This window comes from Pseudorhodoplanes sp., assembly GCF_046289595.1.
Taxonomy (GTDB): domain Bacteria; phylum Pseudomonadota; class Alphaproteobacteria; order Rhizobiales; family Xanthobacteraceae; genus Pseudorhodoplanes.
Genome location: NZ_JBKBVB010000005.1, coordinates 1 through 53893 on the forward strand (window position 1 = coordinate 1; position 53893 = coordinate 53893).

The following is a 53893-nucleotide window of genomic DNA, read 5'->3' on the forward strand; positions in this document are numbered from 1 at the left end:
TCGGGCTTGAGCGCATAATAGGTCAGCTCGAAACGAACCTGGTCGTTGCCCTTGCCGGTCGCGCCATGGGCCACGGCATCGGCGCCGACTTTCTCGGCGATTTCGATCTGCTTCTTGGCGATGAGCGGACGCGCGATCGAGGTGCCGAGCAGATACTGTCCCTCATAGACCGTGTTGGCGCGAAACATCGGGAACACATAATCGCGGACGAATTCCTCGCGCAGATCCTCGATGAAGATGTTCTCCGGCTTGATGCCGAGCAGGACAGCCTTGGCACGGGCCGGCTCGAGCTCCTCGCCCTGACCCAGATCGGCGGTGAAGGTCACCACCTCGGCCCCGTAAGTCTGCTGCAGCCATTTCAGAATGATCGAGGTATCGAGCCCGCCCGAATAGGCGAGAACGACCTTCTTGACGTCTTTCTTGGGCTTGTCGGCCATGAATATTGTCCCATCCGCTCAAAGGCGGGGGGACTATAGGCAGAACCGGGACCGGTGCAACTGCGGTGCGGCCGATCCGACGCCTCGGCCCGCGTCCCGGGACCGCGGCCGGACACGTCCTAACGGGCCTTTCGCTTGCGCGGCGGCGGGGCCTTGTAGAACGGGTTTGGCTCGCAGCGGCCGCCAATCCCGGAAATCGTGGCGAGGCATTGCTGGAAGCTGACGAAGCCGCAATTGCGGGTGGTCCAGTCATAGCGGGCGCACCAGGGATATTCGCGGGCCTGCCCGGGCGCAGTGCCGGCCAGCAGCAGTGCGGCAACGATCGCGGAGATGGCGAGTTTTGGCATAAATCCTCCGGGCTGTTGGGAACTTGTGGCGTCCGCCATGATAATCATAAAACGCCAAACCGCGCGTCGCGTTCACGGCCCCGATCGGGCTCTGCGAGAGTAAGGCATGAGCAACCCCGTCGTCGATTTCTGGTTCGATTTCGCCTCAACCTATTCCTATCCGGCCTGCATGCGGATCGAGGCGCTGGCGACCGATGCCGGCATCGCAATCCGCTATCACGCTTTCATGCTCGGTCCGATCTTCAAGGCGCAGGGCTGGAATACCTCGCCCTTCAACATCTACGAAGCCAAGGGCCGCCATATGTGGCGCGACCTTGAACGGCTCTGCGCGGAGCTGGGCATACCGTTTCAGCAGCCGGACCCGTTTCCGCAAAATTCCCTTCTTCCAGCCCGCTGCGCGATCGCAGGCAGCGCCGAGGTCTGGCAGCCGGAATTCTGCCGCGGTGTGTTCCGGGCGCAATTCGGCGAGGGTCGCCGGATCGACGATCCGCAGGTCATCGCTGAGGTTCTTGAGCGAGCCGGCGCACCGGCGCAGACCGTGCTGGAGCAAGCGGCAACGGATCAGATCAAGCTGAAGCTCCGCACCGTAACCGAAGAGGCGGGCGGCCTCGGCATTTTCGGCGCGCCGAGCTTCTTCACCGAAGACGGCGAATTATTCTGGGGCAACGACCGGCTCGAAGCCGCGCTCGCCTGGGCGAAGCGCGCGCAGTAGCGCATGGCGACGCTTTTGGGAGCGACGAAAAAGCCTTACGCAGGCGCGAGCCGCTTGGTCGCCGATTCCGGCACCAGCGGCGCCGCATCATCGATCGCGCGCGGGGCTTCGATCTCGACGGTGACCGCAATATCGATATCGATCGAGACCTGCAGGTCGGCCCATTGCACTTTCTTGTAGTCGAAGCCGCTGACCAGCGTCGGCTTCACCACTTCGAAATAAGGAGAGATGTCGAAGTCGCGCGGCGCATAGAGCGACGAGTGCCGGATCTCCAGAATCTCCTGGCGCGCGGATTCGCTTTCGACGCGGCTGATCTTCGGCAGGATCGGATAGCGCACCTGCTCGAAAGCCTGCGCGATCAGCGCCGAGCAGATGATCCGGGTCGGATGTCCCGAACCCATCGCCATCATCTTGCGCCGCCATTTCTGCGGGATCGGCAGCGGCATCAGGAAGCGCATCAGGTCGATGATGTTCTTGACATCGTAATCGAAGCCGATGCGCTCCTTGGCATAGGCACAGACTCTCGCGCGGTCTTCGGCGGTGAGGCCGGTCGGCCGGCAGATGCGGGTGTGATAGCGCGCATATTTCGACAGCGGCGCACCGACCACGCCCTCGCCGAGATTGGCCTCGACCAGGGTCAGCGGCTCGCCGTCCGCGGTCTCGCGATCGCCGATCCGGCCGACATAGAGCGCGGCATGCGACCATGTGGATTGCGTCAGATACTTGATGATGCCGGAAACGTGATTGTTGCCCTCGACCAGGAGCACGTCGCCGGGCTGCAAGGTCGCCTGAAGCGCATCGAAATCGCTCGGTGTGAAGGGCTCGTAACCCTTCACCGGCTCTTCGAGATAGCGGGCGAGGAACCGCCCGATGCCGTCGAGCACGAAGCTCATGGCCGCTCCTCCCGTATGCAGCGGGGTTGCGCCGCAGATCCGGTTGTTTTTCCTCATTTTCGTCGAAAGCCGTTGCAAAGCGGTTCATGCCGTTCACGCGCGGTTGAGCGCGGCTGACATCAAACATTTGCAAAGACTTGCTTTTTGCGGGTAGTGAGGCGGGAGTGCAAAGCCTCCGGTAACCATGGACACAATCTCCCGCCGGTCCTTTCTCGCGATCGCAGCCGGGGCGGCCTCGCTCCCTGCATGGGGGCGTACGGCAATGGCTGCCGAGACCGATATTGTGATCGTCGGCGCCGGTGCTGCCGGCATCGCCGCTGCGCGCAAGATCGTCGCCGCCGGACGCCGCGTCGTGGTGCTCGAAGCGGCAGACCGCGTCGGCGGGCGCTGCATCACCGATTCCACCATGTTCGGCATGCCGGTGGATCTCGGCGCGCATTGGCTGCATGCGCCGGAGCAAAATCCTCTTGTCGGGCTGGCGCCGCGGGCCGGGCTCGACATCTATCCGGCGCCACCGGGCCAGAAAGTGCGGATCGGCCGGCGCAACGCACGCGAGGGCGAGCTCGAGCAATTCTTCGCGGCGATGGTGCGGGCGCGGCGCGCGATCGAGGATGCCGCGCGCGGCAAGGCCGATCTGTCGCTTGCGCAAGCCATGCCCAGGGATCTCGGCGACTGGGCACCTTCGGTCGAATTCTATCTGGGGCCGTTCAGCTGCGGAAAGGACTTCGCCGATCTGTCCGCGGCCGATTTCCAGCGCTCCACCGAGCGCGACGTCGACGCCTATTGCCGCCAGGGTTTCGGCACGTTGCTGGCGAAGCTTGCCGAGGGTCTGCCGGTGCGGCTTTCGACGCCCGCAACGCGCATCGCGACGCAGCCACGCGGCGGCGTTCTGGTCGAGACCGCCAAGGGAGCATTGCAGGCGCGCGCCGTCATCGTCACGGTATCGACCAATGTGCTCGCGGACGGCAAGCTGATCGCCGACCTGCCGAAGCGGCAGCTCGACGCGCTGAACCGGCTCCGGCTCGGTACCTATGAGCGGATTGTGCTCGATATTCCCGGCAATCCATTCGGACTCGCGCGGGACGATCTTGTGTTCGAGAAGGCCGAAAACAATCGGACGGCCGCCTTGCTCGGCAATGTCGGCGGCTCCTCGCTGGCCTATGTCGACGTGGCGGGGTCGTTCGGACGCGATCTCGTCGCGCAGGGCCCAGGCGAGATGACCGCCTTCGCGCTTGAATGGCTGGACAAGCTGTTCGGCGCCGACCTGAAACGCGCAGTGACGCGCACCCATGCGACCCAATGGGCGTTCGCGCCGCATGTGCAGGGCTCGTTTTCGGCGGCGTCGGTCGGCGGCCAGCCTTCGCGGCGCATCCTGATGACCGAGCCATTGCGCGATCGCGTTTATTATGCCGGCGAGGCTGCGCATGAGACGCTGTGGGGCACGGTCGGCGGTGCCTGGGAATCCGGCGAACGCGCCGCCGATCTGGCGCTCAAGGCCCTCGCCCCGGTCACCGGCACGGTCCCGGCGCAAAAAGGGCAGCCGGCGAAACAACGCCCGCGTCAGCCCCGCCAGCAAGCGCCTCAGCAGCAGCCGGCGCGGCGTCAGGAGTTTCCGGGCGGCGTGCCGCGGATCATGCGCGAGTGATGCTGCGGCATCTCGCGCGCTGGCAGCGTCGCTCACGCATCGCGCATTTTCCGCAGCCGCACATAAAGCGCGCCCTCGCCGCCGTGAGCCGGGCTTGCGGCATCGTAGCCGATCACGAGAGCCCGAAATTCCGGCAGCGCCAGCCAGAGCGGCACCGCCCGTTTCAGCACGCCGCCGCCATCGCCGCGTCCGCTCACATCGCTTTTGCCTTTGCCGGTAATCACCAGCACGAGGCGACCGCCGCGTCCTTGCGTCCGTCGCAAAAAGCGCAGCAGCGCATCATGCGCTTCGGCCTGGCTATGGCCGTGCAGATCGAGCCTCCCGTCGATGGTTTCGCGGCCCCGCGCGATCTTCTGCTTGGTCTTGCGGTCGAGCGGCGCAAGCGGCGGCGTCTTGCGCTGCGGCACCGTTGCGGCCGGCTGGACCGCCGGCGTCGGCGCCGCCTTTTTCGCTGCCTTCGCATCAATCTGCGGCGCGGCGACGGGCGCCGCCTCGGTCGCGCGCTTGCGCAACGGGCGTACCGAGCGGGTCACCCCGTCCCAGAGTGCACGATCTTCGGATGAAAGCCGCCGGCTCCTGCGGCGGCCTTCGTCGGCGGTCATGACGATGGCTTGTCCGCCGGTTTGGCCGCCGGTTGAGCCTTGGATCCCGCCGGCCTGGGATCAGGCTTGGCGGCTGGCGCGCCGGAAATCGGCTTTGGAAACGGATTGCCGCCCGCTGCCGGTGTGCGTGGCCTTGCAGCGGCAGCATCGGGCCTGGGTTGCGCCGCCGCCTGCGGTTTCGCCGGTGATGCAGGCGCAGGTTTGGGCGCAGGTTTGGCTACGGGCTTGGCCGCAGCCTTCGGACCGGATTCGGCTCGAGGCTTGGCTTGCGGTTGCGCTTGCGGTGGGGTTGGCGGCGTTGGATCGCTGCGCGCAGCCGTTTGCGGCTTCTGCCGCGGATCGGGCCGCGGGGTCGGCGCGGCCTCGGCTGGCGTCACCGGAGCCGATGCAGCAGCGCTCGCAGATTTCTGCTCCGTCGCGGATTGCGCGGGCGCAGCGCTCGCGACCAGACCGATGTCCTTGGGACGCGGCTGCGGCAGCGGCATGCCGAGCGCCTCGTTGTCGGGGTCGAGCTCGTTGGGGATCAGCATCACGAACTGCCCGTTATGCTTGAAGCGGCCGGCCGCGCGCGCCGCTTCCTCGCCCGCGCCGAGATAGATGTCGCCGCGCGCAGGCCCAATGATGGCGCCGCCGGTATCCTGCGCAATCAGCAGCCGTCGGAACCAGGTATCGGGCTTTTCGCTGGTGATCGGCAGCAGCGCGTTGACGAAAACCGGCATGCCGTAGGTGTGAATCCGGCGATCGACCGCAAGCGACCGCGCCGCCGAGAGCGAGATACCCTGCGCGCCGATCGCCTCGTCATGTTCGCCGAGATCGGTCTCGCGGAAGAACACGTAGGACCGGTTCATCCGCCGCAATTCTTTGCCCTCTTCCGGGTTCTTCTCCATAAATTCCCGGATCTTCTGCATCGACATTTCTTCGCGCGGAACGATGCCACGCTGCACCAGAACGGAGCCCACCGCGAAATAGGGATGGCCGTTCTTGTCGGCGTAGTTCAGGCGGATCACCTTGCCGTCTTCTAGGCGCACACGCACCGAGCCCTGAATTTCGGCGAAGAAACCGTCGATCGGATCCTTCAGCCAGACGATTTCGAGATCGCGGCCCGCCAGCGCGCCATCCTCGATCTGGGCGCGATCGTAATAGGGCGCGGTGGCGCGCTTCACGGTGCGCTTGCCGGCCTTGCCCTTGGCCCCGGATCGGCGCAGCCGCTGCGTGACGAGATTGGGCGGACGCTTGTAGAGCGGCGTGGTGTAAATATCGCTCGGCCAGCGCGAGCCTTCGACCACCGGCTCGTAATAGCCGGTAAAGAAGCCGTCGCTCTCGCCCGCGGCAGTCAGCCGCACCGGCCGGAAATTCTGTTCGAAGAAGGCGCGCGCCCCGGCTTCATCCAGCGGCACCGCGGCGACCGCCCGCCCGCAGACCTCAAACAGCGCACGATAGGCCTCGCCGCGTTCGGCGCGAGCCTTTGGCGAAGAGCGCAGGATCGGCCGGCAGCTTGCCAGAAAGGCCGAGAAGGCTTCGGCGTGGTCGTCTTCGATCCAGCCCTTGATCTCGTGCCAGGCCAGCGCCTCGAACTGGCTGTTCGGAATTTTGAGCGGATGCGCCTTGGTCGGACGCTTTTTTGCCCGGGGCTTTGCCGGCTGCTTCTTTGCGGCGGCGATCTGGGTCTCGGCCTGCGAGGCGAACGAATAATCCGCCACGGCTATCGGGGTTACGGCAATCGCAAGGGCCAAGCCGGCGCATCCAAGATGACGCGCGCCCCAGTCCCGCAACGCCAAGTCCCGCAATGCCCGCAACGATCCCCCAGGCAAATCGAGGTCACCCCGTCAATTCACTGGCCCGCTTCGGTCGCAACCAGTTTCCAGTTCGGATCGCGCGCCGTGACATCGCGCGCGAAGGTCCACACATCCGTGACTTCCGTGACCTTGTCGGGACTGCCGTCGATCACATTGCCGGCCTTGTCGCGCGTGGCGGAAATCAGCTGCGACACGAACCGCACGGTCACCTGGGCGATGCTGCCGCGCAATTCCGCCCCAATGATGTCGGCGGTATCGAGCGAGACGAATTTGTTCTCGACCGTCTCGCCCTTGGCCTCACGGTCGCGAATCGCCGCTTCGAAGCCGTCATAGACCTCGCGCGACAGGAGCCCCTTCAGGCTCTTGCGGTCGCCTGCGGCGAAGGCGCTCACGATCATTTCATAGGCCGCACGCGCCCCGGCAACGAAGTGCCTGGCATCGAACGAGCGGTCATGCGCTGCGATCGCATCGAGCCCGGTCGCGACCGCGCTGCCTTCGTCGGCAATCCCTTTCCAGCGGTCCGGCGCAGGCTCTGCCGGCCGCGCCATGGATTCGGCGTTACGGGTGGGCAGCGTCACAACCTTGTCGCCGGCAGGAGCCCGCGCATCGCGGGCTGAATAGGGATCGTAGGGCGGCCGCTCCCGCCCGGTTCGCTGCCCAAGCACACTGCGCAAGCGAATAAAAATGAAAATCGCCAGCGCCAGGAAAATGATGGTGTAGATGTCGAACACGTCGCGAATGCCTTTGCAACCCGGGACCGAAGGGCGCCGCCGCGTCAGCCCGAAAGCGGGTGCAGAAGCCGTCCCGTGCTATAATCTAGGCACGCGGCCGGTCTTAGCCATAGGGTGCTTCGAGCCAAAACTGAGCTTCGGATCGATTTTAGACGATCCCGGCCGCAAAGGCCAACACGAGAGCGCGATTGGAACACGCCGATGCCGGTCGGAAGGATGATCCTGCTCGGACTTTTGGGCCTGGTTGTGGCCGAGGCCGCGGTTTTTCTGATGGTCGCGTGGCTCGCTGGCATGGCGATCGCGACGCTTTTGCTGGTTGTACCTGCAGCGGTGGGGATTGCGATCCTGCTGCGGATGGGACGGCGTCTGGCCGGGCGAATCGCAGACATATTGTCTCAATCGGACTTCGCTGCCGCCGGGACGCGGCCGAGCGGCGTCCTGACCACCGTGGCGGCGCTGCTGCTGCTCCTGCCCGGATTCCTGACCGATCTGGTCGGACTCGCCCTCCTGATCCCGGCCGTGCAGATGCGGCTGATGGCGGCCGCGCCGCTCGGCCGCCCGCGGCCCTCCGGACGGGTTCTGGAGCTTGATCGCGGGCAGTGGCACGACCTGCCGGACCGGCAGATCGACCAGGAGCGCGGCGACATACCAAAAGTACCTCCCAAACGGGCGGCGGCGTGCTGAGCGGTTGCATCGCCTCACGGAACCGCCCGCGATCCTTGTTCCCTCCGAAGCCGTGTGTTAGCCACACCGCCGCACGCAGGCGATTGCGGCGCACAAACAGGATGGACGATGGCGAACGCGACGAATGGCGGCCCGCAACCCGACGCACAGGCGGCCCCGCCCCAACTCAACGTGCTGGCGCAATATGTGAAGGATTTCTCCTTCGAAAACCCCAACGCGCCGCGTTCGCTGCAGCCCACCAACCAACAGCCGCAGATCAACATCCAGATCAACGTCAACGCCACGCCGCTACAGTCCGATTTCGAGATCGAGCTGAAAATCGAGGGCAAGGCGGAGATCGGTACGTCGCTGCTCTTTGCGTTCGACCTGGTCTATGGCGGCGTATTCCGCATTCAGAACGTGCCGCAGGACAGCATTCATCCGGTGCTGATGATCGAATGCCCGCGGCTGTTGTTCCCGTTCGCGCGCGAGATCATCGCGACCGGCGTGCGCAATGGCGGGTTCCCGCCGCTTTATATCGATCCGGTCGATTTCGTCGGGCTGTACCGGCAGAAGCTCGCCGAACAGGCCCAGCAGCAGCCGGCCAGCTGATCGCGCAACCCGTCTATACCCCGTAGCTTCGCCATACCGGGCTGTCGCCAAGCGTCGCGACAAAGGCCGCATGGGCTGCCCGCTCTTCGTCCGTCAGTCGCGGCGGCAGCGGGACGGGGCGCCTGCGCGCGCCCTGACCCGCGCCCCGGCCGCCATTCAAAGCCGCTGCTGCACCGATCGCCACCAGGCTGAGGGAGGTCTGCCGCGCATCGGTCAGTTCGATATAGACTTCGGCCAGCAGCTCGGCGTCGAGCAGGGCGCCATGCTTGGTGCGCTTCGAATTGTCGATCTTGTAGCGCAGGCACAGGTCGTCGAGCCGGTTCGACACGCCGGGATGCTTGCGGCGCGCCAGCATCAGCGTGTCGATGATGCGGTCGCGGGCAAAGACCGGACGCTTGGCAAGATCGAGTTCGGAATTGATGAAGGCGAGATCGAAATAGCCGTTATGGGCAACCAGCGGCGCATCGCCGACAAAGTCGAGAAACTCGTCGGCGATGTCGTGAAACAACGGATGCTGCCGCAGAAATTCGAGCGAAAGGCCGTGGACGTTGAACGCCTCGACCGGCATGTCGCGGTCGGGATTGATGTATTTGTGGAAGGTGCGCCCGGTCGGAAACCGGTTCAGCAATTCCACGCAGCCGATCTCGACCAGCCGGTGGCCCTGTACCGGGTCGAGGCCGGTGGTTTCGGTATCAAAGACGATTTCCCGCAAGATGGGTCAGCCCGAATAAGCCATTCGAATCAGCGTTTCGCCGGCATTTTAGCAAGGCCTGCGAGAATTTCGCGGACCTGCCTGCGGGCGAATTCAATACCGTGCCCGCTATCCACGATGTAATCGGCGCGCCGGCGCTTCTCGGCATCGGGCATCTGTTTTGCGAGCAACGCCTCGAATTTCTCCGCCGTCATGCCGGGGCGTTCGAGGACGCGGTGGCGCTGAATCTCAGGCGCCGCCGACACCACCACCACCGCATCGACCAGCGTCTCGGCCCCGGTCTCGAACAGCAGCGGAATGTCCAGAACCGCAACCGCCGCGCCGCGGCGGCGGGCTTCGTCCAGAAACCGGTCGCGCGCTTTGGCGACCAGCGGATGCACGATCGCCTCCAGCCGCTTCATGGCATCGGGATTGCCGATCACCGCTTTTCCCAGCAACGCGCGGTCGACCCTGCCGTCGCGTGTCGTGCCCGGAAACGCGGCCTCGACCAGCGGCGCCGCCTCGCCCTCATAGAGCGCATGGACCGCGGCATCGGCATCGTGGACGGGGACACCCTCCTCCGCGAACAGCCGCGCGGTGGTGGACTTGCCCATGCCGATCGATCCGGTCAGGCCAAGAACGATCATGACGCCAGCGCCGGTCCTATTCCTTCAAATAGCCCTGCTTGCGCAGAAACGACAGCAACGGCAACAGCGGCATGCCGAGGATCGTGAAATAGTCGCCCTCGACCCGCTCGAACAAATGCACGCCGAGCTTTTCGAGCTGGTAGGCGCCCACGCTTTCGGTCACCGCGGGGCCCGCAGCTTCGAGATATTCCTCGAGAAACCGGTCCGAAAACGGGCGCATGCGCAACCGGGCGGTATCGACCACCTTGAACAGCACCGAGCCGTCCTGCACCACGGTGACCGCCGAATGCAGCGTGTGGCTCTGCCCGCGCAGCATGCACAATTGTTCGCGGGCGGCGTCGCGGTCGGCCGGCTTGTTGAAGCGCACCGATCCCATGGCAAGCGTCTGGTCGGCGCCCACCACAATCCGCGAGGGCATCGTGAACGAGATCGCGCTCGCCTTTTCCCAGGACAGGATCAGCGCCAGTTCGTCGGGATCGCGCTTTTCGCCCAGCGTGCGCTCGATGGCGCGCTCGTCGATCTTGGCATGCACGATCTCGATCGGAATGCCGGCCGCGCTCAGCATAGTGCGGCGGGCCAGGCTCTTCGAGGCCAGGATTAACGGAGCCGGAGCGGACCAGAATTGCATCTTAAAGGGACGGCGCGCGCCGCCGCTCGGAGAGAAGTTGCAGCACCGCGGCCGCAGTTTCCTCGATCGAGCGGCGCGAAACGTCGATCAGCGGCCAATTATGCCGGGCGCAGAGCTTGCGCGAGAAATTGATCTCCTCGGCGACCGACTGCCGGTCGACATAGGCAGCTTCGTTATGATGTGCCTTCAATCCGAGAAGCCTGTTCTGCCGGATCTGGACGATCCTTTCGGGACTGGCGAATAACCCCACAACGAGCGGTTTCGTCAAGGCTTCGATCTGCGGCGGCACCGGTACGCCGGGGACCAGCGGGTAATTTCCGGTCTTCACGCCGCGGTTGGCGAGATAGATCGAGGTCGGCGTTTTTGAGGTCCGCGATACCCCGACCAGAACCACATCGGCCTGTTCCAGGTCTTCGATATGCTGACCGTCGTCATGCAGCATGGTGTAATTGAGCGCATCGATGCGCTTGAAATATTCGGCATTCAGCGTGTGCTGGGCGCCCACCCGCGGCGTCGTACTGGCGCCGAGATAGGACTGGAACACCCGCAGCACCGGTCCGAGGATCGAACGGCAAGGCAGACTCAGCTCCTGGCATTTCTTCTCCAGCCGCTCGATCAGCTCCTCGTCGAGGAGCGTATAGAGCACGATGCCCGGCGCCTCCTCGATTTCCCCCAGCACGCGATCGAGCTGCCGCTGGGTCCGGATCAGCGGATAGACATGCTCGATCGGCGATATATTCGCATATTGGGCGGCGGCGGCATGCGCCACTGTGGTCAGCGTCTCGCCGGTGGAGTCGGAGACCAGATGCAGGTGGAAGTAGCTCGGATTTCGATGCGGCAAAGACGTCGTCCCACCCGGGGAAATACACAGGACAGCATGTGGCGTCGTGGGGAGAAGGCCATGCCGCAGGCCAAAGCGCAAGGCGGCGGATGGCCGGACCACCCGGACTGTCCCCACAGAGCCGCGATTGGACACATTCGGCGAAATTTCCGATGCTGACGGGGAGATCTCGAACGACCGTGATTTAACGGGGGATAGACTGAGACAAGCTTTCGACGATTCAACGACTTGGAGGTTGTTGACGGATGTGAACAAACTGCGGCGGACAGAGGGGATATGTGTGAAATCGATTGGTAATGCTGGCTGGACGAGTCGTGAGTCCAATCAACGGCGTAGAAAAAACTGAAAAGAAGATTCTAGGATTCTTTAGGGGAAGGACCGGTGCGGTGAGTGCCCTTGTGAACAAACCTCTTTTGAATGTGCTGAACGGTCATCGCGAACCCGTTCCCCCGGTCTGGATGATGCGGCAGGCGGGCCGTTACCTTCCCGAGTATCGCGCAACGCGCCAGCAGGCCGGATCGTTCCTCGACCTTTGCTTCAATCCCGAGCTTGCCGCCGAAGTGACTTTGCAGCCGATCCGGCGCTTTGGCTTTGACGGCGCGATCCTGTTTTCCGACATCCTGGTGATCCCCTATGCGCTTGGCCGCAAGGTGGAGTTTGTTGCCGGCGAGGGACCGAAGCTCGAACCGATCACGGCGCCGGAGCCGATCCAGACCATCAAACGTCAGGTGGATCACGGGCTGCTCGATCCGGTTTACGAAACGATCCGCCGGGTGAAGCCGCAACTGCCGGATCGCGTAACCTTTCTTGGCTTCTGCGGCGCGCCCTGGACGGTTGCAACCTACATGATCGCGGGTCATGGTACGCCCGATCAGGCGCCGGCGCGGCTCTTTGCCTACCGCCATCCGGATGCGTTCGAGGAACTGATCGATCTCCTGGTGAAGGCGTCTGCCGAATATCTGATCCGCCAGCTCAAGGCCGGGGTCGATGCGGTGCAGATTTTCGATACCTGGGCCGGGGTGTTGCCGCCGGAGGAATTCGCCCGATGGTCGATCGCGCCGACACGGCGGATCGTGCTTGCGGTGCGCGATGCGATTCCTGATGCGAAAATCATCGGTTTTCCACGCGGGGCCGGTTCAATGATGCCGCATTATGCGACGGAGGTGCCGGTCAATGCGGTCGGGCTGGACTGGATGATCGATAAGACGTTTGCGCGCGAGCAAGTGCAGAGCGTGAAGCCGGTGCAGGGCAATCTCGATCCGCTGGTGTTGATCGCAGGCGGCGATGCGCTGGACCGGTCTGTCGATGACGTAATGCGCGCGTTTTCGGATGGGCCGTTCATCTTCAATCTTGGCCACGGCATCACCCCCGATACGCCGATTGCTCACGTGGAACAGATGCTGCGACGGGTCAGAGGGATTTGATGGAAGCGGCTGTCCCGGTTCGGACCGTGGTGCTGCGCGCCACGGTAGCCGTCGCCCTGACCGCGGGGCTTGCGGCGCTGCTGGTCTGGTGGAATCCGGTCGGCCTTTATCCATGGATGAAGGCGCTGCACGTGATCGCCATCATCGCCTGGATGGCGGGTATGCTCTACCTGCCAAGGCTGTTCGTCTATCACTGCGAGGCAGAGCCGGGGTCCAAACAGTCCGAAACCTTCAAGGTGATGGAGCGCCGGCTGCTGCGGGCCATCATCAATCCTGCCATGATCGTAAGCTGGGTGGTTGGCCTGTGGCTGATATGGGCGGGCGGATTTCTCACCAGCGGCTGGATGCACGCCAAGCTCTTGCTGGTTCTGGGGATGTCGGCGATGCACGGCTTTCTATCGCGCTGGGTGCGCGCCTTTGCCGCTGACCGGAATACCCACAGTCAGAAATTCTATCGATTTATCAACGAGGTACCAACGATTCTGATGATTGCTATCGTGGTCTTGGTGATTGTGAAGCCATTTTGATGTGAGCATCGCGGCCGCTGTCACAGAACGGCCACTTGCGGAATCGTAAGCTCCTTCGTATCTTCTATACATCCCCCCGAACGCAGGCGGATGCCAGTCAGCGCCATCGGTGTATCCGTAAGGGCGCAAGCATCGGCCGGGGCGTTAATGCCCGTCAGCCAAAGACTTTCGGCACGACCTTCCGGCTAAGACCTGCGGATTCCTCTCTCAATCGCCGCCGCTGTTTCGATTTTTCGTCTGGCGCCGGCGACCGATACGCCAAGGACTGTTCCCGATGCGGGAAGTGAAGCTTCAAGACCTCAAAACAAAAACCCCCGTTGAACTCCTGTCTTTTGCCGAGGAGCAGGAGATCGAGAATGCCAGCACGCTGCGCAAGCAGGAGCTGATGTTCGCCATTCTCAAGCAGCTCGCCGCCAAGGAGATCGATATCGTCGGCGAAGGCGTTGTCGAGGTGCTGTCCGACGGATTCGGATTTCTCCGGTCCCCGGAGGCCAATTACCTGCCGGGCCCAGACGACATCTATGTCTCGCCCTCGCAGATCCGGCGTTTCGGCCTGCGCACCGGCGATACGGTCGAGGGCCACATCCGTTCGCCGAAGGAAGGCGAGCGCTATTTCGCGCTGCTCAAGGTCAACACCATCAATTTCGAAGAGCCCGAGAAAGCGCGCCACAAGATCAACTTCGACAATCTGACGCCGCTCTATCCGAACCAGCGGTTGAAGATGGAGCATGACGATCCGACCAAGAAGGATCTGTCAGCCCGGGTTATCGACATCGTGGCGCCGATCGGCAAGGGTCAGCGCGCGCTGGTGGTTGCACCGCCGCGCACCGGTAAAACCGTCCTGTTGCAGAACATCGCCCATGCGATCACGGCCAATCACCCCGAATGCTATCTGATCGTGCTTTTGATCGACGAGCGTCCGGAGGAAGTGACCGACATGCAGCGGTCGGTGAAGGGCGAGGTGGTGTCGTCCACCTTCGACGAGCCGGCCTCGCGTCACGTCCAGGTCGCCGAAATGGTGATCGAAAAGGCCAAGCGGCTGGTCGAACACGGCCGCGACGTGGTGATCCTGCTCGATTCGATCACCCGGCTCGGCCGCGCCTACAACACCGTGGTGCCATCATCCGGCAAGGTGCTGACCGGCGGTGTCGATGCCAATGCGCTGCAGCGGCCCAAGCGCTTCTTCGGCGCAGCGCGCAACATCGAGGAAGGCGGTTCGCTCACCATCATCGCCACCGCCCTGATCGATACCGGCTCGCGCATGGACGAAGTGATTTTTGAAGAGTTCAAGGGCACCGGCAACTCCGAACTCATCCTCGACCGCAAGGTCGCCGACAAGCGCACCTTCCCGGCGATGGACATCACGCGGTCCGGCACCCGCAAGGAGGAGCTGCTGGTCGATCCGCAGACCCTCAAGAAAATGTATGTGTTGCGCCGCATCCTCAACCCGATGGGCACCATGGATGCGATGGACTTCCTGCTCGACAAGCTGCGCAACACCAAGAACAACGCGGAATTCTTCGAGAGCATGAATACGTAGAACGCGACATTCGCCGCGCGGCGGATGCTCCTGAAGGCCGGGCTATACGCCCGGCCTTTTTGCTTGGCGATTTTGCTTGGCGGCGGGCCAAACGGTGCGGGCCCGGCCAATCAGCCAGTCGCCGGGCATTCCCGGCTATGGTAGCATTTTGTAGTGCCAGCTGCCGGATGACGCCGGCCATGGGCTCCAAGTTTGGAGGCTGCGATATGCTTCAGCGTTCGGGTCTGTTTTTTGATCGGCGCATTTTGCATGGTGCATCAACCGCGTCCCAGCCGGCCGGATGCCGGCTGAGCGGGCTCGCTTTGGCATTCCTGATCGCGCTCTTGCTGTGTGCAGCGCCGGCTGCCGCGCAGGACGCGCGCTGCGACAACGACAAGGGCACGGCTGAAGAACGGGTGCGCGATTGCACGCGCATCATTGCGCTTGGAAAGGTCAAGGGCGCGGAGCTTGCCGAGATCTATCACTTCCGGGGTCACGAATTTTTCTACAATCTGAAGGACCATGACCGGGCCCTCTCGGATTTCAGCGAAGCCATCCGGCTAAATCCGAAGGCCGACAATTCATTCATTCGCCGCGGCGAAATCTACCACGCGCGCCAGGACTACAAGCGCGCCATCGCCGATTTTGACCAAGCGCTCAAAATCAATCCCAAGAACGACGAGGCCTATGCGAGCCGCGCCGCCTCCTACAACGAACTGAAGGATTACAGGCGCGGCGAAGCCGACATCGCCCAGGCGTTGCGGCACAATCCGAAAAACGCTTTCGCCTACGCGCTGCGGGCCGACAATCATGCCGTTCGCAAGGACCATGCGAAGGCCATTGCCGACTACACCGAGGCCCTGCGCCATGACCCGAATTACGCGCATGTGCATGCGAACGTCGCCAATATTCATCAACAGCTGAAAAATTATGCGCAGGCCCTGTCGCATGTGAACCGTGCGCTGCAGCTCGATGAGGAGCTCGAATTTGCCTACGGCGTGCGCGGCGACGTCTATCTCGGGCTCAAGGACTATGCCAACGCCGCTGCGGATTATGCCAAAGCCCGCGAGCTGAAGCCCGACAATGCGCAGCATCTGATCGGTCTCGGCATCGTCGCCTACCGCAAGGCCAATTACGACGAGGCCTTCAACCTGTTCGATCAGGCGCTCGCGCTCGACCCGAAAAACACGTTTGCCGCCAATGGCCGGGGGGCTGTGTGGGATCGCAAGGGCAATCTCGACCGGGCGCTGATGGATTACGAGGAGGCGATCCGGCTCGATCCGACATACGCCTTGGCGATCTCCAACCGGGGCGAGATTTATTTGCGCCGCGACGACTACGTCAAGACGCTGTCGGACGCCAACCAGGCGATCAAGGCGGATCCCACGCTCGGCCGCGCCTATAGCCTGCGCGGACTGGCGCAGTTGCGCATGGACCAGGTGGCGAAGGCGCTGGACGACATCGAGAAGGGAATCCAGGTCGATTCCGACGATGAGTTCACCTTCTATGCGCGGGCCGAATATTTCATGGCGATCAAGGATTTCGCCCGCGCGCTGGCGGACTGTGATCAGGTGCTGCGGATCGATCCGAATCGGGGGGAATAGCAAAACGGTTGGGGTTTTTCTCTGAGGGCTGGCTCGGCCGCTCGCGCTGCTCGCGCCGCGCCTGCCGCGGCGCCGGATGTCGCCGCGGTGGTGTCGGCGTTCAAGCCGGTGACGCCACCGGGCAAACGCGTTGCGCTGGTGATGGGAAATGCGGCCTATGTCAACGCGCCGAAGCTCGATAACACCATCGCCGATGCCCGGATCATGCGCGATGTCCTCACGCGCCTTGGCTTCGAGGTGATCTATGGCGAAAATCTCGACCGCCGGGCCATGGGCCGGCATATCGGCGAGTTTGGCTCGATCGTGCGCGATGCAGAGGCGGCGATCGTCTATTTCGCCGGACACGGTTCGACCTTCTCGGATGTGCCCTATGTCGTGCCGGTGGACGCCCGCTACGACAAGCTCGCCGACATTCCGTCCGAGCTGGTCCAGGTCGAAAGCATGGTGAGCGAATTGCGCCGCGCCCGCGGCGTGCGTCTCGTCATTCTCGACGCCTGCCGCGACAACGAGGTCGAGGTTCAACTCAAACGGCGCGAAGCGGCGCTGCGCGGCGAGGCCACCCGTGGCGGCGGCGCCACGCGCGGTCTCGCGCGTTTGCAAAATCCGGACGGACTGATCGTCGTCTATTCCACCCAGCATCTGACCACGGCGGCCGACGGCATACCCGGCCAGAACAGCCCATTCACCGAGGCGCTGGCCCGCAATCTTTTGACGCCCGGCATGGATATCAAGGACGTGCTATTCCGCGCCGGACAGGAGGTCATCAGCAGGAGTGGCGGCATGCAGCGCCCGGAGATTTCCATCTCGCTGTACGAACCGTTTGTTTTGGCGCGCTGAGTTTCGCCGCCAATCGCTCGCATTTTCCGTGATGTGGCCGGTGTCCGGGCCGGACACATGCCATTTTTGGAGCGGGCGATGGGATTCGAACCCACGACCCCAACCTTGGCAAGGTTGTGCTCTACCCCTGAGCTACACCCGCATCCATGCGTCCGGCATCCAGCCAAAACATTGCTTGGGTCTGCCGGGGATCTTCCTATGCCAAATGGGCCCCGGCATTGCAACTGCAAGGGCACAAATAATAGGAAGACGGGCCGCTCGCCAGGCTTTTCCCGCCCTGTCACGTTTGCCGAAAATGCCCGCCAGTCCCGACGACCTGTTCGCTTTCCTCGACCGCCTCGGAATACCGCACCGGACGGTGACGCATCCGCCGCTGTTCACGGTGGAACAGTCGCGCGCCGTCGCGGACCGGGTGCCGGGCGGGCACAGCAAGAATTTGTTCCTGAAGGACACCCGCGGTACGCTCTACCTGATCGTGCTCCTGGAGGATGCGCGGGTGAACCTGAAGGCCGTCCCTGGCATCGTCGGTTGCGGCCGGCTGTCCTTCGGCTCGGCCGAGCTGTTGCGGGAGGCGCTTGGCGTCGAACCGGGCTCGGTCACGCCGTTTTCCCTGATCAACGACCGGGACCGCCGCGTCACCCCGATTTTCGATGCCGCGATGATGGAGCGGCCCCTCCTCAACTTCCATCCGCTGGTCAACACCATGACCACCTCGATCGCCCGCGATCACCTGCTGACCTTCGCCGCCGCCACCGGGCATTCTCCGCTGATCCGGCCGGTTTCGAGCCAAGTTCCGGGTTAACCGGATTGCAATCGGCGCTTTTCTCGCCATTTAATGGGGCGAGCTATCGAGACCGACAGGGAGCTCCGGCTCCGCAGGGATTGCTGACAATGCTGCAGAATTTTGGCGAGGCGCCGGCCGCCGCGCCCGCCGACCTGATCGCGGACACCACCACGCAAGGCTTTATGAAGGACGTCATCGAGGCGAGCAAGACCCGCCCGGTGCTGGTCGATTTCTGGGCGCCCTGGTGCGGGCCCTGCAAGCAGCTCACGCCGGTGCTTGAAAAGGTGGTCAAGGCCGCCAAGGGCAAGCTCAAACTCGTCAAGATGAATATCGACGAGCATCCGCCGATCTTCCAGCAGATCGCGCAGCAGATGGGCATCCAGTCAATCCCCGCCGTGCTGGCCTTCGTCAACGGCCAGCCGATCGACGGCTTTCTCGGCGCCCTGCCGGAAAAGCAGATCACCGAATTCGTCGAGCGGCTGATCAAGGATCGCGTCGGCGGTGAGGAAAAGGACATGCTCGCCGCCGCCGAGGCGGCGCTGGCTGAAAAGGATTATGCGGGCGCGGCCGAAATTTTCGCCCATGTGTTACAGCAGGATTCGTCCAGCATCCAGGCGATGGCCGGGCTCGCGCGCTGCTATGTCGGCACCGGCAATGTCGAGCAGGCCAAGAAAACGCTGCAGATGGTCCCGGAAGCCAAGCGAAACGACACTGCGGTCGCGGCCGCGCGAGCGGCAATCGAGCTTGCCGAGCAGACCAAGGATCTTGGTCCGGTTGCCGATCTCGAAGCCAAGGTCGCTGCCGATCCGAAAGATTATCAGGCGCGCTTCGATCTGGCGCTGGCGCTCAACGCCAAGGGTGACCGTGCGCGCGCGACCGAGCATCTGATCGAGATCGTCAGACGCGACCGAAAATGGAATGATGACGGCGCCCGCAAGCAGCTCGTGCAGCTTTTCGATGCCTGGGGGCCGACCGACGAGGCCACGATTGAGGGACGCAAGCGCCTGTCGTCGGTCTTGTTCGCATGAGGCGGCGCGTTTCGATGCAAAATGCTCGAACGGGCGGCGGTTGAGTCATCGCGAAGGGCGGAGTGCGGCAATGCCCATGAATGCGATCTATCACGGCCCGGTGGATTTGCCGGAGGTGATCCCCGTCTTCCCGTTGTCCGGCGCGTTATTGTTGCCGCGCGGGCAGATGCCGCTCAACATTTTCGAGCCGCGCTATCTCGACATGGTCGATGATGCGCTGGCCTCGCGGCACCGGCTCATCGGCATGATCCAGCCGGACTCCGCGCATCCGGGTCCGGAAGACAAGCCGAACCTGTTCAAGGTCGGCTGCGTCGGGCGCATCACCCAGATCGCGGAAAGCGGCGATGGCCGCTACCTGCTGCAGCTCACCGGCGTCTCGCGTTTCCGTATTGAAGAAGAGCTTCAGGTTGCGACCGCCTATCGCCAGTGCCGCGTGACCTATGCGCCCTTCGCCGACGATTTCATCGCCCGCAAGGGCGAGGACGAGGTCGACCGCAAGAACCTCTTGCGCACACTCGCGGATTTCCTGACCGCCAACAACCTCAAGGCCGATTGGGAAGGCATCGAGAACGCGCCGAACGAGGCGCTGGTCAATGCGCTCGCCATGATGTCGCCCTACGGCTCGGCGGAAAAGCAGGCGCTCCTTGAAGCGCCGGACCTGAAGACGCGCGCCGAAATTCTGATCGCGGTGACCGAGATCGAGCTCGCCAAGAATCGCACCGATGGCGAGACGCCGCTGCAGTGAGCTTTGTCATCGCATTGCGGGTCATGGCCGGGCTTGACCCGGCCATCCATCACGCGAAATAGAGGGATGCGCGGATCGGGTCCGCGTATCACTGGTAGAGAAGGCGGCGCTCCATGTCCGACGAAAAAGCCACCGACAAGGTCGATCCGAAGCTGCTCGAAATTCTCGTCTGCCCCTTGACCAAGGCGGCCCTGGAATACGATGCGGCCAGGCAGGAACTGATTTCGCGCAGCGCCAAGCTCGCCTATCCGATCCGCGACGGCATTCCGATCATGCTTGCCGAAGAGGCGCGCAAGCTGGATTGAACCGCCTTCGCGTTGCGAGACACGAGTGGACGCGGGTGCTCCTGACGGTGGGGGCGGAATTGACTCACAGGGACTTCATCTCATGCTGAAAATCTACGGACGCAACACATCGTCGAATGTGCAGAAGGCCATGTGGGCCATCGGCGAGCTCAATCTGAAATACGAGCGCTTCGACGTCGGCGGGGCTTTCGGCAAGAACAAGGAGCCGGACTACCTTGCGATGAATCCCAACGGCCTCGTGCCGACACTCGTCGAAGGCGATTTCATCCTTTGGGAATCCAATGCGATCGTACGCTATCTCGCGCGTGCGTATGGTTCAGGGACGCTGGAGCCCTCCGATCCGAAACAGATCGCGCTCGCCAACCAATGGATGGACTGGCAATTGTCGGTCGTGGGCCCTGCGATTTTCCATGCCTTCTGGGGTCTGATCCGCACACCTGCCGAAAAGCGCGACATGGCGGCGATCGCCGAATCGCAGCGCAAGACCACCGAGGCCATGCAGATCCTCGACGCGCAGCTGTCGCGAACCGCCTATGTCGCCGGCGACCGCTTTTCCATGGGCGACATTCCGGTCGGCGTGATGGCGTACCGCTTCCGCCAGCTTTGCCCGGAGCGGCCGAACATGCCGAACCTCGAACGCTGGTATTCGACGATCGAAAAGCGGCAGGCGTTCCAGGATCACGTCGGCTCGATCCCGCTGAGCTGAGCCGGACGCCTTTCGCGGCAAGTGCGGCACCGGCTAGCTAATGCGCCCTCTCCCCGTGCGGGAGAGGGCAAGTCGGTCTTGCAGCGGACGACGATGGGTGAGGGGTCATGGTCTCTCGATAGGTCTTCACCCCTTACCCATGACGAGTCGTTGGACTGGCGGAGCAGCGCTCTCCCGCACGGGGAGAGCGCGAAAAAAATGCAATCGCCTCGCACGCGGCAATGCTAAAGCGCCTCGCCCTTCAGAAGCTTCGGCACATCGCCGGTCAGACCCGCGGCCTCGCGGATGAAGAAGTCCTTCAAATTCGGCATGCGGTCGACAAGGCCGAGTCCCATGTCGCGAACGAGCCGCAGCACATCGGAATTGTTGGAGAACAGCCGATTCAGACCGTCGGTCGCAACACCCATCGCCATTGTGTCGAAGCGCCGCCAGCGCTGGTAGCGCTCCAGCACCGAATGCGCGCCGACATCGATGCCGAGCCGGGCTCCATCGACGATCGCTTCGGCCAGAGCCGCCACATCGCGCAGGCCCATATTGAGACCCTGCCCCGCGATCGGATGGATGATATGCGCAGCGTCGCCGACAAGCGCCAGGCGCTCGCCGATAAAGCTGCGCGCGACATAAAGCCCGAGTGGAAACGCCTTGCGCGGACCCGCCAGTGCAAGATCCCCGAGATGCAGCCCGAAGCGCATTTCGAGTTCGGCGAGGAAGTCCGGGTCCGGCAACGCAACGAGGCGTGCGGCCTGGGCCCTGCTTTCGGTCCATACGATCGAGCAGCGCCTGCCCGTCAGTGGCAGGATCGCGAATGGACCGGCGGGAAGGAAATGCTCCTCGGCGCGGCCATTGTGATCGCGCTCATGTGCAATCGTGGTGACGATACCGGCCTGGTCGTAGTCCCAGCCGTAGGTCGTGATGCCTGCCTGTTCGCGGATCGACGACCGCGCACCGTCCGCGGCGACCAGCAATCGAGCCGACCGCGACGTGCCATCGGAAAGCGTCGCGGTGACGCGCGCCGGCTGGTGATGGAATTGCGTGACCGCGACCGGACGCAGATCGACGCCTTCGGCGCGCGCCTTGTCGAGCAGCGCCGCGATCATCGGGCCGTTCTCGATCATGTGTGCGAATGGCTCGCCCGGCGCGATTTCGCCGTCGAAGGTGAGGTAGGACGGCCGCATGGCGTGATCGAGCTTGGAATCCGTCACCACCATATCGAGGATCGGCTGTGCGCCCTGCGCGATCTGTGGCCACACGCCGATGGTCTCGAACAGGCGGCGGGCGGCGGCGGCAATCGCGGAGGCGCGCGGATCGGAAGAGGCGCGATCCAGTGCCGGATCGGCGAGCGTTACTGAAAGCGCGCCCTCCGAGGCCTGCCGGAGTGCGATGGCGAGTGCCAGTCCGGCAAAGCCGCCGCCGGCGATCAGGATATCGGTTTTGCTGTCCACTTGCGTCACTCTTCAAACCATGATCCGTCAGCTGCACGCCGCCCTTCGGGCGGCCCCGAAATAACGGCACAGGGAGCGAGCTTTTTCATGTCCGACGCCATTTCGGCCCTTCTCAATGTCCTCGATCTTGAGCCGCTGGAAGTCAATCTGTTCCGCGGCCGCTCGCCGCAGACCGGCTGGCCGCGGGTGTTCGGCGGCCAGGTGATCGGCCAGGCCCTGGTCGCCGCCAGCCGCACCGTAGAGGGCATCGCGGCGCATTCCATGCACGCCTATTTCGTTCTGCCGGGCGATCCCAAAGTACCGATTGTCTATGAGGTCGAGCGCACCCGCGACGGACGCAGCTTCACCACCCGCAGCGTCAAGGCGATCCAGCACGGCCGGCCGATCTTCATCATGATCGTGTCGTTCCACAATGACGAGGACGGCCTCGACAACCAGATGCCGATGCCGGACGTGCCTGCGCCGGAAACGCTGCCGGGCGAAGATGCCGTGCTGCGCGACATCCTGCCGACGCTGCCCGAACAGGTGCAGCGCTATTACAAGCGCGAGCGCCCGATCGAGCTGCGTCCGGTCGATTACGGGCATTATCTCGGGCGCAAGCCCGCCGACGGACGCTTCAATGTCTGGATCAGAACCACCGCACCGCTGCCCGACGATATCGCCATCCATCAATGCGCGCTGGCCTATGCGTCCGACATGACGCTGCTCGACACCGCGCTGGTGCCGCTCGGCCGCACGCTATTTGAGAAGGATTTCATGGGCGCCAGCCTCGATCATGCGCTCTGGCTGCACCGGCCGTTCCGGGCCGACGAATGGCTGCTGTATTCGCAGGATTCGCCCAACCTGCACGGCTCGCGGGGATTGTCCCGCGGGCTCATCTTCCGGCGCGACGGCACACTGGTGGCGACCGTCGCCCAGGAAGGGCTGGTCCGTCTGCGGCGTTCGGAGCCCTGAGCCGGACCGCGCATTTGGAATGGCAGCGTCATTCTGCGCTTAACTTTTTACGGGCAGACGATAACCTGTTGCGTGGGAACGGCCGGCGGTGCCGGGCGGATCATATCGATGCGCCAATGAGGGCGCGGCAAATCAGGGGCTCGCGTCATGAAGCTGGTCGTCGCGATCATCAAGCCGTTCAAGCTCGAACAGGTCCGCGATGCGCTGACCAATGTCGGCGTGCACGGCATGACGGTGACCGAAGTGAAGGGCTATGGCCGCCAGAAGGGCCATACCGAAATCTACCGCGGCTCCGAATATGCCGTCCATTTCCTGCCCAAGGTGCGGCTGGACATTGCCGTCCCTTCGGAAAGCGTTGACAAGGTGATCGAGGCGGTGATGCAGGGCGCCAAAACCGGCCAGATCGGCGACGGCAAGATTTTCGTGATCCCGATCGAGCGCGCGATGCGGGTGCGCACCGGCGAGACCGACGCCGACGCGCTTTAGACCTGCCGCTCCACCATCATCTTCTTGATCTCGGCGATCTCTTTCGCCGGATTGAGGCCTTTCGGGCAGGCTTTCGAGCAGTTCAGGATGGTGTGGCAGCGATAGAGCCGGAACGGGTCTTCCAGGAAGTCGAGCCGTTCGCCGGTCGCCTCATCGCGCGAATCCTTCAGCCAGCGGCCGGCCTGCAACAGCGCGGCGGGGCCGAGATAGCGGTCGCCGTTCCACCAATAGCTCGGGCACGAGGTGGTGCAGCAGGCGCACAGGATGCACTCGTAAAGTCCGTCGAGCTTCTTGCGGTCGTCCTCGCTTTGCCGCCATTCCTTCTGCGGCTGCGGCGTCTCGGTCTTCAGCCAGGGCTGCACCGAGGCATATTGCGCATAAAACTGGGTGAGGTCGGGCACGAGATCCTTGATCACCGGCATATGCGGCAGCGGATAAATCTTCACGTCGCCTTTGATCTCATCCATGCCGCGGGTGCAGGCAAGCGTGTTGGTGCCGTCGATATTCATCGCACAGGAGCCGCACACGCCCTCGCGGCAGGACCGGCGGAAGGTCAGCGTGGCGTCGATATTGGATTTGATCCAGATGAGAGCGTCGAGAACCATCGGCCCGCAATCGTCGAGATCGACCTTGTAGACATCAACGCGCGGATTGTTGCCGTCGTCCGGATTCCAGCGATAGACGCGGAACTCGCGCTCGTTTTTGGCGCCGGGCTTTCCCGGCCAGGTCTTGCCTTCGGTGACCTTGGAATTCTTCGGCAGCGTGAATTCGACCATGACTTGTTTTGCTCTTTCTTCTCGTCATTGCCGGGCTTGACCCGGCAATCCATCATTCGAAAAGGATGGATGCGCGGATCAAGTCCGCGCATGACGCTGGTTAGTACACCCGAGCTTTGGGCTCGATATAGGCGATGTCGTTGGTCATCGTGTAGGTGTGGACGGGACGGTAGTCGATCGTGACCTTGCCGGTCTTCGGATCGAGCCAGGCCAGTGTGTGCTTCATCCAGTTCTTGTCGTCACGCTCGGGATAGTCCTCGCGCGCATGCGAGCCGCGGCTTTCGGTGCGGTTTCGCGCGGAGTCCATCGTGACCACGGCCTGCGCGATCAGGTTGTCGAGTTCCAGCGTCTCGACCAGATCGGAATTCCAGGTCAGCGAGCGGTCGGTGACATGGATGTCCGGCATGCCCTGATAGACTTCATGGATCAGCTTGTGGCCCTGCTCCAGCGTTTCGCCGGTGCGGAACACGGCGCAGTAATCCTGCATCACCTTCTGCATTTTCAGCCGCAGCGCCGCCGTCGGCGTGCCGCCGGATGCATGGCGGAACTTGTCGAGCCGCGACAGCGCGAGATCGGCCGAATCCTTCGGCAGTTCCGGCTGCTTGCCGTGTTTCTCGACGGTCTGGCTGCAGCGTTCTGCCGCGGCGCGGCCGAACACCACGAGATCGATCAGCGAGTTCGAGCCGAGCCGGTTGGCGCCATGCACCGACACGCAGGCCGCTTCGCCGATCGCCATCAGTCCGGGGACCACGGCGTCGGGATCGCCGGCCTTCTTGGTCAGCACTTCGCCGTGGAAATTCGTCTGGATGCCGCCCATGTTGTAATGCACCGTCGGCAGCACCGGGATCGGTTCCTTGGTAACGTCGACGCCGGCGAAAATGCGCGCGCTTTCGGAAATGCCCGGCAGGCGCTCGTGCAGGATCTCCGGCGTCAGATGGTCGAGATGCAGATAGATGTGGTCCTTGTTCTTGCCGACACCGCGGCCCTCTCGAATCTCGATGGTCATCGAGCGTGACACCACGTCGCGCGAGGCAAGGTCTTTCGCCGATGGCGCATAGCGCTCCATGAAGCGTTCGCCGGCAGAATTGACCAGATAGCCGCCCTCGCCGCGTGCGCCTTCGGTGATCAGGCAGCCGGCGCCATAGATGCCGGTCGGGTGGAATTGAACGAATTCCATGTCCTGCAGCGGCAGGCCGGCGCGCAGCACCATGGCATTGCCATCGCCGGTGCAGGTATGCGCCGAGGTAGCGGAGAAGTAAGCGCGGCCATAGCCGCCGGTCGCAAGGATGGTCATGCTCGAGCGGAAGCGGTGCACCGTTCCGTCGTCGAGCTTCAGCGCAACGACGCCGACACAGCGGCCTTCCTGATCCATGATCAGGTCGATGGCGAAAAACTCGATGAAGAATTCCGCCGAATAGCGCAGCGATTGCGAATACAGCGTGTGCAGCATGGCATGGCCGGTACGGTCGGCCGCGGCGCAGGTGCGCTGGGCGATGCCCTTGCCGTAATTCGTGGTCATGCCGCCGAACGGGCGCTGATAGATTTTGCCGTCCTCGGTTCGCGAGAAGGGCAGGCCCCAATGCTCCAGCTCGTAGACGGCTTCCGGCGCATTGCGTACGAGATATTCGATGGCATCCTGGTCGCCGAGCCAGTCGGAGCCCTTCACCGTGTCGTACATGTGAAAGCGCCAGTCGTCCTCGCCCATATTGCCGAGCGCGGCGGCGATGCCGCCCTGCGCCGCCACCGTATGCGAGCGGGTCGGGAACACCTTGGTGATGCAGGCGGTGCGCAATCCCGCCTGGGCGCAGCCGACCACCGCGCGCAAACCGGAGCCGCCGGCGCCGACGACCACGACGTCGAAGGTGTGGTCTTCGATCGGATAGGCCTTGCCGTTCGTGGCTGGCGCGCCGTTCGGCTTGCTGCCGTTGGTCTTGTCGTTCATGGCCTCAAACTCCGAAGGACAGCTTCACCAGCGCATAGAGGCAGGCCAGCGCGATGACGAAACAAAAGAAGGTGTTGCACATGATCAGCGTGAGCTTGTGATCGCTGTGCACGTAATCCTCGATGATCACCTGCATGCCGAGCCACATATGGTATGCACTCGCGATCACGAAAAGCATGATGGTGATGGCGACGAAGGGCGATCCGAGGATCTGGGCCGCGGCGGCATGATTGCGGCCAAGCAGGCCGATGACGATAAACACGAAGATGATGGTCAGCGGCACCAGCGCGACCGAAGTGACGCGCTGCTTCCAGAAATGATCGGTGCCCGACCGCGCCGAACCGAGATAGCGCACGCGCGACAGCGGCGTGCGCATCGAGGGATGCTTGCCGCTCATCGCACGCCTCCCATGAAGACGAAGCCGACGATCCAGATCAGCAGCGTCAGCCCGACCGAGCCGACGATGGTTGCGAGCGTCAGCCATTCGCGTTCGGCCGGTCCGAAACCACGGCCGGTGTCCCAGATCAGATGGCGGATGCCGCCAAGCATGTGGTGGATCAGCGCCCACGTGTAGCCGAACAGGATCAGCATGCCGAAAATCGAGCCGGTGAAGGCCTGGACCTTTGAATAAGCGGTCGGCCCGGACGCCGCTGCCAGCAGCCACCAGGCCAGCAGCAAGGTGCCAAAGAACAGGGCGGCTCCGGTAATGCGGTGGGTGATCGACATCATCATGGTGAGCATCGGCCGGTAGATGCTCAGATGCGGAGACAGCGGTCTCTCGACGGTGCGGCGGGTATTGGCCATTCGCTTCAAACTCCAGCGGCCCTGGGGCCGTCCGTTGGGGGCCCGGAGCATGAGCCGGATGCTGTCCGGCCGCCGGAACCCGGATTGCCTGCCTCGTGCCGCGGCGCTGACCTGACGGGTCAGGGACGATGTCCAAAGCGCCAGTTTACACCTAGAAGGCAGTCAAATTTCGGAAACGGCGAACCAATATCGCGATTTCAGCGACTTGCAATAAGCATTTGGAGTAGGATGCCTTCGCCATTTCCGAAGGATGCTGCCACAATTGCAGAATTTCAGGGGTACGCGCCGTGCGTTTTGACCTGCCCGATCTCAGTCTGTTCCGGCATGTGGTGGAGGCCGGGAGCATCACCCAAGGCGCAGCCCGGGCGAACCTGGCGCTGGCTGCCGCCTCGACCCGTATCCGCAACATGGAGGATGCGATCGGCGCCCCGCTGTTGATCCGCGGCCGCCAGGGCGTAAGCGTGACCCAGGCGGGTCGAACGCTGCTGCAGCATGCGCGCACGATCCTCGCCCAGGCGGAGCGGCTGCGTGAGGATCTCGGGGCCTATTCCGGCGGCTTCTTCAGCCAGGTCCGCATCCTGTCCAATACAAACGCGCTGACCGAGTTTCTGCCCGATGTGTTGAGCCCGTTTTTGGCCGCGCATCCGCATGTCAGCGTCGATCTCGAAGAGCGTCTGTCCGATGAAATCGTCGGCCTGATCGGGGAGGGGGTCGGCGATATCGGCATCGTCGCGGGCACGGTTGACACCAGCCGTCTCGTGACCTTCCCGTTCCGCACCGACCGCTTCGTGCTGGTGGTGGCTCGCGATCATCCGTTGGCCCGGCGGGAAAAGGCGTCCTTCGCCGAGGTTCTCGATTACGACTTCGTCGGGCTCGACCGCGCAAGCGCCCTGCAACGCTTTCTCGCCGACAAGGCCAGCCGGCTTGGCCGGCCGCTGAAATTGCGGGTGCAGCTGCGTTCGTTCGATGGCGTGTGCCGCTTGGTCGAGCGTAACGCCGGAATCGGCATCGTGCCGGAAACCACGGTGCGGTGGGCGGCGCGTTCGATGGCCATCAAGGCGGTTGATTTAACCGACACCTGGGCGTTGCGCGATCTCACGATCTGCGTGCGCGACATCGCGGCCATGTCGCCTTTCGCGCGGCAATTGGTCGAGCATATGCGCGCGCCGTGATCTTTCAGGTCTATCGCGGGATCAGCACCCAGTAATCCAGATCGAGGATCACCGCCGGATCGTCCTCGTCGCCGCTGTTCAGCGGGAATTCGCGACAGGGCTTGTCCTTCGTCGCGACCGTGCGCACCCGCAACGCGCCGAGGTCGCTCCGCTGCGGCAACTCCGCCGTGGCGAGAATTTCCGACCAGGCAAAAACGGTATTGCCTGCAAAGAGCGGCGCGACATGCCGTCCGCCATTGATGCCGGCGACATGAAACGCATTGCCAAGCCCATTGAACGACAGCGAGCGGGCGAGCGAGATCACATGCCCGCCATAGATCAGCCGGCGTCCGAACCGGCCCTGTCCTTCGGTGAACTGGTTGAAATGGACCCGCGCGGTGTTCTGATAGAGGCGCGTCGCGATCATGTGCTCGGCCTCTTCGACCGTCATGCCGTCGACATGATCGATCTTTTCGCCCACCGCGTAATCGCCGAAGCGATCGGCGCTGCCGGCCAGCACATTGTCATAGGCAGTTGTGTCGATCGGCGGGCAGGCATCGCCAAGCATTTTCGGGTCGAGCGCGGTCGGCAGCCGCGGAACATGCTCGCCCTGCACCTGCGCCTTCTCGTCGCGCTTTCTGACCATCACCCAGCGCACATATTCCAGCACCGGAACGCCGTCCGCGCGGTATCCCACCGAGCGCACGAACACGATGCCCGTCTTGCGGCTGGAATTTTCCTTCAATCCGATGACTTCCGACACTGCATTGAGCGTATCGCCTGGATAGACCGGCGCGAGAAAGCGGCAATTGGCATAACCCAGATTGGCCACCGCGTTGAGCGAGATGTCCGGCACCGTCTTGCCGAACACGACGTGGAAAACCAGGAGGTCGTCGACCGGCGAACGGGGATAGCCGATGCCCTTCGCGAAGGCGTCGGAGGATTGCACCGCAAAGCGCGCGCCGAACAATCCATTGTAGATCGCCACATCGCCGATCGTGATCGTGCGCGGGGTCGCGTGCCGGATGGTTTGCCCGATGCGAAAGTCCTCGAAGAAATTGCCTGAAGCCGTCTTGCTCATGATGAGATCGAGCGCCTTGCGCGATTTTGCTGATACCGGCACGCGTATCAACGACGCGTCCGGGTCCGCGTCAAGCCTCGGGCACGAGGCAAGGCATCCCGTCCGGTCCGTATCCGCATCGCTCTTGCATGTTTCGGCCAGCGTCCCGCCCGGCACAGTGCCGCACCCCGTCTTGCCAAGCCCGCCCGCGCCCATTAGCACTCCGCCGGTCCCTCCTTCCTGAAGGCGCAATTCATGGCCAGCTACAATCTGCTCCTGCTTCCCGGCGACGGCATCGGCCCCGAGGTCATGGCCGAGGTCAAAAAGCTGATCGATCTTTTCAACCGGAAGGGGATCGCCAAATTCAGCTACGAGGAAGGGCTGGTCGGCGGCGCCTGCTATGAGGCGCACAAGGTCTCGATCACCGACGCCACCATGGACAAGGCGCAGGCCGCCGACGCCGTGATTTTCGGCGCGGTCGGCGGCCCGCAATGGGACAAGGTACCCTATGAGGTGCGCCCCGAAGCCGGCCTCCTGCGGCTGCGCAAGGATCTCGCGCTCTACGCCAATCTGCGGCCCGCGGTGACCTATCCCGCTTTGGCCGACGCCTCCTCGCTCAAGCGGGAATTGGTCGAAGGCCTCGACATCATGATTTTGCGCGAGCTGACCGGCGGCGTCTATTTCGGCGAGCCCAAGACCATCACCGATCTCGGCAACGGCCAGAAGCGCGCGGTCGATACCCAGGTCTACGACACCTATGAGATCGAGCGCATCGCCCGCGTCGCCTTCGAGCTGGCGCGCCAGCGGCGCAACAAGGTCACCTCGATGGAAAAGCGCAACGTCATGAAATCCGGCGTGCTCTGGAACGAGGTCGTCACGCAGGTGCATGAGCGCGACTTCAAGGACGTGCAGCTCGAACACATGCTCGCCGATGCCGGCGGCATGCAGCTCGTGCGCAATCCGAAGCAGTTCGACGTCATCGTCACCGATAATCTGTTCGGCGACATGCTGTCCGACGTCGCCGCCATGCTGACCGGCTCGCTCGGCATGCTGGCCTCGGCTTCGCTCGGCGAGGTCAATCCGAAGACGGGCAAGCGCAAGGCGCTGTACGAGCCGGTGCATGGCTCCGCGCCGGACATCGCCGGCAGGGGCATTGCCAATCCGATCGCGATGATTGCCTCGTTCGGCATGGCGCTGCGCTATTCGTTCGGCATGGGCAAGGAAGCCGACATGGTGGATGCAGCGATCTCGGCCGCGCTCGCCCGCGGGCTTCGTACCGCCGACATTGCCGCGAAGGGCGAGCAGACCGTCGGCACGGCGGAAATGGGCCAGGCGATCGCCGAGGAAATCGAGACGGCGATCGGTTAGGCAACCACGAGCGCCAGAAAGCGCTTGACGACTCAATTCACAAGGCTACCATATTTAGAGATTACGGTCTCCGTGATCCCATCATGTTGGGGTTATGGGGCTAAGAGGGAACCCGGTGCGCCGGTCTTGCGCATGATCTTGTTCCGAAAAGCGGTCTCCGCTTTTCGCGATCATGCGTCGGCAAAGCCGGGGCTGCCCCCGCAACTGTGAGCGGCGAGCGGCTGCCATTTCGGCCACTGATGCGTGCATCGGGAAGGCCCGGCAAAGCCGCAACGACCCGCGAGCCAGGAGACCTGCCGTAATCGCTGACACGTCCTCGGGCGGGGTGCCCCGGTGCGACGCTTGCCGCCGGGCTCGCTCACCTTGAGTCCGGTCCTCGTCCGCAAGCCGTCCGCTGCGCATCCAGCCCCAACGCAATGGGTCTGCGATGCCTGAGCTTGCCTATGACTTCGATCGCCGCGGCGATATCGTGCCGGTCAATCACCGCGCAGCAATCAACACGGGGATGCGCGACCTGCCGCTTCAGGTGCTGCGCGGCGGCGCGCCGGAATTGCCGGCGCAGAATCCAGGCCGGGCGCCGATGCCCGCGCCGCTCTCTCCGCGGCCCAAGCCTTCCGATCTCACGCTCGACCGCAGCCGCGATGCGCTGCTGACCAATTTCGGCAAGGCCACGCTCAACGATCGCTATCTGCTGGCGGGCGAAAGCTATCAGGACATGTTCGCGCGCGTCGCCTGTGCCTTTGCCGACGATATTGCGCATGCACAACGGCTTTACGATGCGATGTCGCAGCTTTGGTTCATGCCGGCGACGCCCGTGCTCTCGAACGGGGGCACCACGCGCGGACTGCCGATCTCCTGTTTCCTGAATTCGGTGTCCGATTCGCTCGAAGGCATCGTCGGAACCTGGAACGAGAATGTTTGGCTCGCCTCCAATGGCGGTGGCATCGGCACCTATTGGGGTCATGTCCGCTCGATCGGCGAGAAGGTGAAGGGCGGCGAGACGTCCGGGATCATCCCCTTCATCCATGTGATGGACGGCCTGACGCTTGCCATCTCGCAGGGTTCGCTGCGCCGCGGCTCGGCCGCGGTCTATCTCGACATCCACCATCCGGAGATCGAGGAGTTCCTGGAAATCCGCAAGGCCTCTGGCGACTTCAATCGCAAGGGTCTCAACCTGCATCACGGCATAAACGTTACCGACGCTTTCATGGAAGCGGTGAGGACGGGCGCCATGTTTGCGCTGCGCAGCCCGAAGAGCGGCGAGACGATCCGGGAAGTCAATGCGCGTCAGCTCTGGCAGCGCATTCTTGAGACGCGGCTGCAGACCGGCGAGCCGTATCTTCTGTTTATCGATGCGGTGAACCGGGCGTTGCCCAAGCACCAGCGCGAACTCGGCCTCAAGGTGTCGACGTCCAATCTATGCAGCGAGATCACGTTGCCGACCGGGATCGACCATCGCGACGAGGAGCGTACCGCGGTCTGCTGCCTGTCCTCGCTCAATCTCGAAACCTGGCAGCAATGGTGCGATGTGCCTGACTTCATCGAGGATGTGATGCGCTTTCTCGACAATGTGCTGACGCATTTCATCGACGTTGCGCCGGACGGCATGAAGCGCGCGCGTTATGCCGCCTTGCGCGAGCGCTCGGTCGGTCTCGGCGTGATGGGCTTTCACTCCTTCCTGCAGGCGAACGGTATTCCGTTCGAAAGCGCGATGGCGAAGTCCTGGAACTTCAGGATGTTCCGGAAAATCCGCCGCGATGCCGACGCAGCTTCCGTGGCTTTGGCGAAGGAGCGCGGCGCATGTCCCGATGCGGCCGAGCGCGGGGTGATGGCGCGCTTCTCGCACAAGCTGGCGATCGCGCCGACTGCATCCATCAGCATCATCTGCGGCGGCACCAGCGCCTGCGTCGAGCCCGTCCCGGCAAACATCTACACCCACAAAACATTGTCGGGCGCGTTCTCCGTGCGCAATCCGCATCTGGCCAGGCTGCTTGCGGCGAAAGGCGCGGACACCACGGAGGTCTGGCAATCGATCATTGCTCATGAGGGTTCGGTCGCCCACCTCGATATGCTGAACGAGCACGAGAAGATGGTGTTCCGCACCGCCTTCGAGATCGACCAGCGCTGGCTGATCGATCTTGCCGCCGACCGCGCGCCCTTCATCTGCCAGAGCCAGTCGCTCAATCTCTACATTCCGGCCGATGTCGATAAGTGGGATCTCCACATGCTGCATTGGACTGCGTGGAAACGCGGCATCAAGAGCCTCTACTACTGCCGTTCCAAGTCGATTTCGCGTGCGGCCTTCGCTGGCACGCTGTCCGCCATGGCGCAATCCGGAGCTGCGGCGGCACCCGCCCGCACCGACTATGAGGAGTGCCTCGCATGTCAGTAACCGAAGGCGGCTTGCACGCCGCGCTCGATCTCGGGCGCTGGAATCCGCGCAGCCTGATCGGGACAGGGAAGGTAGGCCTCCTCGAATCCACCGGCACCTACGACGTCGACCGCTACGCCTGGGCCTACGAATTCTGGAAGCGCCAGCAGCAGACCCACTGGATGGGCGAGGAGGTGCCGCTCGGCGCCGACATCAAGGATTGGGCCTCCGACCGCGTTACCGCGAACGAGCGCGATCTGCTGACCCAGATTTTCCGCTTCTTCACCCAGTCCGACATCGAGGTCGGCGACAATTATCTGAAGCGGTATATCCCGATCTTCCAGCCGCTCACCGTGCAAATGATGATGGCCGCCTTCACCAATATGGAGACGGTGCATATCGACGCCTATGCGCTGCTCCTGAAGACGCTCGGCATGCCGAAAACCGAATTCGAGGCTTTTCGCGATTACGGGGAAATGCGTGCCAAGGCTGATTACATGCATGAATTCGGCGTTGAAACCGTTGCTGATGTAGCGCGCACGCTCGCCATGTTCGGCGCTTTCACCGAAGGCATGGCGCTGTTCGCGAGCTTCGCGATGCTTCTCAATTTCCCGCGCCACAACAAGATGAACGGCATGGGCCAGATCGTCAGCTGGTCGGTGCGCGACGAAAGCCTGCACTGCGAGGGCGTGATCCGTCTCTTTCATGAATGGCATCGTGAGACCGGTGCGGTGACGCCTTCCGTGCGCGACGATATCGTGGATGTCGCCAAGACGATGGTGAAGCTTGAGGAGAACTTTGTCGATCTCGCGTTTGCGCTCGGCGATGTCGAGGGCATGAAGCCGGCCGATATTCACGCCTATGTCCGCTATGTCGCCGACTGGCGGCTGACGCAATTGCGGTTGCCGACTTTGTTCGGATATTTCGAGCAAGGCGAAAGCGGCTATACGCAGATCAGACCGCATCCGCTGCCGTGGCTGGTGGAAATCCTGAACGGCGTCGAGCACGCCAATTTCTTCGAGCAGCGCGCCACGGAGTATTCCAAGGGCGCGAGCCGCGGATCATGGGATGGCGACGAGGGTGTATGGGCAGCGTTCGATCGCACGCGAGGCTGATCCGGACTCCAGAGCGAGGCCGCGCGGGACATGCCGCGCCTTGTTCGAATCGTGCGGTTCCAGAGGCATCTGTTCTTAGGTTCGAGTCCGGATGACGACTCGCCTGCCCGCGATCCAGCCGGTATAGTCCCACCGGATTGCAACAGCGATTTGAGGGACAGTCCGTTGATTCGCCTGGCCGCATTTCTCTCCGCGCTGCTATTCGGCGCGTTTCTGTCTGCGGAACCTGCAACTGCCCAGAAGCGCGTCGCCCTCGTGATCGGCAATGGTGGCTACAAGCATTCGGCGCATCTGAAGAATCCCGCCAACGATGCGAATGACGTGGCGGCCGCCTTGCAGCGGCTCGGCTTCGACGTCCTGCGCGGTATCGACCTCAGTCACGACGGCATGCGCGACATCCTCAGATCCTTCTCCCAGAAGGTCGAAGGTTCCGATGTGGCGCTGCTGTTCTACGCCGGCCATGGACTCCAGGTCGGCGGCAAGAACTATCTCCTCCCCGTCGATGCCAGGATTGAGACCCAGGCGGACCTGGAATTCGGGTCGATCGATCTGAACCGGGTCATGTCCTTCATGGAAGGGCAGGCCAAGACCAGCATCGTGTTTCTCGACGCCTGCCGTGACAACCCGCTCGGTGCAGCGCTGTCGCGTGGAACCCGCTCCGCCGCGGTCGGCCGCGGGCTCGCTCAGATCGAATCCGGAATCGGTTCGCTGATCGCTTTCGCCACGCAGCCCGGCAATGTGGCGCTCGACGGCGAGGGCCGTAACAGCCCGTTCACCTCGGCGCTGCTGACCGTGATCGAGCAGCCCGGCCTTCCGCTGAGCGAAGTCATGATTTCGGTGCGCAACGAGGTGCTGAAGACGACCGGCGGCAAGCAGGTTCCATGGGAACATTCTTCGCTCACCGGGCAGTTCTATTTCAAGCCGGTCAAACCGGGATCGATCACGGCGCCCGATCAGGCCGGACTGGAGGTCGCCTTCTGGAACTCGATCCAGCACAGCAAGAATCCGCAATTGTTCGAGGCATATCTGCGCCGCTATCCGAACGGGACATTCGCCGAGATTGCCAAAATCAATTTGCAGGAAGTGAGGCAGGCGGCGGCCCTACCGATCGCTCCGGATGAGAAGACGCCGCTCAGCGAAGCGGGCCTGCTGCGCGAAATTAACGAGCGTCTGTATGAACTGAATTTCGATACCGATGTCGACGCATCCGGTGAGAGAATGCGCGCGGCGATCCGTCAGTTCGAGAGCAGGATCAATCTCGCACAAACCGGCATTCCGACTCGCGGTATTCTGAACCGGCTGCGCGATCTTGGCGGACTGAAGCCATGGGGCGCGATCGTCTACAGCAAAGCCGATGGCCGGTGGGGGATGTCGTGGGATCATCAGACGCGCAGGGCCGCGGTCGACGACGCCCGCAAGACCTGTGGAGCCGATTCATGCGCCATCGAAGTCAGCTTCTTCGGAACCTCCTGCGGCGCCTTCGCATCGTCCGACGCCAGCTGGGCGCTGTCGACACGCGATGATCTTCAGCGGGCGAAGGATGCAGCGCTCGGCGATTGCGGCAAGCGCGGCAAGCCATGCCGGATCATCGCCGCGTCATGCGCGGATGGTGACGGCCGGATGGCTGCACGCTGAGCCACGCCATCAATCCGAAACCGGGTGAGCACCGCGCCGCATTTTCGTTTCCTGGTTTTTGAGCAGGCAAGTTGGGAGATCGCATTGGGATGACGTTCGATTTGTTGGCTAAAGCTTCCGTCCCGGTGGCCGCTCTGGCGCTGTGGCTGTGTGAGCCGCTGCCCGCGCAGGCGCAGGGCAGCATGGGCGGTTCGATCGGCGTGCAGGAAAAATCGGTCTCGGGCGATCGCGATCCGCCGCGGGCCGCGCCGCCGTCGAGCGCTGCGCCGGAGCCAAAACGTGCGGCGCCGCCGCGCCGTCCGGCCAACTACGATGGCGTCTGGCAGGTCACGAATATCGGCTGCGGCGGCGTGCCGGGGACCGCGATTGTTTCCGGAGGCCGTATCAGTGGCGGCGGTGTCACCGGTTCGGTGAGCAGCACCGGAAAGGTTCGGACGGCGACAGCGGTGTCGGTCGGCTGGGGCCAGATTTCCGGCAATCGCGCCTCGGGAGGTTTTAGAACCCAAGATGGCTGTACCGGTCGATGGACCGCTGTCCGCCGGTGAAACCGCTTTCCTGAAAAAACAAAAAAGCGCGGGAACGTTGCCCGCGCTTTTCTCAAAGCCGCGAATCGCTGTCGGCTTACCACCAGTCGACGCGGCCCGGCCATGGCCGGCCGCCGGGCGTATCGAACGGTCCATTCAGCGGATTCCGATTCCAGGTAAGGTTTGGATTTGCGTTGTCCAGCGCGGAATAGCCGTAAGGCTCGGCATATTCGCGATACTTGTATTCGCCCGGCAGCAATTCCGGTCCGGGATCGAGATAGGAGCGCTGCCGCACCACGACGCGCGGACGGGTCCGGTGCTTGGCCTCGCGCTGCTGGGCCGAATACAGGAACATATCGTCGCTGCGATTGCGACTCTGGGCGTCCGCCGCATCGGTCGTGAGCAGCAGGGCGCCGCCGATCGCGGCCGCAGTCAGGGAGCCAAGGAGGGTCGGGCGCATATCCGTCCTGTTATCCGATTCCGGTTTCAACTCAGTTTACGCGGCTTTGGTTCACTGCAACAAGCGATTAGGCGGCAGCACGCCGCGGCCGGCGCGCCCCAGTCCGGATGCGTGGCAAATTGACCACGGCCGGGACTTGCGCCACCGTTCCGGCTCTGGCCGGAACCACCCAATGGGCAAACATCGGCAACTTCCTGACCTGCTGCCGCGGCTGACCGCGTTCGCCCGCGTGCTGCTCAACGACCACGATGCCGCCAACGATCTGGTTCAGGAAGCCGCCTCGCGGGCCTTGGCGGCGCGTCGGGTACCGGCTGACCCACCCGCCTACCGCGCCTGGCTCTTCAAGATCGTGCGCAATGCCGCGCTGGACGAGCTGCGGCGACAGAAGCGCACGCCGATCGCGGACGATGCGGCCGCAGCCCAGGCAATGCCGGTGGTTTTCAATTTCGACGATGCCTGGATTGCAAAGATCACCGTGGAGCAGGGGCTTTCGGCCCTGTCCCGCGACCATCGCGAGATCATCGCCTTGATTGACATCGCAGGTTTCAGCTATGGCGAGGCCGCCGACCTGTTGCAGATCCCCGACGGGACGGTAATGAGCCGCATTACCCGGGCCCGCGGCATGCTGCTTGCAGCCATTTCCAGCAACACCGTCCGCCCGCTGAAGTCGAGCCATGGCCGCTGATCGAACCGAAGACCTTGAGGCGCTGAACGCCTTCGTCGACGGCGAGTTGACGCCGGACGCGCATGCCCGGATGGCGGCGCGAATCGCGGCCGACCCGGCCTTGGCGCGCGCCCACGCGACACTGGCGCAGCTGCGTGCGGGCCTTGCCGGCTACGCCGACGCTGCCCGGCCACCGCGTATCGCAATGCGGCCGCGGCGCACCACTTGGCCGGCAGCGGCTGCCGCAACCTTGGCTGCGTTGCTCACCGGCGCGGCGGTTGTGCAATGGTACGTGGCTCATCCGGCTCCACGGCAGCTCGACGCGGCTCTGGATCATGGCGCGGTTCGGCCGGTCTCGCTCGACAGCCGTCCGATGGTGCCGGATCTCAGCGCCGCAGGACTGAGATTGTTACGCGTCGATGGCGAGGCGGGCCGCCCGCTCGACCACCTGGTCGCGGTCTATGTCGGGCCGCGCGGGTGCCGGCTCGAGTTGCATGTGCGGCCGCACGGCTCGGCGCCAATTGTTGCGCCGCAATCGACGCACAGGCATCAATGGTCCGACAGCGCCGCGGTCTACGAATTGCTGGCATTTGGCATGCCGTCGCACCGCTTTGCGGTGGTTGCCGAGGCGGCCGAGCGTCAAACCCGCGCATTGGCCGGGCCGAACCCGGAAAGGCTGCGGGAGGCGCGCCGCGATGCGCCGCCCTGCGTCGGATAATCGCGCGCGCGGTGGAATAATTTCGGGCCGCCGCTCGTTTCTTCCGCTCACGGTTTGCGCAATGGCGATTGCGACAGACCGGAGGCCGCGTTGTGCGGCATCACAGGGAGAACGACCAATGCCGGGGAAAATCGAACGATCGATTGAGGAACTTTACGCCGACGATCCGGAGCGGGCGGACGCGGTGGTATTCGGGCGCAAGGCTGGAGTCGACCGCCGCGGCTTTCTCGGGGGAGCGGGTCTTGCGGCGATGGGCGCCGCGGTCGGCGGCTCCATACCATTTGCCGCCAATATGCCGGGCGGGCTGATCCCGGCGGCGCGCGCGCAGGACAAGCCGCCGGCACCCGCAGCGGCTGCCCCAAAAGGACCGACCTATCTCGATTTCCCCGGCAAGGACAAAGGCCTGGTCGTCATTGGCGAAAAACCGCTGGTGGCGGAAACACCTGAGCATCTGCTCGATGACGACACCACGCCGTTCGAGAAATTCTTCATCCGCAACAACGGCCAGCTCCCGGAGCCGGCCAAGGACGCCGACAAGTGGACCATCAAGATCGACGGTGAAGTCGACAAGCCCATGGAGATCGCGCTCGGCGACCTCAAAACGCGGTTTACGCCGGTGACTCGCCGCATGGTGCTGGAATGCGGCGGCAATGGCCGCTCGTTCTTCACGCCGCAGGCGCGCGGCAATCAATGGACCAATGGCGGTGTCGGCTGCGCGGAATGGACCGGGGTGCGGGTTGCCGATGTGCTGAAAGCCGCGGGCGTGAAGCCATCGGCGGTATTCAGCGGTCATTACGGCGCCGATCCGCATTTGTCCGGCGATCCGGCGCGCGTCGCAATCTCGCGCGGGGTGCCGATCAAGAAGCTGATGGACGAGAACAACCTGATCGTCTGGAACATGAACGGCAAGCCGCTGGAAAACATCCATGGCGGGCCGGTGCGCCTCATCATCGGCGGCTGGCCGGGTTCGGTGTCGGCGAAATGGCTCAACCGCATCTGGATCCGGGACAAGGTGCATGACGGCCAGGGCATGGGCGGCACGTCGTATCGTGTCACGATCAAGCCGATGGTACCGGGGGGCAAGCCCGATCCCGACAATTTCAAAGACTTGGAGTCGATGCCGATTCGCTCCATCATCACCAATCCCTCGGATGGCACCAAAATTCCCGCCGGCACCCGTGAGGTGAAATTGCGTGGCGCATCCTGGGCAGGCGACCACGAGGTGAAGCAGGTCGATGTCTCGACCGATTACGGCGCGACCTGGCATCCGGCCCAGCTCGAAAAGCCGAAAAACAAATACGACTGGCAACGCTGGACCGCGACCGTCAAGCTGCCATCCGACGGCTATTACGAAATCTGGACCCGCGGCACCGATTCCCAAGGCGTCGCACAGCCGCATGTTGCAGGCTTCTGGAACCCTCAAGGTTATGGTGCGAACCCGATGCATCGCGTTCGGGTGCTGGTGGGTTGATCGCGAATGAAGCTGCGACAATTCAACGAGGGAGCCGCCGCGCGCATCGCGTGGCGGCTTCTCTGCATGCTGGCGGTCGGGGCTCTTTGCTGGACTCCTTTGGCGGCGCTCAGCCAACAACAGCAACGCACCTTTACCCCGACCGACGAAACGCCCGAGGATTTGCCTGCCGGTCCGGGCCGCGACGAGACCTTCTATTCCTGTACGCCATGTCACGGCTTCAAGATCGTCGCGCAGCAGGGCCTGACACGCGCCCAGTGGGACGACTCGCTCAACTGGATGACCACCAAGCACGGCATGAACCAGATCGAAGGCGAGGACCGCAAACTGATCCTTGATTATCTTGAGCAGCATTATCCGCCGCGGACGCGCCCCGGCGGCCGAGAAAGTCCCAATCCGTTCCTGAACTAGCGCTTTCGCCGTTCGGCCCTGATCGCTTGCGTTCCGCTTGCCACGCCGCAGGCTGCAAGGCCGGTTCGCAAGCGCGCGACGGCTCAGCGGCTGATGCGTCCGCGCAGCCGCGGCTTGCGGATCACCGAACTTGCCATGTCGGGCCGTTTCGGTGTCGCGTAGAGCAGATGGTCACGCTGGCCGCAGAAGCTGCGCTTGAGCTCGGCCTGTGCGAACAGGCGCGCGATTTCCGGATCGCTGCCCGCGGATATCAGGGTCAGGCGGTCGAGTGCGCAGGACATCGCCGAACGGTCGACCAGCAGCTTCATGTTGCAGGAGATGCCGCCGATCTGAGCACGCGGCGCATCGAAGCTGCGAACAAAGCCGATGCAGTGGTAAGCATTGAACGGGCCGATCGCGAATTCGAATGTCTGCAACATACCGAATTTGCTGGGTATCGGCATCGCGGTCGTGAGGGTGTTGACCCGGCCATGCTCGGATGCCATCGCGCGAACTTCGTCCGCGGCGCGCCCGAAGTCGCCGATTTCTCCCCCTGCGCGGTAGATTTCGACGCTGACGAAGCGTTGTGTGCGCCCAAGTTCGCCGAACGAGATGATATCCTTGCGGCCTCCGCCTGCGGGATGCCGGCGAATGGCGTAGTGGCCGTCCTCCTCGCCGAAGCCCGGCACCGCGACCTGGAAGGCTGGCCACGGCTTGTCGACCTCGATCCAGGCCGGCCGCGCCGGTGGCTCGGCGATTTCGACCGCATGGCGTTCCCTGACGAATTCCGCAGCAATCAGCGACATGGCCCCGATCGCGCCGAGATAGGCGAGGATGCGCACCATCGCCGCGCGAAATTCACCCGGCAGGACGAAAGGCTCGCTCGCGACCAGGGCGACGCGCCGCCACTCGATTGCACGCAGGGCGGCGCGGACGGCCTGCACGCTCAGGGACCGCATGGCCAATGCGAGCCGGTCAAGGCCTGCGGACGCCCGATCGCTGGCAACCGGAATCCGTTGCGCAAGGTCTCCGAGAAGCAGACGGCTACGGAGCCGCAGAATGGCCGCCCGCCGCCATGCCGCGCTGCGGAGCGCGGCCAGACGCAGGGGCAGCACGGTGCCGCTGCCCATGGAAGCGGCGGGCGCACGCGGCTCCTGCGGAGCGCGCCCGGCCCCGTATTGCGAATGGACGGCCCCCAAAAACAGCCTCCCTCGGCGGCCTTTCAGGCCGGCGTTGTCACGGCTGTCTTTCTCGCTTAGAAGCGCCTCCGTCCGGGTTTCTGCCGCAGCGAAATACCGGCAATTTTCCCTCGGAGAGTGAACGATGGGTTACAAGGTCGCAGTGGTCGGCGCCACCGGGAATGTGGGCCGCGAAATGCTCGATATCCTGGCCGAGCGCCGGTTTCCGGCCGACGAAGTCGTCGCCATCGCCTCGCGCCGCTCGCAGGGCGTCGAGGTCTCCTATGGTGAAAAAACGCTGAAAGCGACCGCACTCGAACATTACGATTTTTCCAGCGTCGATATCTGCCTGATGTCGGCCGGCGGTTCGGTGTCGAAGGAATGGTCGCCGAAGATCGCGGCGCAGGGCGCGGTGGTGATCGATAACTCGTCGGCCTGGCGCTACGACGCCGACGTGCCGCTGATCGTGCCGGAGGTGAATGCCGATGCGATCACGGGCTTCCGCAAGAAAGGCATCATCGCCAATCCGAACTGCTCGACCGCGCAGCTCGTCGTGGTGCTGAAGCCCTTGCACGACGCGGCGAAGATCAAGCGCGTCGTGGTCTCGACCTATCAATCGGTGTCCGGCGCCGGCAAGGACGGCATGGACGAACTCGACCGCCAGACCAAGGCGGTCTATTCGCTCGGCGAACTCGAAGTGAAGAAATTCACCAAGCGCATCGCCTTCAACGTCATCCCGCATATCGACGTGTTCATGGATGACGGCTCCACCAAGGAAGAGTGGAAGATGGTGGTCGAGACCAAGAAGATTCTCGATCCGAAGATCAAGCTTTCCGCCACCTGCGTGCGCGTGCCGGTCTTTATCGGCCATTCCGAAGCGGTGAATATCGAGTTCGAGAACGAGATCACCGTCGATCAGGCGCACGAGATCCTGCGCAAGGCGCCGGGCGTCCTCGTCGTCGACAAGCGCGAGAATGGCGGCTACGCGACGCCGTACGAGGCGGCGGGCGACGATGCGACCTATGTCAGCCGCGTGCGCGAAGACCCGACCGTGGAGCACGGCCTCGTGCTGTGGTGCGTGTCGGACAATCTGCGCAAGGGTGCGGCGCTGAACGCGATTCAGATCGCCGAGAGCCTGATCAATCGCAAGCTGATCGAGGCGAAGAAAAAGGCGGCGTAACGGCCACCGGATTCAGATTTCAAACAGCAAGCCGTTCTCGCGACGCGCGTGTTGCAGCGTCCGAGCCATAAAAGAGGGGGACGGCGCGCCGGGAGGCGCGGGCAGTCCGTTTCGCCGCACCGCTTGCGCGACGCGGCTCACCTCTCGGCGCACCATCGGCGGCGTTCTGACGGAAATCCATCCGTTTCCGCCAACTCCGGGCCGCGCTTCCAGCGTCTGGCCCTGAAGCCCGACGCATCTAGCGAGCTCCTCGCACACCGGTCGTAGTGCCGGCAGGGCGGGGCCCCGGAGCCACCCGGGAACCGGCTCCACGTTTGAGCCGGCGCGCGGGCGCCGCATCCCGCTCCGCCTTCAAGACGCCTCCGGAAGACGCCCCTCGTCGAGCGGGACGATCGGACTATAATCCTTCTAGGAATATTGTCAAGCCGCTCTCGCGCTTCGCGCGAGCCCCGGAATGACGCTTCCTCAAAACCGCGGCGTTGCCAGCGCGCTTGCGTGGTCGGCCTGCGTTACCGGCATGAACGCACCGCTTTCCCGGTCGAGCACCGAAAGTCCGCCGGTCGCGACACCGAAATAGGCGGCGTGCAGGTGCAGCTTGCCGCGCTCGACCAGAATGCGCACGCAGGGAAACGTCATCAGGTTGTCGAGTGTCTTGATCATCGACGCCTGCTCCAGCCGCGCGAGATAAGTGCCCATCGGTTCGTCGCCCCGCGGTCCGAGCATCTGCGCCGCCGGTGCGATCATCTCCATCCAGCGGCCGATAAAGTCGCCCGGCGACAGCGGCTTGCTCTCTTCCGCAAAGGCGCGGATGCCGCCGCATTGGGCATGACCGAGCACCACGATGTGCTTGACCTTCAGCGCCTGCACCGCAAATTCAAGTGCCGCCGACACCGCGCGCTGCGCGCCGTCCGGCGTATAGGGCGGCACCAGATTGGCAACGTTGCGCACCACGAACAATTCGCCGGGCTTGGCGTCGAAAATCACCTCGGGTGAAACCCGCGAGTCGCAGCAGCCGATCACCATGATCTCCGGCGACTGGCCGATTTCCGACAATTCGCGATAGCGGGCTTGCTCCTCGCGCAGGCGGCCGCCGGCGAAGTGCGCGTAACCCTCGATCAGGCGCGGCGGAAAACTCATGGGCGCGGTCTGGCCGCCATTCGGAACGGAGCTCATGGCCGGTCCGGATATGGCATGCGGCAGCCGAAATCAACGCCGCCGAAGGCGGTGTCAGAATCGGTCACCGCGAACGACCTCAACGTCGGACACCGTGACGATCGCAATCTGCCGGGCGATCAGCGGAAAGATCTTGTCCATCAGGCCGGGCACGACATCGGGGCCGACGATCAGCACGACGACCACCATCCGGCCGGCATCGGTCGCCAGGCCCTCGCGGTTCCAGGGGCCGTGATGGCCGCGTCCGGCAATGGCCGGCAGAACGGTATAGCCGGAGACATTGGCCTCATCCAGCAAGGCGAGCATCCGGTTCAGGAGCGGCGCCTCGACCACGATCTCGACCCGTTTCTTGGCGTGCATCTCCATCGCGGCCTCGTCTGTCACGACCCGATCGCGGCCTGCGCGATCCAGACATAGATCGGAATGCCCAGCATCAGATTGAAGGGGAAGGTAACCCCAAGAGACAGCGTCAGATAAATCGACGCATTGGCCTGCGGCAGGGCGAGCCGCATCGCGGCCGGCACGGCGATATAGGACGCAGATGCCGCGAGCGTCATCAGCAGCGCCGCGCCCCCCGCCGACAGGCCGATCATGAGGCAGAGCGGCAGCGTCAGGGCCGCGCTGATCAGTGGCATGTAGAGCGCAAAGGCAATAACGGGCGCGGTGAGGAAGCGCCGGCCCTCGCGCATGCCGCGCCCGGCGACCAACCCCATGTCCAGCAGAAACAGGCAGAGCACGCCGAGAAACAGATCGCCGATGAAGGGCTTGATCATGTCGTTGCCGCGCGCGCCGGTGATCCAGCCGATGACGAAAGCGCCGACCAGCATGACAATGGACGGATTGCCGGCGACTTCGCGCAGCACGCGGCCGAGCGGTTCGTCGTCGGCGCTGCGCGAATAGCGGCGCGCCAGCAGGAGCGCGACCACGATGGCCGGCGCCTCCATGCTCGCGGCCACGGCGACCAGATAGCCTTCGAATGAAAGCCCCATCGCCTGCAAGGCTTGCGTACCGGCGATGAAGGTCACGATCGAGATCGAGCCGTAATGCGCTGCGGTGGCAGCGGCGTCGATCGCCGACAGCGAACTCGTGACTCGCAGGATGAAGAACGCGATGACCGGGATGATGATGGAGAGCGCAATGCCGCCAAGGATCGCGCCCGCCATGCGCAGATCGACGCCGGAGAGAGCGACCTGCACGCCGCCCTTGAAGCCGATCGCCAGCATCAGATAGAGCGCGATGCCTTTGGCGATTGCTTCGGGAACGGCAAGATCGGATTTTGAAAGCGCGGCGAGGAGGCCCAGAACGAAAAACAGAACCATCGGCGAGAGAAGGTTCTGTGCAGCAAGGCCGAGAACGTCGCTCAAGGGGCGCTCCAAAACGCCGCGTTGCAAGGCTTGCGGCGGCCGAGCCGGTTATCACGCCCAGATCGCCATCGGCAAGCCGTAGCGGTCTACCGGCGGCGGGTCGGGGAACGGCTGCGCGAGCCCGGCATGAATGCGGCGCGCAATGGCGGCGCAGGCAAAGGCGTCGAGCAGATCGTCGGCGGCCGCACCCGCGGGTGCTGCGGAATCGACGAGTGCGGGCGGCATTCCCGCGGCGCGCAGCAATCCTCGGCGCAGGTCAAGGCCGGGACCGTAGGGTTTGCCCTTGATCTTCTTCGGTTCGCTCAGCGCCCGTTCGCCGTTCAGCCGCCAGAACGCGACTTCCGGATGCACCTCGAAGACGCGCGCGGCGGCCGCGGCGTCGTCGCGCAGGCAGGAATCGATCGCGCGGATTTTTGGTGCGATCATGAAAAGCTGCTTCGAAATCTTGCGCGGCGGATCGGAGGTGGCAAGCGCAACGGCGCAGGCGTCGCGGTAATCGGTCTCAGCCATCGCGGCGCGCGAGGGCACCGAGAATACCGCCGATTGGCGCGCGCCGAGCAGCGGGCGGACCGCATTCTCGGCCGCGCGCCCGCCAGCGCCAGTGCGCTCGGGCAAGCCGACCGGCATGTCGACGGCGATGATTGCAGGCTTCTCGGGTGCAGACAGGATATCCGCGAACTGTACCTCGACCTGGACCCGCGCCTCGTCACCGCCCGGCCGCACCAGCGTCACAACCCAGCCGGCGCGGCAGCCGTCCACCCCGGCAAGCCAGATATCGTCTTCGTTCATTCGACCATTGTCGTTCATGGCTGACGCTGGCATGAGATTGGCCGTCTCGCTAGGCTTTTGCGGAACCGAGGGGGGGGGGGATAATGACGATCCGACCGCGCCGATCCGTCCTGTATATGCCGGGCTCGAATGCCCGCGCCATCGAGAAGGCGCGAACATTGCCTGCCGACGGCATCATCATCGATCTCGAAGATGCAGTGGCGCCGGATGCCAAGGTGGCCGCGCGCGACCAGGTGGCGGCGGCGGTCAAGCAGGGCGGTTTCGGCTCGCGCGAGGTCTTCATCCGCGTCAACGGCATCGATACGCCGTGGCATGCCGAGGACATGATGGCGGCGGCTGCCGCGGCGCCGGACGCCATCCTTATTCCCAAGATCAACAATTCCACGCAGCTGGAGATGATCGGAAAACGCCTGCTCGACATGGGCACCGATCACAAGACCCGCATCTGGGCGATGATCGAGACACCGTTCGCGATCCTCAACATTGCCGACATCGCCGCGGCCGCACGCGATTCCGAGACGCGGCTGTCGGGCTTCGTGCTCGGCACCAACGATCTCGCCAAGGAAACGTCGGCAAAGCTTATCCCCGGCCGCGCGCCGATGCTGCCCTGGCTGACGACCTGCGTGCTGGCGGCGCGCGCTTACGGCATCGCGATTCTCGACGGCGTCTATAACGACATCGGCAATGCCGAAGGCTTTGTCGCCGAATGCGAGCAGGGCCGCGATCTCGGCATGGACGGCAAGACGCTGATCCATCCGAACCAGATCGAGCCGTGCAATCACGCGTTCTCGCCGAGCGAGGCGGAGATCGCGCAGGCGCGCACGTTCATCGCCGCGTTCGATCTGCCGGAGAATGCCGACAAGGGCGCGATCATGCTGGACGGCCGCATGGTCGAGCGCATGCATGCCGATATCGCCCGGCGCACGGTCGCGATCGCAGATGCGATCGCGGCGAGGGGTCAATGACAAGCGTCACCAGATCATCCGCTCGTCCCCGCGAAGGCGGGGACCCAGCGCAAGATTCTGGATTCCCGCTTTCGCGGGAATGAGCGGAGTTTGAGGCTGGCACCTTCACAAAGAGAAACAGCACCATGTCCCTCGAATTGCTTGCCGCCTATCTGCTCGCCTGCATCGTGTTCACGCTGGTGCCAGGTCCGACCGTGACGCTGATCGTCGCCAATTCGCTGACGCATGGCACGCGTGCGGGGCTCGCCAATGTCGCCGGCACGCAGGCCGGCCTTGCGGTATTCGTCGCCGTGTTGGTGATCGGGCTCGCGTCCGTGATCGAGACCATGGGGCACTGGTTCGACTGGGTCCGCTTTCTCGGTGCGGCCTACCTGATCTGGATCGGCATCCGGATGTGGCGCTCCTCCGGCAAACTCGACGAGCCGGGACAAACACCGAAGCCGCGCGGCGGCTTTTTCCTGCAGGGCTTTCTGGTGATGCTGTCGAACCCGAAGGTTCTGGTCTTCTTCGGCGCCTTCATCCCGCAATTCGTCGATCCGTCCGGCAATTATGTCGCGCAGGTTATTGTCCTCGGCGCGATCGCGATGCTGACCGCTGCGGTGACCGACGCCGCCTATGCGGTTCTGACGGGCCGTGCGCGGGGGATGTTCACGCAGGCGCGGGTGCGGCTGGTCTCGAAGCTGAGCGGGGCCTTCCTGATCGGCGGCGGTGTGTGGCTGGCGCTGACCCGGACGCGATAGCCAAGACGTCATTGCCGGGCTTGACCCGGCAATCCATCAATAGAAGGATATTTTTGCGAAGGTGATGGATGCGCGGGTCAAGCCCGCGCATGACCAAGAGGTCACATCCAAGGGCGCGCTTCGGCGACCTTGCGCTCGTAGCTGTCGATCTTGTCCTTCTTGACCATGGTCAGGCCGATGTCGTCGAGCCCGTTGAGCAGGCAATGCTTGCGATGCGGATCGATGTCGAACGTGATCACGCCGCCGTCCGGACCGCGGATTTCCTGCTTCTCCAGATCGATGGTCAGCGTCGCATTGGCGCCGCGTTCGGCATCGTCGAACAGCTTTTCGAGTTCTTCCGGCGTCACCCGGATCGGCAGGATGCCGTTCTTGAAGCTGTTGTTGTAGAAAATGTCACCGAACGAGGTCGAGATCACGCAGCGGATGCCGAAGTCGAGCAGCGCCCAGGGCGCGTGCTCGCGCGAGGAGCCGCAGCCGAAATTGTCGCCGGCCACCAGAATCTTGGCGTTGCGATAGGCCGGCTTGTTGAGCACGAAATCCGGATTCTCGCTGCCATCGTCGTTGAAGCGCTTTTCGGAGAACAGGCCCTTGCCCAGGCCCGTGCGCTTGATGGTCTTCAGATATTGCTTGGGGATGATCATGTCGGTGTCGACATTGACCACCTTCAGCGGCGCCGCGACGCCTTCCAGAACCGTGAACTTTTCCATGGTGACGTGTCCCTGACCGGCCGCCCGGGGCGGCCTGGATTTGCTCATGTCATGCAGGCGGCCGCGCCGGGGGTCAAGTAGGAGCCCCGCCGCGGCTGCGGACGGCGGACCCGTCAGGCCAGCGCGTCGATGCCCGCTTTGGCGATCTGCTCGTCCTCGTGCGACTGCACGCCCGAGACGCCGATCGCGCCGACGCATTCGCCCTCGTGCATGATCGGCAGGCCGCCCTGGATCTGCAGCACGCCGGGAAAATTCATGAAGGCCGGCCGGTCCTTGATGCGATCTTCCCAGAATTTCGAGGGCCGCCGGGTGATCGCCGAGGTTTTCGCCTTCATGGCCGCGACCTCGGCGGTGGTCGAAGCCGCTCCGTCCATGCGGTCCAGATAAAGCAGGACACCGGCGTCGTCGACGATGGCGATCGTCACGTTCCATTTGTGCTTCTCGGCCTCCGCCCGGCAGGCGGCGGCCATCGTGTGGACGTCGGACGATTGCAGGCACGGCTTCTGGCGCATCGTGTCACTCCCCGGATGGCGCGTCTTTCACTTTGTTTGAGCGGGATTATTGCACGCTGGCTTCGATCGCTTCCATGTCCTCGTCGGACAGGCCGAAATGGTGACCGATCTCGTGGATCAGCACATGGGCGATGATCGCGCCCAGCGTTTCGTCGTGTTCGGCCCAGTAATCGAGGATCGGACGGCGATACAGCCAGATCATATTCGGCATCTGCGACGGTGCGCTTTCCGAACGGAACGGCAAACCCACGCCCTGGAACAGGCCGAGAATGTCGAACTCGCTCTGCAGCCGCATCTCGGTGACGACGTCTTCGGACGGAAAATCGTCGACCCGGATGATCACATCGTCGCACAAGGCACGGAACGTATCCGGCAGCCTGCGGAAGACGTCGGCGGCGATGACCTCCATCTCCTCAAGGGACAATGCCTTCACCGGACGCCAGGCCAACGGATCGGCGAGCGGATGGGGATCGTCGGCAGTCATCGATTCAGCGGATATCGGTTCAGCGGACATAGGTGAGGTACAGATAGACCGCGAGCGCGGCAAAGGCGAGCAAGCTCAGCGTACGGCCGATTCTCCGGCCCCAGACCTCGATCCGGTCTGCGGGCGGCGCTTCGGCGGCGCCAAAATGCGCCCCGGCGCGCCCCAGCAGGCCGCCAAGCTCGTCGCGGTCGCGGCGCAGCCGGTCGAGGTCGTCAAGCGCGCCGCGTTGTTTGTCCGGATCGGGTTGTATCGTTTTGACCATAGGCGGTTTTGCATCCAGCGGGTTACAAGGGTTGACCTCCGGCACCGGATGGGGAACCGTTTGATCATGAGACACGATCCCACCGCAATCGTTGCTGCTGCCGCCCTTCTTGTCGCCGGCATCGGGACTGCGTCGGCGTCACCGCTTTCACCGGGCGAAATGATGCGGCCGGGAACCGAAGTCTCGGCGCAGCAGCGGCAACGCCCGCGTGTGCGCGTGACTCCGCCAGCGGCCTATGATTATCCGCGGCCCGGGCCCTATGCGCCGCCCGGTCCCGGTTATGTGCGGCAATGTGTCGATTGGTATGCAACGGAGTTCCGGCCGAGCGGAACCGTCATCACGCCGCAGATGCGATGCCGTTGGGTGCGGGGTTAACGCTGTTGCGATATTCTGTCACCGTGCGCGGACGGGACAACCATAACGAAAGCCTTCAGGCGCATGGTGGCGGAGGAGGCGTTTATCCTGGAGAAACCGCATGCTGAAGACGATTGGCTTCCTCGCGCTGTTCGGCGCTCTCATCGCGATCACACCGGCACCGGCAAGCGCTGCGGCAGACGGCGCCCGTAATGCCGCGCCAGCGGTGACGCACGACGAAATCAGCTCCCGGCGCCACTACCGCTATCGCTACTACCGGCCGTACCGCCGGTATTACCGGCCGCGCTATTATTACCGGCCGTACCGGTATTATCGCCCGTATCGCTATTATCGGTACTACTGACCTGAGCGCGATCCATGTCTGGACAGGCCCGCCGTGCGTGCGGCGGGCCTTTTGTTTTTTTCTGTTCCTCAACATTACGTGCGCAGCCCTGCGATATCGACGCGGAACTTGCGCAGAAAGCCGGAAACGGATGGCGCGCTTCCGCGTTAGCCCCTCAAGGCGACCAATGGAACAAGGAGTTGTGTGTATGAAAGCCATGCTTGCAAGCATTGCCGCGGCCGGCTTTGTGGCGGCCTTCGCAATGCCCGCACATGCCGGGCCGGCTGCGGCCGCCCAAGGCGCGGCCAACCGGGCGCAGGTCGAACACACCGACATCAGCGCGCAGCGCCGGCATTACCGGCACCGTCACCGCCACTACAGCCGCCCCTATCGCTACCGGGCTCCGCGTTACGGCTATTACCGGCCCTATCGCTATTATCGTCCGTATGGCTACTATCGTCCCTATCAACCGGGCGTGAGCTTCGGCTTCTGGGGCGGACCGCGCTTGGGCGTGTGGTTCTGACCGGACCGCGCCTCACGTTTCTGACGGCACGTTCCGTTGCGAAAGATCAAAGGCCCGTCGAAAGGCGGGCCTTATTTTCGCTGCGTCCACGGCGTGAACTGCACGGCGCTGTCGCACGTTAAAAGTCGACTTTGCGAGCGTCCTCATCACAGGGAGCCCGATCATGAACAAGCTCTTGCCGGTACTGGCAGCAGGGTGTCTTGCTGTTGCGCTGTCGACCCCCGTCCAAGCCGAAACCAGGACAAAGCTTCCCGGAATAACGGGCGGTCAAGCGCAGGCCTTGGAATTGTCGGCGCAGCGCCGTCACTATCACCGCCGGCATTACGGCCCGCGTCGCGTTTATCACGGTCCGCGCCGCGTCTACCGGCGCGCCTATTGGGGGCCTCGCCGGGTTTATTGGGCGCCCCGCCGCGCGTATTGGGGCCCGCGCTACGGCTACTGGCGTCCCGCGCCGGTTTGGTGGGGTCCGGCTCCGGTGGTGTGGGCGCCGCGTCCGGTGGTGTTCGGTCCGCGCCCGGTGGTCTGGGGTGGTCCGTATTGGGGCGGGCCGGTCGTTACGGTCGGTTTCGGACCGCGCTGGGGCTGGTAATCTTGGCCCGAAAAGCAAAAGGCCCGCAGCCTGATCGCTGCGGGCCTTTTTTATGCGGATGCGCGAAGCCGCTTACTTCCACTCACGGACGTCGACAAAGTGGCCGGCGACCGCGGCGGCTGCGGCCATGGCCGGCGACACCAGATGGGTCCGGCCCTTGAAGCCCTGACGGCCCTCGAAATTGCGGTTCGAGGTGGAGGCGCAGCGCTCCTCCGGCTTCAGCTTGTCCGGATTCATCGCAAGGCACATCGAGCAGCCCGGCTCGCGCCATTCGAAGCCGGCCTTCAGGAAGATTTTGTCCAGCCCTTCGGCCTCTGCCTGCTCCTTCACGATGCCGGAGCCCGGCACGATCATCGCGCTGACATTGGCGTTGACGGTCTTGTCCTTCACGATGCGCGCAACTTCGCGCAGATCCTCGATCCGGCCGTTGGTGCAGGAGCCGATAAAGACCCGGTCGAGCTTGATGTCGGTGATCTTCGTCCCCGGCGTCAGGCCGATATATTCCAGCGCGCGCTTCTTGGAGAGGCGCTTGGCTTCGTCGGCGATGTCGTCGGGATTGGGCACCGCGCCGGTGACCGAGATCACATCCTCGGGGCTCGTGCCCCAGGTGACGAGCGGCGGCAGGTTCGCGGCATTGAGCCGGATTTCCTTGTCGAAATGTGCACCGTCGTCGGAATGCAGCGTCTCCCAGTAGCGCATCGCGCGATCCCAGTCGGCGCCCTTCGGCGACTTGGGACGATCCTTCAGATAGGCGTAGGTCTTCTCGTCCGGCGCCACCATGCCGGCGCGTGCGCCGCCTTCGATCGACATGTTGCAGATCGTCATGCGGCCTTCCATCGAGATGGAACGGATCGCTTCGCCCGCATATTCGAGCGCATAGCCGGTACCGCCCGCAGTGCCGATCTCGCCGATGATGGCGAGGATGATGTCCTTGGCGGTGACGCCGGGCGGCAATTGCCCGTCAACGATCGCGCGCATGTTCTTCGACTTCTTCTGGATCAGCGTCTGGGTCGCGAGCACATGCTCGACTTCCGACGTGCCGATGCCATAGGCGAGCGCGCCGAACGCGCCATGCGTCGCGGTATGGCTGTCGCCACACACGATGGTCGTGCCCGGCAGCGTGAAGCCCTGCTCCGGTCCGATGATGTGGACGATGCCCTGGCGCTTGTCGAACTCGTTGTAATATTCGAGGCCGAACAGCTGTGCATTTTCCGCAAGATACGCGATCTGTGCGGCGCTCTCGGGATCGGGATTGGGCTTCGAGCGGTCGGTGGTCGGGACGTTATGATCGACCACCAGCAGCGTCTTTTCCGGTGCGCGCACCTTGCGCCCGGTCAGACGCAGTCCTTCGAACGCCTGCGGCGACGTCACCTCATGCACCAGATGGCGATCGATATAGAGCAGGCAGGTGCCGTCCGGCTGCTCGTCGACGACGTGGTCGTCCCAGATCTTGTCGTAGAGGGTGCGGGGTTTCATGATGTGTGTCTCGGTTTTGGTTTGAACGGGCTGAGGCTGTCGACACGCGCGCATCGGGCGCGAATGTATCGCGCGCTCAGAGTCCGGCCTGGATCGATGCCGTCATGCGGCCGAAAAAGCGGCCGGGCAGGCGGTCGTGATCCCGCAGGATGAAAGCGAAGGGCCCTGTGAAACCGCTCAAGCTCATGGCCGCGATATAACAATTCCAGACTCAGGCCGCAATGAAGCGGTGAACCGCCTCGCCTGTGCCCGGTCTGCGTCCGAAAGCAAAAGGCCGGGCGCAAGCCCGGCCAAGCTGCATTCGGCGATGAGGGCGGATTACTCCGCGGCTTCCTTTGCGGTCTCCGCATTGGCCGCGGCGCCGCCGCCATGACGGCCCTGCACCTCGGCGATACGCGCCGACTTGCCGCGGCGACCGCGCAGATAATAAAGCTTCGCCCGGCGCACCTTGCCGCGGCGCACGACCTTGATCGAGTCGATCATCGGCGAATAGATCGGAAACACGCGCTCGACGCCTTCGCCATAGGAAATCTTGCGCACCGTGAAGCTCTCGTTCAGGCCGCCGCCGGAGCGCGCGATGCATACGCCTTCATAGGCCTGCACGCGGGTGCGTTCGCCTTCCTTCACCTTGACATTGACGATCACGGTATCGCCCGGCTCGAAATCCGGAATCTCCTTGCTGGTGGAGAGCTTCGCCACCTGTTCCTGATCGAGCTGCTGGATGATGTTCATGACGGTAATCTCCGGTTCGGTCAGCGGCGCCGGGTCTCGGTGCGCGAGGGCTCTCGCATCACCGACATGCGCGGCACGGCAAAATGGGGCGCAAAGCTCGGACGCACGGTCCTGTTTCGGGCGCGGTTCTAGTCGAAAGACACGGACTTGTCACCCGTCTGGGCGGCTAATTTTTTGACGGAGAGGCCCTGGGGCTCCGGCGCTCAAGGAGGTCCGGGCGCCGCTCTCTGGTCAGCCGCTCCGCTTCGGCCCTGCGCCAGGCCGCGACCTTGCCATGGTCCCCGGACACCAAAATGTCCGGGATGGACCGGCCCTCGAAGATCTGCGGACGGGTGTAATGCGGATATTCAAGCAGATTTTGCGAAAAACTCTCCTCCTCGGCGGAGGCCGTCTTGCCCATGACCCCCGGCAGCAGCCGCACACAGGCGTCCAGCAGCACCAGCGCGGCAATTTCACCCCCGGAGAGC

The 53893-nt window shown here is 63.7% G+C and carries 61 protein-coding genes, 1 tRNA gene and 1 riboswitch (1 of these 63 cut by a window edge); of the genes, 32 read left to right on the forward strand and 30 right to left on the reverse strand.

The features are described from left to right. Positions 1 to 437 (reverse strand): argininosuccinate synthase domain-containing protein (locus ACK41X_RS02325; RefSeq protein ID WP_409718861.1); only part of this gene is annotated, 437 nt, incomplete at its 3' end. Positions 438 to 556: 119 nt separating this feature from the next. Beyond that, the gene (locus ACK41X_RS02330; RefSeq protein WP_409718863.1) at positions 557 to 784 is read right to left on the reverse strand and encodes a DUF3551 domain-containing protein; all 228 of its coding nucleotides are present in this window, start codon (positions 782 to 784) and stop codon (positions 557 to 559) included. A 106-nt stretch (positions 785 to 890) separates the two neighbouring features. Here ACK41X_RS02330 and ACK41X_RS02335 point away from each other — a divergent pair, with 106 nt between their 5' ends. After that, entirely contained in the window at positions 891 to 1496 is a 606-nt protein-coding gene (locus ACK41X_RS02335) for a 2-hydroxychromene-2-carboxylate isomerase (protein WP_409718865.1), read from the forward strand. A 35-nt stretch (positions 1497 to 1531) separates the two neighbouring features. Here ACK41X_RS02335 and ACK41X_RS02340 read toward each other — a convergent pair whose 3' ends face one another. Beyond that, the gene (locus ACK41X_RS02340; RefSeq protein ID WP_409718867.1) at positions 1532 to 2389 is read right to left on the reverse strand and encodes a YiiX/YebB-like N1pC/P60 family cysteine hydrolase; all 858 of its coding nucleotides are present in this window, start codon (positions 2387 to 2389) and stop codon (positions 1532 to 1534) included. A gap of 184 nt (positions 2390 to 2573) precedes the next feature. Between ACK41X_RS02340 and ACK41X_RS02345 the strand changes: the two genes are divergently transcribed. Then, positions 2574 to 4034 carry a flavin monoamine oxidase family protein gene (locus tag ACK41X_RS02345; RefSeq protein ID WP_409718869.1) on the forward strand — a complete coding sequence of 487 codons (1461 nt, stop codon included), beginning with the start codon at positions 2574 to 2576 and terminating at the stop codon, positions 4032 to 4034. Positions 4035 to 4066: 32 nt separating this feature from the next. Here the strand turns inward: ACK41X_RS02345 and ACK41X_RS02350 are convergent, their stop codons facing one another. The 3 genes from ACK41X_RS02350 to ACK41X_RS02360 all read right to left on the reverse strand — a co-directional run bounded on the left by ACK41X_RS02350 (position 4067) and on the right by ACK41X_RS02360 (position 7163). After that, on the reverse strand, positions 4067 to 4636 hold the full coding sequence (locus ACK41X_RS02350; RefSeq protein ID WP_409718871.1) for a Smr/MutS family protein: 570 nt from the start codon (positions 4634 to 4636) through the stop codon (positions 4067 to 4069). Next, the gene (locus ACK41X_RS02355) at positions 4633 to 6369 is read right to left on the reverse strand and encodes a murein transglycosylase A (protein ID WP_409718873.1); all 1737 of its coding nucleotides are present in this window, start codon (positions 6367 to 6369) and stop codon (positions 4633 to 4635) included. The genes ACK41X_RS02350 and ACK41X_RS02355 overlap by 4 nt, the downstream gene beginning before the upstream one ends. Before the next feature lie 98 nt (positions 6370 to 6467). Continuing rightward, positions 6468 to 7163: a Tim44/TimA family putative adaptor protein gene (locus ACK41X_RS02360; protein WP_409718874.1), complete on the reverse strand. Its 696-nt coding sequence runs from the start codon at positions 7161 to 7163 to the stop codon at positions 6468 to 6470. Between the two features lie 201 nt (positions 7164 to 7364). Here ACK41X_RS02360 and ACK41X_RS02365 point away from each other — a divergent pair, with 201 nt between their 5' ends. Further along, positions 7365 to 7847 carry an FxsA family protein gene (locus ACK41X_RS02365; RefSeq protein ID WP_409718876.1) on the forward strand — a complete coding sequence of 161 codons (483 nt, stop codon included), beginning with the start codon at positions 7365 to 7367 and terminating at the stop codon, positions 7845 to 7847. A 108-nt stretch (positions 7848 to 7955) separates the two neighbouring features. Continuing rightward, positions 7956 to 8438: a protein-export chaperone SecB gene (gene secB / locus ACK41X_RS02370; RefSeq protein WP_409718878.1), complete on the forward strand. Its 483-nt coding sequence runs from the start codon at positions 7956 to 7958 to the stop codon at positions 8436 to 8438. A 13-nt stretch (positions 8439 to 8451) separates the two neighbouring features. On the opposite strand, the gene dnaQ is transcribed toward secB, so the two are convergent. The 4 genes from dnaQ to ACK41X_RS02390 are packed head-to-tail and all read right to left on the reverse strand — an operon-like array spanning position 8452 to position 11245. Then, on the reverse strand, positions 8452 to 9150 hold the full coding sequence (dnaQ, locus tag ACK41X_RS02375) for a DNA polymerase III subunit epsilon (RefSeq protein ID WP_409718880.1): 699 nt from the start codon (positions 9148 to 9150) through the stop codon (positions 8452 to 8454). Positions 9151 to 9179: 29 nt separating this feature from the next. After that, a complete protein-coding gene (gene coaE / locus ACK41X_RS02380) occupies positions 9180 to 9776 on the reverse strand; it encodes a dephospho-CoA kinase (protein WP_409718882.1) in 597 nt (198 codons plus the stop codon). Positions 9777 to 9792: 16 nt separating this feature from the next. Continuing rightward, on the reverse strand, positions 9793 to 10404 hold the full coding sequence (locus ACK41X_RS02385; protein WP_409718884.1) for a Maf family protein: 612 nt from the start codon (positions 10402 to 10404) through the stop codon (positions 9793 to 9795). Position 10405: 1 nt separating this feature from the next. Continuing rightward, positions 10406 to 11245 (reverse strand): pyruvate, water dikinase regulatory protein, encoded by an 840-nt coding sequence (locus ACK41X_RS02390; RefSeq protein ID WP_409718886.1) that lies wholly within the window; start codon positions 11243 to 11245, stop codon positions 10406 to 10408. 386 nt (positions 11246 to 11631) lie between these two features. Here ACK41X_RS02390 and hemE point away from each other — a divergent pair, with 386 nt between their 5' ends. From hemE to ACK41X_RS02415, 5 genes are all read left to right on the forward strand, one after another. Next, a complete protein-coding gene (hemE, locus tag ACK41X_RS02395) occupies positions 11632 to 12669 on the forward strand; it encodes a uroporphyrinogen decarboxylase (protein ID WP_409718888.1) in 1038 nt (345 codons plus the stop codon). Positions 12670 to 12785: 116 nt separating this feature from the next. Next, entirely contained in the window at positions 12786 to 13196 is a 411-nt protein-coding gene (hemJ, locus tag ACK41X_RS02400) for a protoporphyrinogen oxidase HemJ (protein ID WP_409719055.1), read from the forward strand. A gap of 274 nt (positions 13197 to 13470) precedes the next feature. After that, positions 13471 to 14736 (forward strand): transcription termination factor Rho, encoded by a 1266-nt coding sequence (gene rho / locus ACK41X_RS02405; RefSeq protein WP_409718890.1) that lies wholly within the window; start codon positions 13471 to 13473, stop codon positions 14734 to 14736. Positions 14737 to 14942: 206 nt separating this feature from the next. After that, positions 14943 to 16319 (forward strand): tetratricopeptide repeat protein, encoded by a 1377-nt coding sequence (locus ACK41X_RS02410; protein WP_409718892.1) that lies wholly within the window; start codon positions 14943 to 14945, stop codon positions 16317 to 16319. A 90-nt stretch (positions 16320 to 16409) separates the two neighbouring features. Then, positions 16410 to 17156 carry a caspase domain-containing protein gene (locus ACK41X_RS02415; RefSeq protein WP_409718894.1) on the forward strand — a complete coding sequence of 249 codons (747 nt, stop codon included), beginning with the start codon at positions 16410 to 16412 and terminating at the stop codon, positions 17154 to 17156. A 67-nt stretch (positions 17157 to 17223) separates the two neighbouring features. On the opposite strand, the gene ACK41X_RS02420 is transcribed toward ACK41X_RS02415, so the two are convergent. Then, positions 17224 to 17298: transfer RNA gene (locus ACK41X_RS02420), tRNA-Gly, on the reverse strand. 153 nt (positions 17299 to 17451) lie between these two features. On the opposite strand from ACK41X_RS02420, the gene ACK41X_RS02425 reads away from it, so the two are divergent. The 5 genes from ACK41X_RS02425 (at position 17452) to ACK41X_RS02445 (ending at position 20724) form a co-directional block, all read left to right on the forward strand. Next, positions 17452 to 17958: a prolyl-tRNA synthetase associated domain-containing protein gene (locus ACK41X_RS02425; protein WP_409718896.1), complete on the forward strand. Its 507-nt coding sequence runs from the start codon at positions 17452 to 17454 to the stop codon at positions 17956 to 17958. Between the two features lie 89 nt (positions 17959 to 18047). Then, positions 18048 to 18968, forward strand: a complete 921-nt coding sequence (gene trxA / locus ACK41X_RS02430) for a thioredoxin (protein ID WP_409718898.1) — start codon at positions 18048 to 18050, stop codon at positions 18966 to 18968. Positions 18969 to 19038: 70 nt separating this feature from the next. Next, positions 19039 to 19713, forward strand: a complete 675-nt coding sequence (locus ACK41X_RS02435; RefSeq protein ID WP_409718900.1) for an LON peptidase substrate-binding domain-containing protein — start codon at positions 19039 to 19041, stop codon at positions 19711 to 19713. 113 nt (positions 19714 to 19826) lie between these two features. Then, positions 19827 to 20018, forward strand: coding sequence for a Trm112 family protein (locus tag ACK41X_RS02440; protein ID WP_409718902.1), 192 nt, complete (start codon positions 19827 to 19829; stop codon positions 20016 to 20018). A gap of 82 nt (positions 20019 to 20100) precedes the next feature. Then, a complete protein-coding gene (locus tag ACK41X_RS02445) occupies positions 20101 to 20724 on the forward strand; it encodes a glutathione S-transferase family protein (RefSeq protein ID WP_409718904.1) in 624 nt (207 codons plus the stop codon). Positions 20725 to 20948: 224 nt separating this feature from the next. On the opposite strand, the gene ACK41X_RS02450 is transcribed toward ACK41X_RS02445, so the two are convergent. Further along, the gene (locus ACK41X_RS02450; protein WP_409718906.1) at positions 20949 to 22166 is read right to left on the reverse strand and encodes a ubiquinone biosynthesis hydroxylase; all 1218 of its coding nucleotides are present in this window, start codon (positions 22164 to 22166) and stop codon (positions 20949 to 20951) included. A gap of 87 nt (positions 22167 to 22253) precedes the next feature. Here ACK41X_RS02450 and tesB point away from each other — a divergent pair, with 87 nt between their 5' ends. Then, positions 22254 to 23120 carry an acyl-CoA thioesterase II gene (tesB, locus tag ACK41X_RS02455; protein WP_409718908.1) on the forward strand — a complete coding sequence of 289 codons (867 nt, stop codon included), beginning with the start codon at positions 22254 to 22256 and terminating at the stop codon, positions 23118 to 23120. A 147-nt stretch (positions 23121 to 23267) separates the two neighbouring features. Then, positions 23268 to 23606 (forward strand): P-II family nitrogen regulator, encoded by a 339-nt coding sequence (locus ACK41X_RS02460; protein ID WP_409718910.1) that lies wholly within the window; start codon positions 23268 to 23270, stop codon positions 23604 to 23606. Here the strand turns inward: ACK41X_RS02460 and ACK41X_RS02465 are convergent. The 4 genes from ACK41X_RS02465 to sdhC form a co-directional block, all read right to left on the reverse strand. After that, positions 23603 to 24382 carry a succinate dehydrogenase iron-sulfur subunit gene (locus ACK41X_RS02465; protein WP_409718912.1) on the reverse strand — a complete coding sequence of 260 codons (780 nt, stop codon included), beginning with the start codon at positions 24380 to 24382 and terminating at the stop codon, positions 23603 to 23605. The genes ACK41X_RS02460 and ACK41X_RS02465 overlap by 4 nt on opposite strands. 100 nt (positions 24383 to 24482) lie before the next feature. Continuing rightward, the gene (gene sdhA / locus ACK41X_RS02470; protein WP_409718914.1) at positions 24483 to 26324 is read right to left on the reverse strand and encodes a succinate dehydrogenase flavoprotein subunit; all 1842 of its coding nucleotides are present in this window, start codon (positions 26322 to 26324) and stop codon (positions 24483 to 24485) included. Positions 26325 to 26328: 4 nt separating this feature from the next. After that, a complete protein-coding gene (sdhD, locus tag ACK41X_RS02475; protein WP_409718916.1) occupies positions 26329 to 26721 on the reverse strand; it encodes a succinate dehydrogenase, hydrophobic membrane anchor protein in 393 nt (130 codons plus the stop codon). Continuing rightward, positions 26718 to 27128, reverse strand: a complete 411-nt coding sequence (gene sdhC, locus ACK41X_RS02480; protein ID WP_409718918.1) for a succinate dehydrogenase, cytochrome b556 subunit — start codon at positions 27126 to 27128, stop codon at positions 26718 to 26720. The genes sdhD and sdhC overlap by 4 nt, the downstream gene beginning before the upstream one ends. 287 nt (positions 27129 to 27415) lie before the next feature. Here sdhC and ACK41X_RS02485 point away from each other — a divergent pair, with 287 nt between their 5' ends. Continuing rightward, complete coding sequence (locus tag ACK41X_RS02485; RefSeq protein ID WP_409718920.1) at positions 27416 to 28300, forward strand: LysR substrate-binding domain-containing protein; 885 nt, start codon at positions 27416 to 27418, stop codon at positions 28298 to 28300. Positions 28301 to 28310: 10 nt separating this feature from the next. Here ACK41X_RS02485 and ACK41X_RS02490 read toward each other — a convergent pair whose 3' ends face one another. Next, positions 28311 to 29360, reverse strand: coding sequence for a MaoC family dehydratase (locus tag ACK41X_RS02490; protein ID WP_409718922.1), 1050 nt, complete (start codon positions 29358 to 29360; stop codon positions 28311 to 28313). 234 nt (positions 29361 to 29594) lie between these two features. On the opposite strand from ACK41X_RS02490, the gene leuB reads away from it, so the two are divergent. The 5 genes from leuB to ACK41X_RS02515 all read left to right on the forward strand — a co-directional run bounded on the left by leuB (position 29595) and on the right by ACK41X_RS02515 (position 36373). Beyond that, entirely contained in the window at positions 29595 to 30707 is a 1113-nt protein-coding gene (gene leuB / locus ACK41X_RS02495) for a 3-isopropylmalate dehydrogenase (protein WP_409718924.1), read from the forward strand. A gap of 47 nt (positions 30708 to 30754) precedes the next feature. Then, positions 30755 to 31023, forward strand: a riboswitch (cobalamin riboswitch). Between the two features lie 111 nt (positions 31024 to 31134). Further along, positions 31135 to 33099 (forward strand): ribonucleoside-diphosphate reductase subunit alpha, encoded by a 1965-nt coding sequence (locus ACK41X_RS02500; RefSeq protein ID WP_409718926.1) that lies wholly within the window; start codon positions 31135 to 31137, stop codon positions 33097 to 33099. Next, positions 33090 to 34193, forward strand: a complete 1104-nt coding sequence (locus ACK41X_RS02505) for a ribonucleotide-diphosphate reductase subunit beta (RefSeq protein WP_409718928.1) — start codon at positions 33090 to 33092, stop codon at positions 34191 to 34193. Before ACK41X_RS02500 ends, ACK41X_RS02505 begins: the two co-directional genes overlap by 10 nt. Before the next feature lie 165 nt (positions 34194 to 34358). Beyond that, the gene (locus ACK41X_RS02510; RefSeq protein ID WP_409718930.1) at positions 34359 to 35828 is read left to right on the forward strand and encodes a caspase family protein; all 1470 of its coding nucleotides are present in this window, start codon (positions 34359 to 34361) and stop codon (positions 35826 to 35828) included. 89 nt (positions 35829 to 35917) lie between these two features. Beyond that, positions 35918 to 36373 (forward strand): hypothetical protein, encoded by a 456-nt coding sequence (locus ACK41X_RS02515; protein WP_409718932.1) that lies wholly within the window; start codon positions 35918 to 35920, stop codon positions 36371 to 36373. Positions 36374 to 36449: 76 nt separating this feature from the next. On the opposite strand, the gene ACK41X_RS02520 is transcribed toward ACK41X_RS02515, so the two are convergent. Beyond that, positions 36450 to 36812: a hypothetical protein gene (locus tag ACK41X_RS02520; RefSeq protein WP_409718934.1), complete on the reverse strand. Its 363-nt coding sequence runs from the start codon at positions 36810 to 36812 to the stop codon at positions 36450 to 36452. 136 nt (positions 36813 to 36948) lie between these two features. Here ACK41X_RS02520 and ACK41X_RS02525 point away from each other — a divergent pair, with 136 nt between their 5' ends. The 4 genes from ACK41X_RS02525 to ACK41X_RS02540 all read left to right on the forward strand — a co-directional run bounded on the left by ACK41X_RS02525 (position 36949) and on the right by ACK41X_RS02540 (position 40076). Further along, a complete protein-coding gene (locus ACK41X_RS02525) occupies positions 36949 to 37497 on the forward strand; it encodes a sigma-70 family RNA polymerase sigma factor (protein WP_409718936.1) in 549 nt (182 codons plus the stop codon). Then, positions 37487 to 38194, forward strand: coding sequence for an anti-sigma factor family protein (locus tag ACK41X_RS02530; RefSeq protein ID WP_409718938.1), 708 nt, complete (start codon positions 37487 to 37489; stop codon positions 38192 to 38194). The genes ACK41X_RS02525 and ACK41X_RS02530 overlap by 11 nt, the downstream gene beginning before the upstream one ends. A 118-nt stretch (positions 38195 to 38312) precedes the next feature. Next, positions 38313 to 39665 (forward strand): sulfite oxidase, encoded by a 1353-nt coding sequence (locus tag ACK41X_RS02535; protein ID WP_409718940.1) that lies wholly within the window; start codon positions 38313 to 38315, stop codon positions 39663 to 39665. Positions 39666 to 39671: 6 nt separating this feature from the next. Continuing rightward, positions 39672 to 40076 carry a hypothetical protein gene (locus ACK41X_RS02540; protein ID WP_409718942.1) on the forward strand — a complete coding sequence of 135 codons (405 nt, stop codon included), beginning with the start codon at positions 39672 to 39674 and terminating at the stop codon, positions 40074 to 40076. Between the two features lie 83 nt (positions 40077 to 40159). Here the strand turns inward: ACK41X_RS02540 and ACK41X_RS02545 are convergent, their stop codons facing one another. After that, positions 40160 to 41014, reverse strand: coding sequence for a hypothetical protein (locus ACK41X_RS02545; RefSeq protein WP_409718944.1), 855 nt, complete (start codon positions 41012 to 41014; stop codon positions 40160 to 40162). A gap of 364 nt (positions 41015 to 41378) precedes the next feature. Between ACK41X_RS02545 and ACK41X_RS02550 the strand changes: the two genes are divergently transcribed. Then, on the forward strand, positions 41379 to 42413 hold the full coding sequence (locus ACK41X_RS02550) for an aspartate-semialdehyde dehydrogenase (protein WP_409718946.1): 1035 nt from the start codon (positions 41379 to 41381) through the stop codon (positions 42411 to 42413). A 465-nt stretch (positions 42414 to 42878) separates the two neighbouring features. On the opposite strand, the gene ACK41X_RS02555 is transcribed toward ACK41X_RS02550, so the two are convergent. From ACK41X_RS02555 to ACK41X_RS02570, 4 genes are read right to left on the reverse strand one after another with little or no spacing between them, the layout of a single operon-like run. Then, positions 42879 to 43586, reverse strand: a complete 708-nt coding sequence (locus ACK41X_RS02555) for a carbonic anhydrase (protein ID WP_409718948.1) — start codon at positions 43584 to 43586, stop codon at positions 42879 to 42881. A gap of 54 nt (positions 43587 to 43640) precedes the next feature. Then, entirely contained in the window at positions 43641 to 43970 is a 330-nt protein-coding gene (locus ACK41X_RS02560; protein WP_409718950.1) for a DUF190 domain-containing protein, read from the reverse strand. Then, on the reverse strand, positions 43967 to 44950 hold the full coding sequence (locus ACK41X_RS02565; RefSeq protein ID WP_409718952.1) for a sodium-dependent bicarbonate transport family permease: 984 nt from the start codon (positions 44948 to 44950) through the stop codon (positions 43967 to 43969). The genes ACK41X_RS02560 and ACK41X_RS02565 overlap by 4 nt, the downstream gene beginning before the upstream one ends. Positions 44951 to 45001: 51 nt before the next feature. Beyond that, a complete protein-coding gene (locus tag ACK41X_RS02570) occupies positions 45002 to 45739 on the reverse strand; it encodes a DUF429 domain-containing protein (protein ID WP_409718954.1) in 738 nt (245 codons plus the stop codon). Positions 45740 to 45822: 83 nt separating this feature from the next. Here ACK41X_RS02570 and ACK41X_RS02575 point away from each other — a divergent pair, with 83 nt between their 5' ends. Together ACK41X_RS02575 and ACK41X_RS02580 are read left to right on the forward strand one after the other, a co-directional pair. Beyond that, positions 45823 to 46704, forward strand: coding sequence for an HpcH/HpaI aldolase/citrate lyase family protein (locus ACK41X_RS02575; RefSeq protein ID WP_409718956.1), 882 nt, complete (start codon positions 45823 to 45825; stop codon positions 46702 to 46704). A gap of 125 nt (positions 46705 to 46829) precedes the next feature. Beyond that, a complete protein-coding gene (locus tag ACK41X_RS02580; RefSeq protein WP_409718958.1) occupies positions 46830 to 47444 on the forward strand; it encodes a LysE family translocator in 615 nt (204 codons plus the stop codon). A 101-nt stretch (positions 47445 to 47545) separates the two neighbouring features. On the opposite strand, the gene leuD is transcribed toward ACK41X_RS02580, so the two are convergent. The 4 genes from leuD to ACK41X_RS02600 all read right to left on the reverse strand — a co-directional run bounded on the left by leuD (position 47546) and on the right by ACK41X_RS02600 (position 49409). Continuing rightward, a complete protein-coding gene (leuD, locus tag ACK41X_RS02585) occupies positions 47546 to 48151 on the reverse strand; it encodes a 3-isopropylmalate dehydratase small subunit (protein ID WP_409718960.1) in 606 nt (201 codons plus the stop codon). Between the two features lie 113 nt (positions 48152 to 48264). Beyond that, on the reverse strand, positions 48265 to 48663 hold the full coding sequence (locus tag ACK41X_RS02590) for a GlcG/HbpS family heme-binding protein (protein WP_409718962.1): 399 nt from the start codon (positions 48661 to 48663) through the stop codon (positions 48265 to 48267). A gap of 46 nt (positions 48664 to 48709) precedes the next feature. Beyond that, the gene (locus ACK41X_RS02595) at positions 48710 to 49147 is read right to left on the reverse strand and encodes a metallopeptidase family protein (protein ID WP_409718964.1); all 438 of its coding nucleotides are present in this window, start codon (positions 49145 to 49147) and stop codon (positions 48710 to 48712) included. 19 nt (positions 49148 to 49166) lie between these two features. Beyond that, the gene (locus ACK41X_RS02600; RefSeq protein ID WP_409718966.1) at positions 49167 to 49409 is read right to left on the reverse strand and encodes a hypothetical protein; all 243 of its coding nucleotides are present in this window, start codon (positions 49407 to 49409) and stop codon (positions 49167 to 49169) included. Positions 49410 to 49884: 475 nt separating this feature from the next. On the opposite strand from ACK41X_RS02600, the gene ACK41X_RS02605 reads away from it, so the two are divergent. The 3 genes from ACK41X_RS02605 (at position 49885) to ACK41X_RS02615 (ending at position 51218) form a co-directional block, all read left to right on the forward strand. Beyond that, complete coding sequence (locus ACK41X_RS02605; RefSeq protein ID WP_409718968.1) at positions 49885 to 50127, forward strand: hypothetical protein; 243 nt, start codon at positions 49885 to 49887, stop codon at positions 50125 to 50127. Between the two features lie 187 nt (positions 50128 to 50314). Continuing rightward, entirely contained in the window at positions 50315 to 50629 is a 315-nt protein-coding gene (locus ACK41X_RS02610; RefSeq protein WP_409718970.1) for a hypothetical protein, read from the forward strand. A gap of 163 nt (positions 50630 to 50792) precedes the next feature. Next, on the forward strand, positions 50793 to 51218 hold the full coding sequence (locus ACK41X_RS02615) for a hypothetical protein (protein ID WP_409718971.1): 426 nt from the start codon (positions 50793 to 50795) through the stop codon (positions 51216 to 51218). 72 nt (positions 51219 to 51290) lie between these two features. Here the strand turns inward: ACK41X_RS02615 and leuC are convergent, their stop codons facing one another. The 3 genes from leuC to trmD all read right to left on the reverse strand — a co-directional run. Beyond that, a complete protein-coding gene (gene leuC, locus ACK41X_RS02620; protein WP_409718973.1) occupies positions 51291 to 52694 on the reverse strand; it encodes a 3-isopropylmalate dehydratase large subunit in 1404 nt (467 codons plus the stop codon). A 318-nt stretch (positions 52695 to 53012) separates the two neighbouring features. Then, a complete protein-coding gene (gene rplS, locus ACK41X_RS02625; protein ID WP_409718975.1) occupies positions 53013 to 53426 on the reverse strand; it encodes a 50S ribosomal protein L19 in 414 nt (137 codons plus the stop codon). Positions 53427 to 53592: 166 nt separating this feature from the next. Then, on the reverse strand, positions 53593 to 53893 hold the 3' end of the coding sequence (gene trmD / locus ACK41X_RS02630) for a tRNA (guanosine(37)-N1)-methyltransferase TrmD (RefSeq protein WP_409718977.1). 407 nt of this gene lie beyond the right edge of the window; 301 of the gene's 708 nt are visible here — the last part of the coding sequence; its start codon lies off the right edge, out of view; the stop codon is at positions 53593 to 53595.

Excerpts from the sequence above, each read along its gene's own strand:
- sdhA (WP_409718914.1), bottom strand. The coding sequence starts at position 26,324 with ATGAACGACAAGACCAACGGCAGCAAGCCGAACGGCGCGCCAGCCACG.
- ACK41X_RS02425 (WP_409718896.1), top strand. The coding sequence starts at position 17,452 with ATGCCCGCCAGTCCCGACGACCTGTTCGCTTTCCTCGACCGCCTCGGA.
- ACK41X_RS02575 (WP_409718956.1), top strand. The coding sequence starts at position 45,823 with ATGACGATCCGACCGCGCCGATCCGTCCTGTATATGCCGGGCTCGAAT.
- leuD (WP_409718960.1), bottom strand. The coding sequence starts at position 48,151 with ATGGAAAAGTTCACGGTTCTGGAAGGCGTCGCGGCGCCGCTGAAGGTG.
- ACK41X_RS02365 (WP_409718876.1), top strand. The coding sequence starts at position 7,365 with ATGCCGGTCGGAAGGATGATCCTGCTCGGACTTTTGGGCCTGGTTGTG.
- ACK41X_RS02590 (WP_409718962.1), bottom strand. The coding sequence starts at position 48,663 with ATGCGCCAGAAGCCGTGCCTGCAATCGTCCGACGTCCACACGATGGCC.
- ACK41X_RS02350 (WP_409718871.1), bottom strand. The coding sequence starts at position 4,636 with ATGACCGCCGACGAAGGCCGCCGCAGGAGCCGGCGGCTTTCATCCGAA.
- leuB (WP_409718924.1), top strand. The coding sequence starts at position 29,595 with ATGGCCAGCTACAATCTGCTCCTGCTTCCCGGCGACGGCATCGGCCCC.
- ACK41X_RS02555 (WP_409718948.1), bottom strand. The coding sequence starts at position 43,586 with ATGAGCTCCGTTCCGAATGGCGGCCAGACCGCGCCCATGAGTTTTCCG.
- ACK41X_RS02580 (WP_409718958.1), top strand. The coding sequence starts at position 46,830 with ATGTCCCTCGAATTGCTTGCCGCCTATCTGCTCGCCTGCATCGTGTTC.
- ACK41X_RS02385 (WP_409718884.1), bottom strand. The coding sequence starts at position 10,404 with ATGCAATTCTGGTCCGCTCCGGCTCCGTTAATCCTGGCCTCGAAGAGC.
- ACK41X_RS02435 (WP_409718900.1), top strand. The coding sequence starts at position 19,039 with ATGCCCATGAATGCGATCTATCACGGCCCGGTGGATTTGCCGGAGGTG.
- hemJ (WP_409719055.1), top strand. The coding sequence starts at position 12,786 with ATGAAGGCGCTGCACGTGATCGCCATCATCGCCTGGATGGCGGGTATG.
- ACK41X_RS02530 (WP_409718938.1), top strand. The coding sequence starts at position 37,487 with ATGGCCGCTGATCGAACCGAAGACCTTGAGGCGCTGAACGCCTTCGTC.
- ACK41X_RS02520 (WP_409718934.1), bottom strand. The coding sequence starts at position 36,812 with ATGCGCCCGACCCTCCTTGGCTCCCTGACTGCGGCCGCGATCGGCGGC.
- ACK41X_RS02340 (WP_409718867.1), bottom strand. The coding sequence starts at position 2,389 with ATGAGCTTCGTGCTCGACGGCATCGGGCGGTTCCTCGCCCGCTATCTC.
- ACK41X_RS02610 (WP_409718970.1), top strand. The coding sequence starts at position 50,315 with ATGAAAGCCATGCTTGCAAGCATTGCCGCGGCCGGCTTTGTGGCGGCC.
- trxA (WP_409718898.1), top strand. The coding sequence starts at position 18,048 with ATGCTGCAGAATTTTGGCGAGGCGCCGGCCGCCGCGCCCGCCGACCTG.
- rplS (WP_409718975.1), bottom strand. The coding sequence starts at position 53,426 with ATGAACATCATCCAGCAGCTCGATCAGGAACAGGTGGCGAAGCTCTCC.
- ACK41X_RS02595 (WP_409718964.1), bottom strand. The coding sequence starts at position 49,147 with ATGACTGCCGACGATCCCCATCCGCTCGCCGATCCGTTGGCCTGGCGT.
- ACK41X_RS02465 (WP_409718912.1), bottom strand. The coding sequence starts at position 24,382 with ATGGTCGAATTCACGCTGCCGAAGAATTCCAAGGTCACCGAAGGCAAG.
- ACK41X_RS02550 (WP_409718946.1), top strand. The coding sequence starts at position 41,379 with ATGGGTTACAAGGTCGCAGTGGTCGGCGCCACCGGGAATGTGGGCCGC.
- ACK41X_RS02505 (WP_409718928.1), top strand. The coding sequence starts at position 33,090 with ATGTCAGTAACCGAAGGCGGCTTGCACGCCGCGCTCGATCTCGGGCGC.
- ACK41X_RS02335 (WP_409718865.1), top strand. The coding sequence starts at position 891 with ATGAGCAACCCCGTCGTCGATTTCTGGTTCGATTTCGCCTCAACCTAT.
- ACK41X_RS02515 (WP_409718932.1), top strand. The coding sequence starts at position 35,918 with ATGACGTTCGATTTGTTGGCTAAAGCTTCCGTCCCGGTGGCCGCTCTG.
- ACK41X_RS02535 (WP_409718940.1), top strand. The coding sequence starts at position 38,313 with ATGCCGGGGAAAATCGAACGATCGATTGAGGAACTTTACGCCGACGAT.
- ACK41X_RS02600 (WP_409718966.1), bottom strand. The coding sequence starts at position 49,409 with ATGGTCAAAACGATACAACCCGATCCGGACAAACAACGCGGCGCGCTT.
- leuC (WP_409718973.1), bottom strand. The coding sequence starts at position 52,694 with ATGAAACCCCGCACCCTCTACGACAAGATCTGGGACGACCACGTCGTC.
- tesB (WP_409718908.1), top strand. The coding sequence starts at position 22,254 with ATGTCCGACGCCATTTCGGCCCTTCTCAATGTCCTCGATCTTGAGCCG.
- ACK41X_RS02445 (WP_409718904.1), top strand. The coding sequence starts at position 20,101 with ATGCTGAAAATCTACGGACGCAACACATCGTCGAATGTGCAGAAGGCC.
- ACK41X_RS02345 (WP_409718869.1), top strand. The coding sequence starts at position 2,574 with ATGGACACAATCTCCCGCCGGTCCTTTCTCGCGATCGCAGCCGGGGCG.
- secB (WP_409718878.1), top strand. The coding sequence starts at position 7,956 with ATGGCGAACGCGACGAATGGCGGCCCGCAACCCGACGCACAGGCGGCC.
- coaE (WP_409718882.1), bottom strand. The coding sequence starts at position 9,776 with ATGATCGTTCTTGGCCTGACCGGATCGATCGGCATGGGCAAGTCCACC.
- rho (WP_409718890.1), top strand. The coding sequence starts at position 13,471 with ATGCGGGAAGTGAAGCTTCAAGACCTCAAAACAAAAACCCCCGTTGAA.
- sdhD (WP_409718916.1), bottom strand. The coding sequence starts at position 26,721 with ATGAGCGGCAAGCATCCCTCGATGCGCACGCCGCTGTCGCGCGTGCGC.
- ACK41X_RS02490 (WP_409718922.1), bottom strand. The coding sequence starts at position 29,360 with ATGAGCAAGACGGCTTCAGGCAATTTCTTCGAGGACTTTCGCATCGGG.
- ACK41X_RS02500 (WP_409718926.1), top strand. The coding sequence starts at position 31,135 with ATGCCTGAGCTTGCCTATGACTTCGATCGCCGCGGCGATATCGTGCCG.
- ACK41X_RS02540 (WP_409718942.1), top strand. The coding sequence starts at position 39,672 with ATGAAGCTGCGACAATTCAACGAGGGAGCCGCCGCGCGCATCGCGTGG.
- ACK41X_RS02410 (WP_409718892.1), top strand. The coding sequence starts at position 14,943 with ATGCTTCAGCGTTCGGGTCTGTTTTTTGATCGGCGCATTTTGCATGGT.
- ACK41X_RS02330 (WP_409718863.1), bottom strand. The coding sequence starts at position 784 with ATGCCAAAACTCGCCATCTCCGCGATCGTTGCCGCACTGCTGCTGGCC.
- ACK41X_RS02605 (WP_409718968.1), top strand. The coding sequence starts at position 49,885 with ATGCTGAAGACGATTGGCTTCCTCGCGCTGTTCGGCGCTCTCATCGCG.
- ACK41X_RS02440 (WP_409718902.1), top strand. The coding sequence starts at position 19,827 with ATGTCCGACGAAAAAGCCACCGACAAGGTCGATCCGAAGCTGCTCGAA.
- ACK41X_RS02460 (WP_409718910.1), top strand. The coding sequence starts at position 23,268 with ATGAAGCTGGTCGTCGCGATCATCAAGCCGTTCAAGCTCGAACAGGTC.
- sdhC (WP_409718918.1), bottom strand. The coding sequence starts at position 27,128 with ATGGCCAATACCCGCCGCACCGTCGAGAGACCGCTGTCTCCGCATCTG.
- ACK41X_RS02545 (WP_409718944.1), bottom strand. The coding sequence starts at position 41,014 with ATGCGGTCCCTGAGCGTGCAGGCCGTCCGCGCCGCCCTGCGTGCAATC.
- ACK41X_RS02615 (WP_409718971.1), top strand. The coding sequence starts at position 50,793 with ATGAACAAGCTCTTGCCGGTACTGGCAGCAGGGTGTCTTGCTGTTGCG.
- ACK41X_RS02570 (WP_409718954.1), bottom strand. The coding sequence starts at position 45,739 with ATGAACGAAGACGATATCTGGCTTGCCGGGGTGGACGGCTGCCGCGCC.